Raw genomic sequence first — 57,671 nt, forward strand, 5'->3', positions numbered from 1 at the left:
TTATCCAGCAGTTTCGCCAAGAAGCTCGTTTAGCTAAAGAATTTGAACAAGTGAACAATGAGTATTTAGACACGCGTTATGCGATGATCAAAACGAATTCGATTCTGTTAAGTCCAATCATCAATTTTCTATATGCATTGGCGATTGCGTTGGTGTTGACTTTGTTTGGGATCGATGCGTTGCATTCTCCCGTAGAAGTTGGACTGATCTATGCATTTACGACCTATGTCCAGGGATTTTTTAATCCAATGTCTCAAATGATGGACTTTTTGAGCATCTTCACAGATGGGATGGTTGCTGGTAGTCGTATCTTGAAGATTATGGATACGGAAGAATATGCACCACAACAAAACCCTGGAGCAGATCAAATGATTACTTCAGGTAAGATTGAGTTTCGCAATGTAAGCTTTTCTTATGATGGAGAGCACAATGTATTAAACAATATCTCTTTTGTTGCTAATCCGGGAGAGACCGTTGCATTAGTGGGACACACCGGAAGTGGGAAAAGCTCGATCATCAATGTATTGATGCGGTTTTACGAATTTTATGAAGGTCAGATATTGATTGATGATCATGACATTCGAGAATATCCAATGGAAGAGTTACGTAAGAAAATGGGGCTGGTCTTGCAAGATGCTTTCTTGTTTTATGGGGATATCGCAGGAAATATTCGGATGATGAATCCAGCTATCACAGACGAACAGATACGCCATGCGGCTGAGTTTGTTCAAGCAAACAAATTCATCGATGAATTACCAAAAGGATATCACTCAAAAGTGATCGAACATGGTGCTAGCTATTCTAGTGGACAACGACAGCTGATCACTTTTGCGCGAACAATCGTGACTGATCCTAAAATTCTAGTATTGGATGAAGCAACAGCAAATATCGATACTGAAACAGAAGGATTGATCCAAGAAGGATTGGCAAAAATGCGTCAAGGACGGACAACGATTGCGATTGCCCATCGGCTGTCAACGATTCGAGATGCAGAATTGATTTTAGTTTTAGACAAAGGTCATATAGTAGAACGCGGGAATCATGAAACACTTCTAGCGCAAAATGGTTTGTATGCAGATATGTACAAACTGCAAAGCAGTGGTATATAAAAGATGTTGTGACAGTAGCATTTTGACCTAAGCACTAGAGTGAAAATAAAACATAGCTTCCCATATTTTTCATCTGTGAGAGTTAGTGTCGTAGTTACCAGATTTAAAAAAGACGACGTCAGCTAGTCAGAAGTGCCTAATAGCCCCTAAGAAAGCGTTGACAAAATCGTTTGCTTTCGATAATATAAAGAAAACGATACAACTTGGATAGTGATTGCCTGATGCAAGCTAAACCTAATGAGTCTCCCATGGTTTCATGGACGGCTTTTTGGGTTTTTCTTTTTGTTTTGGATACAGCCCTATATATCATGGAAAGGAGCAAAACATGCTGATTGAGAAAGTACTGAATAACAACGTCGTAATAACAAGGGATGAAAGAGATCGGGAAATGATTGTGATGGGAAAAGGATTGGCATTCAAAAAGAAGGTGGGTGACCCGATTCTTGACTCATGCATCGACAAAAAATTTCAGTTGACAAATGACGGACTTTCACAACAGTTCCAAGAATTGGCACAAGCGATTCCTCTTGAGTACTTAGAAATTTCTTGTGAAATCATTGAATATACAAAAGAGGCTCTGCAAGTCCATTTAAATGATTCTGTGTATATTTCATTGACGGATCACTTGTATACAGCTATCGAACGTCAAAAAATGGGGATCTTTGTGCCAAATGTATTGCTGTATGATATCAAACAACTGTTTCCTAAAGAGTATGCCATTGGGAAAAAAACAGTGAAGAAAATCTCGGATAAATACCACATCAAGTTATCAGAAGACGAAGCCGGATTTATCGCATTGCATTTAGTCAATGCACAAGGCATTCAAAGCCAGCAAGACAATACCTACCTGTTTACCACAACAATACAGGATATTTTAAATATCGTTCGCTATTACTATAAGATTACATTTGATGAAGATTCAGTCCACTTTTTTCGATTCGTCACACACCTGCGTTTTTTTCTGACACGTGTTCTAGATGGAGCGAAATCAGAAGATGGAGAAGTTTCTGAGGAATTGTTCCAAGTTATTCAAAAAAAATATAAGGATACGTTTGGTTGCGTTGAGAAAATAGCAGACTTTTTAACCGGGGCTTTCGACTACCAGATGTCCACGGATGAAAAAATGTATTTAACGATCCATACTGCGCGTTTAGTGCATGAGAATCGTTGTAAATAAATAAAAAAGGAGGACAAATTAACAAGAACGTATGAAAATAAGGGTAGTGACATTCAGTTGGCTAAACCTTCCACTAATTAATTGGAGGGAATAGAAATGGGAAAATACCAGGAATTAGCAGAAAACATCGTAAAGAATATCGGAGGAAAAGAAAATATCCGTAGCTTGACACACTGTGTAACGCGACTTCGTTTCAAACTAAAGGAGGAAAATAAAGCAAAGGATGATGTTTTGAAAAAGATGGAAGGGATAGTCACCATCATGAAAAGCGGCGGGCAATATCAAGTTGTAATCGGGAATCATGTGCCAGATGTCTATGCAGAAGTACTGACAGTAGCCGGGATTTCCGATGAAGCAGAAGAAGAGGTTTCTTCAAGTAGTAATCTGTTCAATCGATTAATCGACATATTAAGTGGCTGTTTCCAGCCTTTTTTAGGTGCTTTGGCTGCAGCGGGAATGGTCAAAGGATTAAATGCTTTGTTCTTGTTTCTCAAATTTTATACTGAAGGATCGGGTACGTACATCATGCTGAATGGGATAGGGGATGCAATTTTTTATTTCATGCCAGTGATCTTAGGGTACACAGCAGCGAAAAAATTTCATCTGAATCCGATGGTGGGGCTCGTGATTGGTGCAGCACTTTGTTATCCGACTGTACAAGGAGCAGCACTACAAAGTGGTTTCCCTGATGGCAGTCCTGCGCCTTATAGCTTGCTGGGGCTTCCGGCTTATGAAACATTTTTGGGTATCCCATGGGTGGGCAGCAGTTATACCAGTAGCGTCGTACCTGTTATCTTCATTATCGCATTTGCCGGACAAGTCCAAAAAATTGCCAAGAAATGGATTCCTGCAGTCGTCCAGACCTTTTTGGTTCCTTTTTCTGTGTTATTAATCGCACTTCCTGCTGGCTTTTTGATTATCGGTCCGATTGTCAGTATACTGACAGATCTATTAAGCACGGGATTCCAAGCATTGATGGACTTTTCTCCAGCTGTGTATGGTGCAGTTCTAGGGTTTCTTTGGCAAGTACTGGTGATTTTCGGACTTCATTGGAGTATTATCCCTCTTGCGATTATGCAGCTAGCGCAAAATGGGTGGAGTCAGATGTTAGTAGGCGTTTATGGCGCGAGTTTTGCACAGACAGCAGTGGTATTGGCGATGTATTTCAAGTTCAAGGATCAAAAAATGAAGGCGCTTTGCATGCCAGCTGTGATTTCAGGAATCTTCGGCGTAACAGAACCGGCCATTTATGGAATCACCTTACCGAAGAAGAAGCCATTTATTTACTCGATGATTGGTGGTGCTGTTTCAGGAATCTATTTGATGGCATCTGGAACAATCAGCTACACAATGGGCGGGTTAGGGATTTTTGGGGTGGTAAACTACATCACGGAAACAGACGCCAGTGGTATGTTTCAAGCGTTTATCGGCATTGCTATTGCTTCGGTAATCGGGTTTTCGCTGACTTTTTTCTTTTGGAAGGATGAAGCAGGTGAAACAGATGATATACAGAAAAAATCAGGTAAAGAAATTGTAAAAACACCGATACAAGGACAAATCGCTCCACTAAATGCAGCAAAGGATGCAGCTTTTGCACAAGGAACACTAGGTCGAGGAATCTTAATCTACCCTGAAAAAGGAGAAGTACGTGCCCCTTTTGACGGAACAGTCATGACCCTGTTCCCGACGAAACATGCAATTGGAATGGTTTCTGAAACAGGGCTGGAATTGCTGATTCATGTCGGATTGGATACTGTGCAGTTGGAAGGGAAATATTTTGAAAGCTTAGTGCAGCAAGGAGAAAGAGTGAAACAAGGCGATCTGTTGCTACGCTTCGACAAAAAGAAAATCGAAAAGGAAGGATACAGTTTAGAAACACCTGTGATCGTCACCAATTACACGGATTATTTGGATATTTTGGAAAACCAAGGGGAGACGGTCGGGCCAGACGATGCACTTATCACCGCACTGACCTGAACGGTTAGGTGAAGAATGGACTAGGCTTAACTATTCTTTTTATTCCACTTCTTTATTTTCAAAATTGAAAGGCTCTTTCATGATGGCTGAGCTGATAGGGCGTTTATCGAATTTTTGACCGACAGAAATTAGATGGACTAAATTCTGTTGATAATTTTCTGCAAAAACACAACTATATAACACGTCTAGAAGATAACAAATTGATGTATTGATCGTAAAATTACCAATTTTTGAATACAGTCGCTCGCGTGTCGTAAGTCGCAAAGCGGCTGTACTCATTGCAGATAGCGTTGAATCACCGATACTGGTCAAAGCTAAAATTGGAACATGATTTTGTTTCAATATTTCTGCGGTACGAAGAATCACTTTATTTTCACCCGTATAAGAAATCAGGATCCCGCACATATCGCTCGTGCAATTGTACGCTTCATAGAATGATTCACCAAAAGTGGTGACAATTGTGACATCCATTTTGATGCGCTTCATTTTCAGCATGAAATCTTGAGAAATCAAAGTATTCGAGTTACTGGCGAAGATCACGATTTTTTTTGCCTGGAGCAGTAAATACTTAGCTTTTTGCAGTTGGTCATGATGAATGAGAGAAAGTGTATCTTGAATCGTCATCTGTTCTAAAGAAGCCATTTTATTTGCGATCGTCATAATACCGTCTGTGGTGGAAAAAGGAAGATTCGCATCTACGTCTTGAAAATTCCCTTCAAGATAGGCTGTTTCAGCTAAAAAAGCATTACGAAAACTGACCCAGCCATCAAAACCCATTTTTTTTGCTATACGGATGAGTGTGGACGGGTGGACATAACATCGCTCAGCGATCTCTTGGATGGTCATTTCGCCAAGTGCTGGAGAATCGCTTAAGAGAAACTGGATCACTTCATTTTCTGAAGGAGAAAAGGAGATTTCTTTGATTTTTTCACGTAATAACATGTAGATACCTTCTTCTTATTTTTTTACGTAAATTATAACTTTTTTGAAAATGATTTGTAAACGGATTTATACTATATAACTTAAAATAGACATTTTTTGACAAGATATTTACAAAAATCCATTAGAAAACACTAACTTTTGTAAATGTTACTGGAAAGAAACGGATTTCTATTGTTTGTTTTGTTTACAAAAAAGATAATGAAAGTGTAAAAAAGTAAAGGAGTGAGAACATGGCAAAAGGAATCAAAATCGCTACGATTGGTGGAGGCAGCAGTTACACCCCTGAGTTGATGGAAGGATTTATCAAAAGATATGAGGAATTACCGATACGAGAAATCTGGCTCGTAGATGTAGAAGAAGGAAAAGAAAAGCTTGAGATCGTTAGTCAGATGTCTCAGCGTATGTGGGATGCTTCTCCATATGAAGTCAAGATCTATGCAACTCTGGATCGGGAAGAAGCATTGAAAGATGCGGATTTTGTTACGACTCAGTTTCGTGTCGGTCAATTAGATGCACGAATCAAAGACGAGCGGATCCCTAGTTATTATGGGATGATTGGGCAAGAAACAAATGGTGCTGGCGGGATATTCAAAGCTTTTCGTACCGTTCCAGTCGTTTTGGCAATCGTTGAGGACATGAAGCGTTTATGTCCAAATGCTTGGCTGATCAATTTCGCGAACCCAAGTGGGATGGTGACAGAAGCAGTTATCAGATATGGCAAATGGGATAAAGTGATTGGATTATGCAATGTGCCAGTGATGGCGATGATGACAGAACCAGCAATGCTTGGCAAGAAAAAAGAAGAGCTGATCTACAAGTTTGCCGGTCTAAATCATTTCCATTGGCACAAAGTAGCAGATAATAAAGGAAATGACCGCACGGCAGAATTGATTGATCGTTTATACGATGAAGATAATGGATTACCGAAAAATATCTTTGATATCCCGTTTTTCAAAGAACAATTAAAACAAATGAACATGATCCCTTGTGGCTACCACCGCTATTACTACCGTGAAGAAGAAATGCTGGAACATGCTTTAGAAGAATATCAAACGATTGGTACAAGAGCGCAGCAAGTGAAAGAAACAGAAGCAGAGCTATTTGAATTATACAAAGATCCAGAATTAGACCATAAACCTGAACAATTGCAAAAACGAGGTGGCGCTTATTATTCAGACGCTGCCTGTGAAACGATTGCTTCAATCTATGGAAATAAAGAAACACAGATCGTGGTATCTACAAAGAATGATGGAGCTGTTCCTGACCTGCCGGCAGATTGTGTAGTAGAAGTCACTGCCTATGTTGGCGCACAAGGAGCGAGAAATGTAGCGTTTGGTTCTCTTCCTGCTGCTGAAAGAGGCTGGTTGCAAGTAATGAAGAATATGGAATTGCTGACGATCGAAGCAGCTGTGACTGGTGATTATGGGACAGCTTTACAGGCGTTTACGATCAATCCACTTATACGATCAGGAAAGACAGCAAAACGGATCATGGATGAGTTGTTTATTGCACACCAGCAGTATTTACCGCAATTCAAGGAAACAATCAGCCGATTAAAAGAAGAAGGAATCGAAGTTCAAGATGAACTGGCAAGAGAATTATCAGGTAATACACATATAATGGAGGAAGTATAATGGGATTCAGAAAAGATTTTTTATGGGGCGGTGCTACAGCAGCCAATCAATGTGAGGGCGGTTATGATGAAGGTGGACGCGGACTAGCAAACGTAGATGTTGTGCCAATCGGAAAAGACCGTTTTCCTGTTATCACCGGAAAGAAAAAAATGTTTGAATTTGATGAGGATCATTTTTATCCAGCAAAAATTGCAATCGATATGTATCATCGTTATAAGGAAGATATTGCTTTGTTTGCAGAAATGGGGTTCAAGACTTATCGAATGTCTATCGCCTGGAGTCGTATTTTTCCAATGGGGGATGAGAAAGAGCCGAATGAAGCTGGCTTGAAATTTTATGAGGATGTCTTTAAAGAATGCCAAAAGCACGGAATTGAGCCACTTGTGACGATTACGCATTTTGATTGTCCAATGCATTTGATCAAAGAATATGGTGCGTGGCGTTCCAGAGAACTCGTTGGTTTTTATGAAAATCTGTGTCGAGTCATCTTCAATCGCTATAAAGGACTTGTCAAATATTGGCTGACATTCAATGAGATCAATATGATCCTTCATGCACCATTCATGGGCGCAGGGCTGTATTTTGAAGAAGGAGAAAATGAAGAACAAATCAAATATCAAGCGGCACATCATGAGTTGGTTGCAAGTGCCATCGCAACGAAGATTGCTCATGAAGTAGATCCGGAGAACAAAGTAGGCTGTATGCTGGCAGCAGGAGCATATTATCCATACACTTGCAATCCTGAAGATGTTTGGGCTTCTAGAAAATCAGATCGAGAAAATTATTTCTTCATTGATGTCCAGTCACGAGGAGAATATCCCGCTTATGCATTGAAAGAAATGGAGCGAAATGGCATTCAGATCGAAATGGAACCAGGGGATGCCGCATTGCTGAAAGAACATACTGTTGATTTTATCTCTTTTTCTTATTATTCTTCCCGAGTTTCGACTACCGACAACGAACTCTTGGAACAGACTGCAGGAAATATCTTTGCTTCTGTCAAAAATCCATATCTGCAAGCAAGTGAATGGGGGTGGCAAATTGATCCATTAGGCTTGAGAATAACGATGAATGATATTTATGATCGTTATCAAAAACCATTATTTATTGTAGAAAACGGCTTAGGTGCAGTCGATACGCCAGATGAAAATGGTTATGTGGAAGATGATTACCGAATCGATTACCTGGCAGCGCATATCCAGGCGATGAAGGATGCAGTAGAACTAGACGGAGTCGATCTATTAGGCTATACGACTTGGGGATGTATTGATTTAGTATCAGCTGGTACCGGTGAGATGAAGAAAAGGTACGGATTCATTTATGTCGATCGTGATAACCAAGGAAATGGCACATTAGCCCGTTCAAAGAAAAAATCATTCAACTGGTATAAAAAAGTAATTGATTCAAATGGAGAAAATCTTTCGAACGATTGATCAATGATTTATAAAAGTCTATTGTTTTTCAGCGGATTTTTCGAGTATAATAAAGCTATTCGAGAAACGCAAGCAGAACAATAGACTTTTTTTCGCATTGGCTGTAAAGTATGCTTACTTGATTAAGTAAAGGAGAATCTACATATGTATGATGTAATCGTTATTGGCGCAGGACCTGCTGGGATGACTGCTGCTTTATATGCTTCACGTTCAAACTTATCCGTATTGATGATCGAACAAGGTGCCCCTGGCGGCCAAATGAACAATACGGCAGAAATCGAAAATTATCCTGGATTCGATTCGATCATGGGCCCCGATCTAGCTTATAAGATGTATGAAAGTGTCTCAAGATTTGGGACAGAAAATGCTTATGGAATCGTTCAAGATATCAAGGATCACGGCAGCCATAAAGAAGTCATCTGTGAAGATAAAAGTTACGAAGGAAAAACAGTCATTATCGCAACAGGCTGTATCCACCGTAAATTAGGCGTACCTGGCGAGGAAGAATTTGCTGGACGAGGCGTTTCTTACTGTGCAGTCTGTGATGGTGCGTTTTTCCGTAACAAACGTCTAGTAGTCATTGGGGGTGGGGACTCAGCAGTAGAAGAAGCCATCTATTTGACACAATTTGCTTCTGAAGTAGTGATCGTCCACCGTAGAGATGAATTACGTGCACAAAAGATCATCCAAGACCGTGCATTTGCAAATGAAAAAATTTCCTTTATGTGGGATACAGTCGTTGACGAAATCGTTGGAAACGAAATGGTAGTGACAGGTGTGAAAGCACGTAATGTCAAAACCGGCAATGAATTTGATTTAGCAGCAGACGGAGTATTCATCTATGTTGGACTGGATCCATTAACTGCACCTTTTAGAGAAGCAGGTTTGACGAACGAGGCTGGTTGGATTCCAACAGACAACGAAATGAAAACGAATATGCCAGGCGTTTTTGCCATCGGAGATGTTCGTGAAAAAGATTTGCGACAAATCACTACAGCTGTTGGTGACGGCGGTATTGCTGGACAACAAGTGTATAAATACTTGGAGTCTTTGGAAGAAACAACAGCATAAGTTTAAAAAGAGTAGAAGAACGGGTTCAATTGTTCTTTTACTCTTTTTTTTCGCGTGAAATTTACTGAATCTGATTTATGCGAACACGTCCAACACCTTTTGATAAAAGAATCCTTTCTTGATTTAAGCGTTTTTTGGTCCTCATACTTTCATATCTAATAAGTGAATGCTATACTTATTAAGAACCATATTTCAGAAAGAGGTGTTATTTTCATGTCTTGGGAACAAGTGTATGAACAATGGGTACATGAAGAAAATTTAGAAGAAAACTTAAAAAAACAATTAAATGATCTGGGTGAAGATCCTGAAAAACTTGAAGATGCTTTTTATGCACCGTTGGAATTCGGTACTGCAGGCATGCGGGGAATCTTAGGACCTGGGATCAATCGAATGAACATCTATACGGTAAGACAAGCAACAGAAGGACTAGCACGTTTCATGGATACACAAGGTGAAGAAACAAAACGCCGAGGTGTCGCAATCGCTTATGACTCACGCCATCAGTCACCAGAATTTGCAATGGAAGCAGCCAAAACACTAGCACATCACAATATCCCGTCTTATGTATTCGAAAGTCTGCGTCCAACACCAGAGCTTTCTTTTGCAGTTCGTCATTTGAAGACGTTTGCGGGAATCATGGTAACCGCATCTCACAACCCAGCGGCTTACAATGGATATAAAGTCTACGGAGAAGATGGCGGACAAATGCCTCCTGCAGACGCAGATGCATTGACGAAATATGTCCGTGAAGTCAGCAATCCGCTAAAAGTCGAAGTATTATCTGACGAAGAAGCTAAACATAGCGGGTTGATCACGATCATCGGAGAAGAAGTGGACGCTGCTTATCTAGAAGAAATCAAAGCAGTGACGATTGATCGTGAATTGGTTGAAACAATGGGGAAAGATTTGAAACTTGTGTACACGCCACTTCATGGAACAGGGAAAATGTTGGGCGAACGTGCGTTGAAACAAGCTGGATTTGAGCAATTCGTACTAGTTCCCGAACAAGCTGTGGCAGATCCAGATTTCACTACGGTCAAATCGCCAAATCCAGAAGAACATTCAGCTTTTGAATATGCTATACGACTTGGAGAAAAAGAAGGAGCTGACTTGCTGATTGCAACAGATCCTGATGCAGACCGTTTAGGCGCAGCCGTTCGTTTGCCAGATGGTTCTTATGAAGTATTGACTGGGAACCAAATCGGAGCATTGTTTGCTCAATATATTTTGGAAGCACATCAATCAAGAGGCACTTTACCAGAAAACGCAGCGGTATTGAAATCAATCGTTTCCAGCGAATTGCCTACAGCAATTGCGGAACACTACGGTGCTACCATGTTCAATGTGTTGACAGGGTTTAAATTCATTGCTGAAAAAATCCAACAATTCGAAGAAGACCATTCACATACTTTTATGTTTGGATTCGAAGAAAGTTATGGTTATTTAGTTAAACCTTTTGTTCGCGATAAAGACGCGATCCAAGCATTGCTTTTATTAGCAGAAGTAGCAGCTTACTATAAAAAACAAGGCAAAACGTTGTATGACGGCTTGCAAACGATTTTTGAAACCTATGGCTATTTCGCAGAAAAAACGATTTCTGTGACAATGAGCGGACAAGAAGGTTCTGCGAAAATCTCTGCTTTGATGGAAAAATTCCGTAAAGAAGCACCGACAGAATTTGCCGGAGCAAAAGTTATTCAAACAGAAGACTTTAAAGAATTGACGCGAACAGACCGTGAAGGAAACGTAGAAAAACTCACAACACCGCCATCCGACGTATTGAAATATACATTGGAAGAAAATGGCTGGATTGCTATCCGCCCTTCAGGAACTGAGCCGAAAATCAAGTTTTATATTGGTGTAAAAGGAAGCTCTACAGAAGACGCAGCCGAAAAAGTAGCCTCTTATGAAGCGATTATCAAAAAGATGACAGAAGAATAAAAAACTTGAGACTGATGGAAAAAGTGGTAAACTTTAGAAGTCAGTCTTTTTTCAAGTTGGAGGTGAATGGATTGACAGACACGCAAAAATCAAAAGTAGAGAAAGTCAGTCAATTATTCAAAATGTTGAGTGATCCCACTCGTCTTAAAATTCTGCTATATCTGAAAGACGGGGAACAAAATGTGACAGCAATCACCCAAGCAGTGGAAATGGAGCAGTCTGCTGTATCGCATCAACTACGTTTATTAAGAGAAAATTATGTCGTCAAGTCTCATCGCGAGGGAAAAGCGATTTTGTATAGTCTTGATGATTCTCATGTACTGGATATTTTGAACCAGACACTCAAACATGTGGAACATCAATAACGATAGGTGCAAATAGATAAACACTGGAGTGTGACAACGAAGAAATTTCGTTGTCACACTCCAGTGTTTTTTAAGAAAAAGACAAAAATGATTAATCGCTTTTTTCTGTTGTTTCAGTTCCATAATAACTATGATCTTCTAGGTCTAAAGCATTCAAAATAAGCGAAGCCGTTTCTTCAATAGATAAAGATGCCACATTGATCACTACACATCCTAGTTTTTCATAAAGATCATTCGCAAAATCGAGTTCAGCTCTAATTTTTTCGATATCGGAATAAGCAGTATCAGGGTTTAATCCGTAAGAGCGCATCCGTTCTTTACGGATATTATTTAAAATATCTGGGTTATTCGTCAGTCCCACGATTTTTTTAGGATCGATTTCCCACAGCTGTTTGGGAATATGTGCTTGTGGGATCAAAGGTAAATTGGCAACTTTTAAATTTTTATTTGCTAAAAACAAGCTCAAAGGCGTTTTGGAAGTTCGGGATACGCCTAGCAAAACGACATCTGCTTCTAAAAAACCACGAGGATCTTTCCCATCATCGTATTTTACAGCAAATTCCATTGCTTTGATCCGTTTGAAATAGTTCTCATTCAATAAATGGAGGGCACCAGGTTGCCGAATTGGCTTGATACCAGTTAAACGTTCAATTTCTGATATCGGTGGCGTCATCACATCGAAACTAAATAATTGATGTTCTTCACAAAAAGAACGTGTTATCTCGATCAGTTCTTGATTGATTAATGTATGCAGGACAAGTGCTTTTTCTTCTAATGCATCTTGCAATGCCTGCCTTAATGTTTTTTCATCTGTCACGAACGTTCTGCGGAATAGGTTGAACTCAACGGTAGGATACTGAGCCATAGTAGCTTGCGCTAGTTTTGTCGCAGTTTCTCCAGCAGAGTCGGAGATGACAAAAAAAGTAACGATTTCTGTAGAATCGGAAGACATGGATAAAACCTCACTTGCATTTTTTTTATGTTTATTATACCATACTCTAGAATGCGTACTTCGTAATCATTTTGATTTGGAGGAATAAGTCATGAAAAAACAGACATTGATCGAACAATCATTAGAAACATTGAAAAATAACGGTTTTAAATATACTAAAAAAAGAGAAGCATTGTTAACTTATTTAGTGAAGCGTAACCGCTACGTATCTGCTAAAGAAGTTTTTGACTATATGAATCAGGAATTCAAAGGGGTAAGTTATGATACGATTTATCGGAATCTCCATGATTTTGCAGAGATCGATTTACTGGAAGAAACCGATTTAAATGGAGAAATGAAGTTTCGTTTTCATTGCTGTCAGGGGGAAATCGGCCACCACCATCATTTTATCTGTACAGTGTGCGGAACAACGAAAGAAATCCATATGTGTCCGATGAATTATTTCGAAGAACAGCTAGGTGGATGCACGATCGAAGGGCATAGATTCGAGATTTTCGGAAGATGTGAAAATTGTCAATAAGGATTTAAATAAAATAACATTTGATAATTTTAAAAAAAAGCAAGATTTCCTTGACGGTCAAAACAGCATTAGATATAATATTTACAGGACAGTCTTGTTTTTTGAGATATATTTCAATAACAATTACGGTTACTTTTTAAGCTCGGAGGGAGGGAATTAACATGTCAAAAACAGTCGTTCGCAAAAACGAATCACTTGACGATGCTCTTCGTCGCTTCAAACGTTCCGTGTCAAAAGCGGGTACTTTACAAGAATCTCGTAAACGTGAATTCTACGAAAAACCAAGTGTAAGACGCAAGAAAAAATCTGAAGCAGCTAGAAAACGCAAAAAATTCTAGTTCTGTGATGAATTGGAGTTGGTAGTGTGTCACTACTAAGTAGATTAAACGATGACATGAAAGCAGCGATGAAAGCGAAAGATAAGGAATCTTTACAAGTCATCCGAATGATCAAGTCATCTATACAAAACGAGCAGATTAAAGAAGGTCACGACTTGACAGAAGAAGAAGAACTAACGGTGTTGTCTCGCGAAATGAAACAGCGACGTGATTCTTTGCATGAGTTTGAAGAAGCAGGACGTGACGATTTAGCTGAAAAAGTAAAAAGTGAAATTGTAATAGTCGAAAAATATATGCCGGAACAACTTTCCGACGAAGAAATTCGACAACTTGTTCAAGAAGCAATCACTCAAACTGGTGCTTCATCAATGAAAGAATTTGGCAAAGTTATGGGTGCAATTATGCCTAAAGTCAAAGGAAAAGCAGATGGAAACCAAGTGAATGCGATTGTGAAAGAACTATTACAATCTTAATTTTATCATTTAAACTGCGGACAGTGATTGTCCGCAGTTTTTTGTGTTCGTAAAAAAAAGAACTAAAAAACAGCTAGAAGAAAGAATCTTATTCTTTCTTCTAGCTGTTTTTTTCCTGTTTAATATCTCTTATGTTAAATTGTGTTTGATTTGGTTATTCTTCTGGTAACTCACTTGCTTCTTGTTTATATCCTGATACGCGATATACATAATAAAAGAGCAAGCTGCCAGCGTAACCAAGCAACGTTGGGACGACCCAGCCAAGTCCTAATGCAGCAAAAGGAACATAATGATGATAAAATCCTAGTAAGCTTGCTACGACAGTTTGCTGACTCACTAATGCAGGCGAATTTGCCAACATATCCAATACGGCTGGAACGGCAGAAAAGAACATCGTTACTTGATAGACAAATGGACTCTTTTGGAAGAATTTTGCTGTTAAGGAAAGCAAGATTAACGCAAGTGACAATGGATACAAAAGCATCAATACTGGTAAAGACCATTGGATGATATTATCCAATCCGGCATTCGCAACGACAAAAGAGATAAAAGTCGTTAAACGCAGCCATGTCATATAACTGACTTTAGGGAACAGTTTATGGAAATCTTGTGCAAAAGAAACAACGAGTCCCATAGCGGTAGTGAAGACACCTAATGTGACCATTACCCCTAAGAAGCTAGCACCGAAGTTACCTAAATAAAAATTAGTGATCTGAGAAAGTGCAGTTCCGCCATTTTCTGATAAAGACATCTTATTCAAACTCATCGCACCGAGAAGGACCAGACCAAAATAAATCATGACTTCTAACGCAACGCTCAGGCTACCAGCTTTTGCTGTTAATTCTGTGACTTTTTTATCTTTAAAACCAAGATCACGAACTGCATGGACAAAAGTGACACTTAAAGCAAGTAAAGCTACTGCATCAACCGTGTTGTATCCTTCTAAAACGCCATTTGTCAAAGCGTTCGTCTGATAAGAATCTGCAGCAGATTGGTTTAGATTCCCCATGGGTTGAAATAAAGAAACGACAAAAATGATAGCTAATAATGCAAGAAACAAGGAGTTTAAATACTTTCCGACATATTTGACCAAACGTGTTGGATGTACAGTAAGGAAATAAGCAAGTAAAAAGAAAAGAGCAGAGAATAAAAACATACCTAATGAATCATATTTTTCAGGCAAAAAGGGTTTAGCAGCCATTTCAAAAGCAGTTGCTGCTGTCCGCGGTGTACCAAAGAATGGTCCGATCGTTAAATGAACAAGGATCAAGAACAAGGCAGCATACCATTTTCCGACAGGTTTAGCTAAGTCATACAGACCATCACTTTTTGTCACTACTACAGCTAAGATAGCTAATAATGGGAAAAGAGCGCCTGAGATGGCAAAACCTACACCAGCGCTGATCCAGTTTGATCCAGCCATTTGACCTAAGTGGACAGGAAAGATCAGATTACCTGACCCGAAGAACATCCCGAAGATAAGTGAACTGACCATCAATAATTGCTTCCATGAATAAGTTTTTGTTTCTTCCATAAATTTTTCCTCCAATAATTATCATTTTGAGTAACAAAATAAACGTTGCAGAAACTAGAAATACCACTAATATCAGATTCCATGAAAACCACCACCTTAAAATATAAAAAAAGCCCTTTTCCACTTGGGAAAAGGGCTCTAGATTCTAGAACGGTACCACCTTTTTTCGCTTAAAAAAGCTTCTTCATTCACGGACGCTTTTCGATAAAGTTATCCGCTAGCCTGATAATGGAGGCAGCCACAATGATCTACGTTTTCGACATTGACTCGGAAATGATGTTCGTCTATTCGATTTATTGTCATTTCTCACTTACATGACTCACTGGGAATAAATCACTGAATAGCCTACTGTTTTCCTCGACGCTTTGCTGTATATTTATTTGTTGACGTTATAATACACCTGTTTTTTTTGAAATGCAAGAATATTTCAAATATTTTGTTTTCTTTTTTTGAAACAAGAAAAATACCCAGAGAATACTTGCTAAGTTAGACGGAATACTTGTCCTCTATCTTATGCATAGCTTACATGATCAGCTTTTTTTATTCAAACGAGACCTTTAGAGAATGGAAGCAGCTATTTTTTAACGTTTCTTGGTACTTATGGTTAAGCAACTCTTTTAGAACCTTTTCTTATTTGCTATATAGTTTCTTCTGAGTATGGTAAAATAGGAAAGAATGAATCGAAAAAAAGGGGATGTCTATTTTTGACGGAAGAGTCTAGTTCTTTAGAGATTAGATTGACGGCTGCTGATGATGTCAGCATGCTTTTAGGTGCACACGACAAGCATATAAAACTGATTGAAGAAACAACAGAAACAACCATCCATACACGTGGAGAAATCATTCAGATCATTGGCGAACAATCCCAGATTTCCTTGGCTGCCTCAGTCATTCGGACATTGCAGGAATTGATCAAACGAGGAATCCATGTAAGTACACCAGATGTCGTGACGGCACTGAAAATGGGGCAAAAAGGCACATTAGATTATTTTGTTGAAATGTATGAGGAAGAGATCGTCAAAGACCGTAATGGAAAACCAATACGGGTAAAAAACAGCGGCCAAAAGAAATATGTCGAATCGGTAGCCAAACATGATATCGTATTTGGCGTAGGACCAGCCGGGACAGGAAAAACTTTTCTTGCAGTAGTATTAGCAATCGCTGCCTTGAAAAAAGGTGAAGTGCAAAAAATCATTTTGACGCGGCCTGCTGTGGAAGCAGGGGAAAATCTAGGCTTTCTTCCCGGGGATCTAAAAGAAAAAGTAGATCCTTATCTGCGTCCTGTTTATGATGCTTTATACCAAATTTTTGGATTAGATCATACGAACCGATTGATGGAACGAGGCGTGATCGAAATTGCTCCTTTAGCTTATATGCGGGGGCGGACATTGGATGATGCATTCGTTATTTTGGATGAAGCACAGAACACGACAGTTGCTCAGATGAAAATGTTCCTGACACGTCTTGGTTATCAATCAAAAATGATTGTCAATGGAGATACGAGTCAGATTGATCTGCCTCGAGGGACAACAAGTGGTCTTGTTCATGCAGAACGAACATTAAAGCAAATCAAGAAAATCGATTTTGTTAATTTTGAAGCAAGTGACGTTGTTCGGCACCCTGTAGTTGCCGAAATCATCAAAGCTTATGAAAAGGCAGATCTCCATCAAGAATAAGCTTTGCTTAGGAGGATAAGCACATGTTGAATAAAACACTGCAGAAACTACAAGAAAAACTTGGAAAGGCAGCATTGCCTTTCCTGCTGTTCTTGTTTTTTATCATTATCTGCGGCGTTACATTTAGTAGTGTCAAACAAAAGGCCAATGATTTCAGAGAAGGCCAAGTAGCAGAAGAAAGTATCCGTGCGAACAAAACGATCGAGAACACGGAAGAAACCGAACAAAAAAGAAAACTGGCAGCAGAAGCAGTCACTCCAGAATACACTTACCAAAAAGATCTTGCAGATGACCAGAACAATCGGATCAAGCAACTATTTGAATTGATCGATAAGACGAATGATGCCATCAACAAATCTTATGACGAAAAGATTGATAAGGCAAAGGAAGATGAAAATATCCCAAAGCCTACTACAGAAGAGCGGATCGCCGCGTTGAAGAAAAATTTTGAAAATGTGAATGCAGAAAATGTTGCGTTTTATCAAAAACTACCGAACAATTTTTATTCGACGATATTTGAAATGACTGAAACTGAGATCCATACTGTGAGGGATGAGAGTCTGAAGCTCATTGACGAACAGATGAGCAAACAAGTTCGTGAAAGTGAATTGGAAGCTTTTAAACAAGAAGCAGAAGAGCAAATCCAATATTTGAATGTCACACCAGCACAACAACAAATGATTCGCTACTTAGTGGATCAAGGTATCGTAGTGAATGACGTATTGAATGAGAAAAAGACAGAAGAATTGAAACAATCCGCACGAGAAGCTGTACAACCAGTGATGATCTTCCAAGGAGAAATCATTGTTCGTGAAGGTAATCAAATCGATGCTTCAGCTATGAAAAAATTGGAATTACTAGGACTGACTAATCAAACAACTTCGATTTTTCCGCTAATTGCCATGGTTTTAGCTGTTTTGCTTCAAATCGGCGTACTGATTTATAATTCACTTCAATTCCAAAATGCAGGAGAAAGAACAAAATACGTGCTTTTCTATGTGACAGCTATGTCAGTCAGCATAGTGCTGATGAAATTTTTCCAATTATTCCAAACGGAACAAGCTACTTATATCCCGCTGTTTTATCCCGCTGCTTTTGCACCACTTGTTTTAAGCTTTTTCTTGAATCGAAGAGCAGGGATCATGGCTGGTATTTTCCAAGCAGTATCTGCACTTTTCATTTTTTATGATTCGATTGGCACGAACTTTCTAACGATTATCTTGATGTCTTATGTTTTCTCTGGGCTCATGGCAACGATTGTCAGACGCAAACGGATCTCAGAACAAGGATTATCTGCTGCCATGTGGGTCATTATTTTTCCTGTGATGATGGATGTCATTTTGATCGTCTATCAAGGAATGAGCTTTGGTGATGCAACGACTTGGTTAATGCTTGTCTGCGGGTTCACTGGTGCACTCTTCTCATTCTTGCTGACGATCGGTCTACACCCATATATTGAATTGATGGTCAATGATGACAGTGTAATTGTATTAAATGAACTCAGCAATCCAAATCATCCTTTATTGAAACAGTTGCTGGAAGAAGCGCCAGGTACTTATCATCATAGTATGATGGTAGCTAATCTAAGTGCTAACGCTGTAGCAGAAATCGGCGGACGTTCTTTGCTAACTCGAGTAGCTTGCTATTATCATGATATCGGCAAGATCAAACATGCTAGCTTTTTCGTTGAGAACTTGCCTTCAGGAGCGGAAAACCCGCACAATTTCTTATTGCCAGAAGACAGTAAACATATTATCTTTGGACATGTGACAGATGGAGCCAAAATATTGGAAGATTATAATATGCCACAAATGGTGATCGATATTTGCAGACAGCATCATGGAACCACGCTAATGCGTTATTTCTACATCAAAGCGAAAGAACGCAATCCGGAAGTAACAGAAGAGCAATTCCGTTACCCTGGACCAAAACCGCAAAGTCGTGAAGCAGGGATCGTCAATATTGCTGACAGTTGTGAGGCTGCAGTACGGGCAATGGATCATCCGACGAGCGAAAAAATCGAAAGTTTTGTCCATAATCTTATCGAAGAGCGTATTTCCGATGGTCAATTAGACGATAGTGGACTGACCTTGAAAGAAATCCGAAAAGTGGAAAAATCATTGATCAGCGGTTTAAGTAGCACCTTCCATTCTCGGATCAAATATCCTAAAATGAAAACAGAAGTTGAGAAGATAAAGGAAGAACAAGAAGAATAGAAAGAAGCGATGTATAATGGATATTACCTTTATGGATGAAACAAACCAAGTCTCAGAAGAGAAAATGAAAGAAATCGATGACTTGCTGCAATTTGCAGCATCTTATTTAAAGCTGCCAGAGGAAACAGAAATGTCTGTTACTTTCATGGACAATGCGGCAATCCAAGTAATCAATCGTGATTACCGTGGAAAAGATGCACCGACAGACGTCATCAGTTTTGCTCTGGAAGAAGAAGGCGAAGACGAAATCCCAGTGATTTTTGAAGATGGAGAGAATCCATTGCCTCGTGTACTAGGAGACATCATGATCTCTATTGAACGTGCTGCTGAACAAGCAGAAGCTTACGGCCATTCATATGATCGGGAACTTGGCTTTTTAGCGGTACATGGATTCTTGCATATCAACGGGTATGACCATATGACACCAGAAGATGAGAAAGAAATGTTTGGTTTACAGAAAGAGATCTTGGATGCCTATGGACTCAAAAGATAAAAACGTAGAGAAAAACAAACATTTCCTGATGTCTGTGGAATTTGCTGTCCAAGGAGTCAAAACCGTTTTTGAGGAAGAACGCAATATGAGGAAACATGTTGCGTTCGGTATCCTTGCTTTATTTATGGGCGTGATTTTCCAGCTTGATCGGATAGAGTGGTTATGGCTGCTTTTAGCTGTTTTTCTCGTTTGGATAGTAGAGATCATCAATACTGTTTTTGAAAATGTAGTGGACATGTTTACGGATTTTCATTTTCATCCGATTGGGAAAAAAATCAAAGATATGGCAGCTGGAGCAGTTTTAGTGACCGCTTGTTTTGCTGTCATCATTGGGTTGATTTTATTTGTCCCTAAAATATATCATTTGTTGTTTAATTAAAAAGGAGAACGTATATGCCAGAACATAAATCAGGGTTTGTCGCAATCGTCGGCCGCCCGAATGTAGGAAAATCCACATTATTGAACCGAATCGTGGGTCAAAAAATTGCCATTATGAGTGACAAGGCACAGACAACTAGAAATAAAATCCAAGGAGTATATACTACACCAGAAGCTCAGCTGATTTTTATCGATACACCAGGAATCCATAAACCAAAGCATCGTCTAGGAGATTTTATGGTAGAAGCAGCTTACAGTGCGTTGAAAGAAGTGGATGCAGTCTTATTTATGATCAGTGCTGATCAAAAACGCGGTCGGGGAGACGATTTTATTATTGAACGTCTAAAAAACGTGCATTCTCCAGTTTATCTGATTATCAATAAAATCGATAAGATCCATCCAGACGAGTTGCTGGGAATCATCGAAGATTATTCGACGCAGATGCCTTTTGCACAAGTGATTCCGATCTCTGCTACAGAAGGAAACAATGTCGAACGCTTAATGGATGTATTAGTCAGTGAAATGCCAGAGGGCCCACAATATTTTCCAGATGATCAAGTGACTGATCATCCTGAATACTTCATCGTTTCTGAATTGATCCGTGAGAAAGTCTTGTTTTTAACACGAGACGAAGTGCCTCATTCTGTCGCAGTCGTTGTTGATTCGATGAAGCGAAACGAGAATGATAAAATCCATATCCAGGCCACGATCATCGTCGAAAGAGATAGCCAAAAAGGAATCATTATCGGCAAAGGCGGAAAAATGCTGAAGCAAGTAGGAACGAAAGCAAGAAAGGATATCGAAAATCTTTTAGGAGACAAAGTATTTCTAGAACTTTGGGTCAAAGTCCAAAAAGACTGGCGAGACAAAAAAGTCTATCTGCAAGACTTCGGCTACCGAAAAGATGAATACTGATATTCTGAACTTCTTATAGGTTAAGTATAGAAATAAACTGGATAAAAATCCGCACGTTGAGAAAAACGGCGGAAGATCGAAACATAAATAATCTGGATCGGCAGAATCTGCTTTTCCAGATTTATTTTTTAGGAGGGAGAATATGAGCCAGCTTGCAGAATCGAAAGGCTTGATTTTATCTAGCCGTAATTACAAAGAAAAAGATAAATTAGTCAAAATCTTTACGGAATCTTCTGGCAAAATGATGTTTTATATCAAAGGAATCCATCGGCAAAATCAGCCATTAGCTCCGGCTTTGCTCCCCTTTACCGAAGCAGTCTATATCGGTAATTTTCGAAGTGAGGGTTTGTCGTTTTTAAGCAGTGTCAAAGACGTCCATGCGTTTCGGAACATCCAAGAAGATATCTTTTTGAGCGGTTATGGTACGTATTTGCTAAATCTAGTAGATGCAGCAATCGAAGATCATCAATATGACCCGCATTTATTCCAATTTACGCAACAAGCTCTGCAGCGGATGGATCAAGGAGATGATGCAGAAATCATCACGAATATCTTTGAAGTTCAAATACTGCAACGCTTCGGAATCGCGCCAATTTGGACGCACTGTGTCGTATGCGGGGAAACAAAAGGAAAATTTGACTATTCTTCCAAATATGGCGGTGTGATATGCGAGAAACACTGGCCAATGGACGAACACCGTTATCATGCAGATCCTCGCGCTGTTTATTTCGTTCGAATGTTTTCGGCTATTTCTTATGATAAGATCAGTGGAATCCACTTGAAAGAAGAAACGAAGCAGGCAATCCGTGACCTCATTGACCAGTTGTATGATGAATATGTCGGTATTCATCTAAAAAGCAAAAAGTTCATTGATCAAATGAAGTCTTGGGCACACGTATTAAAGACGCCAGAGAAAAATATGCCTGAAAAAGAGATACCTGAAAAAGAAGAATAAATGAAAGATACAACAAAAAAATCAAAACTATTTGACAAATACAGGGACTTCCGTCTATTATTAACCGTAGATTAAATAGATCGTTCACTGAGAGGATCTATTATAGAAACAAGAAAACTGCAAAATGAATACGTACATTGACCAAGATCAGTAAAAAACACGTGGTTTAGCGAGTTCGGGAGAGTGGAAGCCGGACCCAAACGATTTTTGAAGAGGCACTTGCGAGTACGATAAATGAAGCTGCCGAATCTTTATTCGGAAGTAGGGTGGAACCGCGAAATTATTCGTCCCTATGTCTGTAATCAGACATAGGGACTTTTTGTCGTTTTCTTTCCTGTATTCTTATTGACAGCAACGCTTAAAAATTGAAAGGGGCAAAACAGATGAGTAAAAAATTGACCGTCCAAGATATGATTTTAACATTACAAAAATTTTGGTCATCAAACGGCTGCATGCTGATGCAAGCTTATGATACAGAAAAAGGAGCAGGTACGATGAGCCCATATACATTCTTACGGGCAATCGGACCGGAACCATGGAATGCTGCTTACGTAGAGCCATCTCGCCGACCAGCTGATGGACGTTATGGCGAAAACCCAAACCGTTTGTATCAGCATCATCAATTTCAAGTCGTAATGAAACCTTCACCTGAAAATATCCAAGAGCTTTATTTAGAAAGCTTGCGTCTTTTAGGAATTGATCCATTAGAACACGATATTCGTTTTGTTGAAGACAACTGGGAGAACCCATCGATGGGTTGTGCCGGTGTGGGCTGGGAAGTATGGCTTGATGGGATGGAGATCACACAATTCACGTACTTCCAGCAAGTCGGAGGACTACCTTGTAAACCAGTTACTTCTGAGATCACTTATGGACTAGAACGTCTTGCTTCATATATTCAAGAAGTTGAAAGTGTCTATGATCTGGAATGGGCTGATGGTGTGAAATATGGCGAGATCTTCAAACAACCAGAATATGAACATTCCAAATATTCTTTTGAAGTAAGCGACCAAGACTTGCTACTAAGCAACTTTGACCGTTTTGAAAAAGAAGCTAAACGCTGTATCGATGAAAATCTTGTTCATCCAGCGTATGATTATATTTTGAAATGCAGCCATACATTCAACTTATTAGATGCCCGAGGTGCAGTATCCGTAACAGAACGAGCAGGTTATCTTTCCCGCATCCGCAACATGGCTCGTGCTGTAGCCAAAATCTTTGTGGCAGAACGCGAAAAATTAGGATTCCCTTTATTGAATAAAAACACAGCAAATCCAGAAAACGTGAAGGAGGCTGAATAAGATGGCAAAAGACTTATTACTTGAAATCGGGCTGGAAGAAATGCCTGCTCATGTTGTCACACCAAGCATGAAACAATTAGAAGAAAAAACAGCAAAATTTTTAGATGAAAACCAATTAACTTATGATACGATCGAAACGTTTTCTACACCGCGCCGCTTAGCAATCAAAGTAACAAACATTCCAGAACGTCAAGCAGACAGTGAAGAAGAAGTCAAAGGACCAGCCAAAAAAATTGCTTTGGACGCAGATGGAAACTGGACGAAAGCAGCTGAAGGATTTGTCCGCGGACAAGGTCTGACGACAGATGCTATCACTTTTAGAGAATTAAAAGGCGTGGAATATGTCTATGTAACGAAATACACTCACGGCAAAGAAGCAAAAGAAGTATTGACAGGTTTAGCAGATGTCATTAAAAGCCTCACTTTCCCAGTAACGATGCACTGGGCAGAATACGATTTTGAATATATTCGCCCTATTCACTGGATCGTGGCATTGTTAGATGACGAAATAATCCCGTTTGAGATCTTGGATGTCAAAACAGACAGAGCTTCAAGAGGTCATCGTTTCTTAGGCGAAGATGTGACATTTACGCATGCAAAAGAATACGAAGAAAAATTAAATGAACAATTTGTTATTGCTTCACCGCAAAAAAGAAAAGAAATGATCATCACACAAGCAAACGAATTAGCAGAAAAAAATCACTGGATCATTGATCTAGATGAAGATTTACTAGAAGAAGTCAACAATCTAGTCGAATATCCAACTGTCTTTTCTGGCGACTTCGAAGAAAAATATCTATCTGTTCCTGAAGAAGTACTAGTCACTTCTATGAAAGAACATCAACGTTATTTCGAAGTACGGAACGATCAAGGTATGTTGCTTCCTCATTTTATTTCTGCTCGTAATGGCGATCGGGTAAAATTGGAAAATGTGGTACGAGGCAATCAAAAAGTATTGACTGCTCGTTTAGAAGATGCGGAATTCTTTTATAATGAAGACAAGAAAGCTTCAATCGACCAATACGTTGAAAAATTAAAAACTGTTACTTTCCATGAAAAAATCGGTAGCATCTATGAGAAAATGCAACGGGTACAAGTCATCGCTCGCATCATAGGCGAACAAGTAGGACTATCTGAGGAAGAATTGATGGACCTGCAACGCGCTGCTGAAATCTATAAATTTGATCTAGTAACCAACATGGTAGGAGAATTCCCTGAACTACAAGGGATCATGGGAGAAAAATATGCTCTGCTTAAAGGCGAGAAACCAGCCGTAGCAACAGCGATCCGTGAACATTACATGCCTATATCCAGTGAAGGAGATCTACCTGAGACTACAGTAGGTTCTGTTTTAGCGATTGCTGATAAATTAGATAGTATCTTTTCTTTCTTTGCAGTTGGGATGATCCCAAGTGGCTCAAACGATCCATATGCTTTGCGTCGTCAAGCATATGGTGTCGTTCGAATCATCGAATCGAAAAAATGGGCCTTTCCTTTGTCTGTTCTGCAAGAAACGATTAGTGAAGTTATCAGTAAAGATACGGATCGTTTTGGCATTGGCTTGTCAGCGGGACAACAACAGGTGATCGACTTTATCAAAGGCCGTCTGCGCCAATTATTGACAACGAAGAATATCCGTCATGATGTCATCGAAGCTGTTTTGAACGCAGAACAAAAAGATCTGACAAAAGTATTTGCAGCAGCACAATTGTTCAAGCAGCATCTTGCAGATGAAGACTTCAAACCATCGATGGAAGCTTTGACACGTGTCGTGAACTTAGCGAAAAAAGCGGAGCTTGAAAAACAATCAGAAGTAGACCCTGAACTGTTCGAAAACGAAGCGGAGAAAGAACTGCACAAAGCAGTAGAGGCAATGAAAACAAGCTTTGCTGACCAAACGATCAACGAAAATTATGATCAGCTTGTAAGCCTTCGCCCACTGATCGAAAATTATTTTGATCAGACGATGGTCATGGCAGAAGAACCAGCAGTACGTAAGAACCGATTAACGCAATTAAGTCAAATTGCTGCCATGGCTTTGTCACTAGCAAGTTTAGATCAAATCATCACAAAATAATTTCTAATATGTAAATAAACCAGAGAACAGGCACAAAATAGGCTATTTCTCTGGTTTATTTGTTATAAATATAAATAACTATTATTAATTCAATGTTAATTTTTTTTGTTATTTTATTTTTTGTGTAACTTTTAAAAACACCTATGAAAATTAAGGAAATAAAAATGAAATCGATTAATTGTTATCTTATTAATGTTTTATTTATTTTTAAATCGTAAATTGCCCTAGTCAAGAAAACAGTTTGTGGTATGATTATATAGGGAAAACTTGTTTACAAATATTTCTGTGAATATATTAGTTTAATTATGTTTTTTAAAATAAAAAGCTGTCATTTTTATGTAAGTGAATTATATCTTAATTTATCTATCATCAATACTTAGGAGTGAATCTATGGAAAAGCCATTCGTCAAGTCATTGACTGCTGTGGCGGTAGGTGCAGGTGCTATTGCGATCTGTTTGTTTGGTTACCATATCAATAATCAGCGGCAACATCAGCAACGGATCAATTATGCAGAATCTGCCATCACCAATCAAAAAGACACCTTGACTTCTTTATCGAAAGAAGTAGACAAGCTGTATAGTACAAAAGAAAAAATTTTTCTAAACCCTGAAATAACAGAAGAAACAATTACAAGTTTGTCCAATAAGCTATCCTCTGTCAAACTTTCAGCAGATGATTACGACATCAAAGAATCAGAATTGCCTAAAGAAGCTGTTGCAATCCAAGATGAGAAGAAAGCAATCGTGACACAGTTAGATAGTGCAGAATCAAAACTGAAGATCCAGACAGCTGTCAACGATTTATTTACTAAAAATGTATCAAACTGGCAGCAAGCTGTAGACGATGTCATCATCAAAGAAAAGGTGACAAGTGCAGATGTCGCTCGTGTACGTGAAAATATGAGCTTTTTTAAAGATAGTCCTTGGAAAACGGTTGTTATGCAATATCTAGGATTCGCTGATACCCAGATCGCGCAAGTCACGCAACTAGATCAGTTATTCGATACGATGTTAAAGGATGGTCAAGTGACTGCCACCGCTACTTACGATCAATATTTGACGGCGCTCAGTCAAATAGAGCAGATCCGGAATGAAAAAATAAGCGCAGCATACGCAACAAAAGCACAAACTGTTGCTCAGCAAATGGGCTATAGCAATATAAGTTATTGACAGTTAAAACGTTGATTCAAGCAAGGTTAGCAAACGGAGGAAACTATGGCAAGACGAAGAAGAAAATCAAGAGGGAAAAAAATATTTCTGATTATTTTAGCAGTTCTTATCGTATTAGTATTAGCAATTGTAGGAGTAGGAGCAAAATTATATCTGGATCTCTCACATTCTATTGAGAAAACTTACGAATCAGTGGAACGAACCCAAGGAGAACGAAAGAAACCAGTTGATCTGGACAAACAAGAATCTTTCTCTGTTCTATTGATGGGGATTGATACTGGAGATTTAGGTCGGGTCGATCAAGGAAGATCAGATACGATGATGGTTGCCACAGTCAGTCCTGAAGACAAACAGACAACGATCGTCAGCATTCCTCGTGATACGTATGTCGACATCGTAGGTCGTGACACAAAAGACAAGATCAACCACGCTTACGCATTCGGCGGAGCTGCCATGGCGATGGATACCGTACAAAAATATGTAGACATCCCAATCGATCACTATGTCTCTATCAATATGAAAGGGCTAAAGGAACTCGTTGATGCAGTTGGTGGTATCGAAGTCAATAATGACCTCACTTTCTCACAAGATGGCTATGACTTTACAATCGGTAAAATCACATTGAACGGGGATCAGGCATTATCTTATTCTCGTATGCGTTATGAAGATCCAAATGGTGACTATGGTAGACAAGAGCGTCAAAGAAAGATCGTAGAAGGCGTAGCAAAAAAAGTATTGAGTCTAAATGGTGTCAGCAACTATCAATCCGTTTTGAATGCTCTAGAGTCGAATATGAAAACAGACATGAGCTTTGATGAAATGAAAAAAATCGCTTTAGATTATCGGGAGGCATTTGGTACGATCAAGCAAGATCAGCTGCAAGGAGAAGGCTTCATGCAAGATAATATCTCCTATCAAAAAGTCAGTGATCAAGAACTTGATCGTGTGAAAAAAGAATTAAAAGATCAAATGAATCTAGAGAATAAATAGGAAAGTGGAGAAAAAATGGAAGAGACAATCAGCTTGAAAGAAATTTTTGAAACATTACGCAAACACTTGGTAACAATCATCATCTCAATGTTTGCTGGCTTGGCCATCTCAGGAATCGTGACGTTTTTCATCTTGACACCAAAATACAGTTCACAAGCACAATTGATCGTGACACTGCCACAATCAGACACAGCAAATGTCAATGATGTCAATACGAACCTGCAAATGATCAATACGTATAAAGATATGATCGTCAGTGATCTAGTGCTAAATGAAGTCAAAGACCGTTTAGAGACAGAAGACAATGTGAAAATGACTGCTGGACAAATCAAGGATGCCATCTCAGTCAATCAGTCAGAAAACTCACAAATGTTCTCGATCCAGGCAATAAGCACGAATGCAGTGACTGCTCAACAGATCGCTAATACAACTTCACAAGTTTTCCAAGAGAACGCAAAAGACGTGATGAATGTCGATAAAATCTCGATCATCTCAGGTGCAGTTGCCAATACGACACCTGTTTCGCCAAATAATAAATTGAATCTAGTGATTGGCTTAATATTAGGAATGATGGTAGGCGTAGGTTTGGCATTCTTATTCGAATTACTTGATCGAACAGTGAAAGATGAAAAATATGTGACGGATACATTAGGATTCCCAATCTTAGGAACAGTTCCAGAAATGTCAGCGAAAGAATTGAACGCTGGTATCCGTAAAAAAGGATCAGCTCCTGCACGACCAAAAGCTACAAACGATAAAACAGCCCCATCACGCAGAAGCCGCTCAAGAGTCTAGGAGGAAGAAAAATGGCACGAACACAGAAACAAAAAGCAGCACAAACTCATGCAGTCAGTTTGATCACATTAACAAACCCATCTTCACCAATCGCCGAACAATATCGTACGATCCGGACGAATATCCAATTTGCCTCCGCAGCTGGTCAGCAAATCAAAACGATTGTCGTGACTTCATCAGGTCCTGGAGAAGGAAAATCCACCACTTCAGCAAACATTGCAGTCGTTTTTGCTAAATCCGGTCAACGGGTTCTACTAGTCGATGCAGATTTACGTAAACCCGTCGTCTATAAAACATTCCAGTTGAGTAATGCCAGTGGTTTAAGTACAGCACTTAGTTCATCAGGAAGTGTAGCAGATGTGATCCAACGAACGCCAGTCGAGAACTTGTCGATTTTGCCTAGTGGACCTAAGCCACCCAACCCATCAGAATTGTTAAGCTCGCCAAGAATGGATCAGATCCTAGCCGAAGCAAGACAGTTATTTGACGTGGTGATATTCGATATGCCACCGGTAGTAGCCGTAACAGATGCACAGATCATGTCTTCAAAAACGGATGGCACTTTATTGGTCGTACGTGAAAATACATCACGTAAAGAATCCTTGACTAAAGCAAAAGAACTGCTGGAGATGGTACAAGCACGAGTTTTAGGTGTTGTGTACAACGGAGCAGAACATAGCAAAGATGCTGGTTATTACTACGGAAATTAAGGAATAAGAAGAGAGGAGACAAGAGAAATGATCGATCTACATTGCCATATCCTACCAGGAATCGATGACGGGGCAGAAAACTTAGAAGCAAGTATTGCAATGGCTGAAAAAGCGATTCAGCAAGGCATCACGCATATTTTATGCACACCACACCACAATAATGGAAAATACAGCAATGAAAAATCACAAGTCATTTCTCTAGTCGCTTCGTTACAAGCCGAATTAGAGAAAAGACAGTTGCCTTTGACGTTATTGGAAGGACAAGAAGTACGTATTACCGGAACGCTCATCGAAGACATCCATCGAGATGAAATTTTATTTACAGATTTAGATGATACATATCTTCTGATCGAATTTCCGACACTGGAAGTGCCGTTATATGCAGAACGGCTTTTTTTTGAGTTGTTAGAACTAGGAAAGACACCAGTGATCGTCCATCCAGAACGCAACGCGCATTTTCGAGAAGACCCAAATCATTTGCTTCCGTTCCTAGATATGGGATGTTTGGCCCAACTCACTGCGCCAAGTTATGTTGGTGTATTTGGCAAAGATATCCAGAAAACAGCTAAAACAATGGTCAAACATAATCTCGTGCAGATGGCTGCTTCTGATGCCCATGGGGTCTCTAAGCGCACCTTTTACTTAAAAGAGTGCTATGAGCAGATTGCCAAGGACTTTGGTAAGGAAAAAGTAGTACAGATGAAACAAGTCGCAAAGGATCTGATCAACGGGGATGAAATCAGTTATCCAGTCTATGAAGAGGTAAAAAAGAAGAAGTTTGGTTTATTTTAGTTCTTTATTCGTAGATAAAAAGGAAATGAGGAGAGAGTGAAAATAGTGAAAGGGACTGAAAGTATGGAAAGTGAAGATTTATTATCTCGTATTAGTGAAGTACATCCTAATCAAGTTTGGTTGGATAAAGAAAAAGTTGAAAAACGATATATCTATTTATTTTTTAAAAGAATGATTGATATTGTAGGAAGCATTATTGGTTTGATTTTAGCTTCTCCTTTGATGTTCTATGTAGCTTATCGAATCAGAAAAGAAGAGCCAGGAAGTCCGATATTTTTTAGCCATACACGTGTTGGTAAAAATGGAAAAACATTCAAAATGCATAAATTCCGTTCGATGTGTTTAGATGCTGAAGAAAAATTGGAAGAATTACTTGATCAAAATGAAATAGAAGGCGCAATGTTCAAGATGAAAGAAGATCCCCGTGTCACCCAAATAGGTAAAATTATCCGCGCTAAAAGCATTGATGAATTGCCACAGCTATGGAATGTTTTAAAAGGAGATATGAGTCTAGTTGGCCCACGTCCACCTTTGGAAAGGGAAGTAGCTGAGTACACGAGATATGATCTGCAACGCTTGTATGTAAAACCTGGATGTTCAGGTTTGTGGCAAGTTAGTGGTAGAAATGATGTTAGTTTTCATGAAATGGTCGATTTAGATTTAGAATATATCATTAATCAAAGTATATTAAATGATATTAAAATAATCATTAAGACAATTCGGGTTGTTATAAAACCTAATAGTGCATATTAGTAAGGGGAATAGAAGTTGGAAAAAACTAAACATGTATATATAATAGGATCAAAGGGGATTCCTGCAAAATATGGTGGGTTTGAATCATTTGTAGAAAACCTTACTAAAAGACAAACTGACAAAACGATTCAGTACCATATTGCTTGTATGACTGAAAACTCTTTAAAGTCGGATATTAAAGAAAAAGAATTTATTTATAATGGAGCTGAATGTTTTAACATAGATGTGCCAAACATTGGTCCAGCAAGAGCTATTTATTATGATTTAAAAGCTTTAGAAACATCTATTGAAAAGGCAGAAAAAAATAGAGATATTGTTCCTATTTTTTATGTTTTGGCTTGTCGTATCGGACCGTTTATCGGACATCTAAAAAAAAGGATAGATAAGATTAATGGTAAACTTTTTGTTAACCCTGATGGACACGAGTGGTTAAGAGCAAAATGGAGTTACCCTGTAAGAAAATATTGGAAATTCTCTGAAAGATTAATGGTTAAAAATGCAGACCTTCTAATTTGTGATAGTAAAAATATAGAGAAGTACATTCGAGAAACGTATAAAAAATATAAACCGAAAACAACTTATATTGCATATGGCACAGATATGAAAAAAACTAGTTTTTCTAAAAATAATGAAATAGTGCAAAGTTGGTTTAATGAGAAAAAAGTAAGTGAGGGTAACTATTTCTTAGTTGTCGGACGATTTGTTCCTGAGAATAATTATGAAGTAATGATTCGCGAGTTTATGAAGTCTAATACAAAAAAAGACTTTGTACTTGTTACTAATGTCGAAAAAAATAAATTTTACGAAAAATTATCCCGTGAGACTGGATTTGATCGGGATCCGCGTATCAAGTTTGTAGGAACTGTTTACGACCAAGATTTATTAAAATATATACGAGAAAATGCCTTTGCTTATCTTCACGGACATGAGGTTGGTGGAACAAACCCCTCACTTTTAGAAGCTCTTGCCTCAACAGAAATAAACTTACTTCTAGATGTTGGCTTTAATAGAGAAGTAGGAGAAAACAGTGCATTTTATTGGAGAAAAAAAACGCTCCACGAGTTGATAAATAAATTAGAAACTGGTGAATTAGCTTTAGCAAATATTGAAAGTGACCCAAGAGAAGTAATTTCGAATAAATTCACATGGGAAAAAATAATACATGATTATGAGAATATTTTGTTAAAGGGTTGATGAGATGAGAATACTACATTATTGCTTGGGATATCCTCCCAATCGTTCAGGGGGATTGGTAAAATATTCACTTGATCTAATGGAAGAAGAACAAAGGCAAGGGAATCAGATTTATTCTTTATACCCTGGAAGATATAGTCCTTTAAAGAAAACGCATATACGATATGAAAAAAAATTGGATACTGGCATTATTGTTTATGAGTTAATTAACAGTTTACCATTACCTCTTTATGGAGGAATCAGTGATCCAGAGGAATTTTTCAAATCAGTTTCTAAAAAAATATATAAAGACTTTTTAAAAAAATTAAGATTAGACATTATACATGTCCATACGCTCATGGGAATTCATAAAGAATTTTTTGTTGCAGCTAAGGAGCTAGGTATCAAAATATGTTACACAACACATGACTATTTTGGACTAGCACCAGAACCTAATTTTTTTATTAATGGCAAGAGTTATGATAAGGATAATAGTATTGCGAATTGGAAACTTGCTTCAACTAATGCTTTATCAGTGAAAAAATTAAGATTATTTCAGTTAAAGTACTATTATATATTAAAAAAAATCATGAAAAAATTAAAAATTAGAAAAATTAGTGAAGAGCATGTAACAGAGGAAATCAGAAATTCTAGTGAATCTATAGCATGGATTAATTTAAAAGAATACTACGAAGATATTTTTAGTCATATTAATCAATTCCACTTTAATAGTAATTTGACTAAAGATATTTTCTTATTTAACCTTGGTTCAATAGTTTCGAGTTTTTCCGTTATTCCTATTACAAATAGTAGTATTAAAAAGAGGGATAAAACTTATAAAATGGATCTGCATAAAAAAATAAAAAAAGTGGCTTATATCGGACCTGATGAAAGCTACAAAGGTTTTTTTGAATTTCTAAAATTAAAGGAAATATTTGATGAAAGTGAGTTTTTTGAATTTCATACTTATGGATATCAACCTAAAAGAGTTATTTCCGGAGTTAGTCAGCATGGTAAATATAACTTAAATAACATTGAAGATGTATATGAAAACATAGATATATTAATTGTTCCAAGTTTGTGGAAAGAAACTTATGGATTAGTTACTATTGAGGCATTAAGTTATCATAAATATGTTTTTGTCAGTGAAAACGTGGGAAGTAAAGACTTATTTAATGACTATTTCATTTTTAAAGATGTGGTTGAGTTGAAAAGAAAGATGAATGATCCTTCCTTTTATGATATAAAAAATAATTTAAGTGAAAATTTGTTACTAAATAAACATGCTTCACATGTTCTTAATTTTTATAAAGTATAAAACTCTGTGTAAAATTCATATTTTTATTAATAGTATATAATTGTTTAAGGTGGTAAATATTTTGATAATCAGTCTTATAGAAAAGGTAATAAAAAAAATTACTGGAAAAAAAGAATTTATTTTATCTAAAAATGTCCCACTAATTTATGTTATTCATTTTGGATCTCGATTTTTGATTGGACTGTTGAGAGGAAAAATTAGAGGGATTGGAATTGTAAAAGGCACTAAATTATTTATAGGATCTAGAGTAAAGATTTATTGTAAAAATAAATTGAACTGTGGGGATAATGTTAGAATCGAAGACAGTGTTTTTATTAATGCGTTATCAAAAAAAGGTATATTCTTAGGTGATAGAGTTAAAATTGGAAGAGGGAGTGAGATTAATTGCTCTGGTAGTTTAGCTGACTTAGGAAAAGGAATTTCTATTGGAACTAATTCAAGTTTTGCTGAAAATACTTATTTTGGTGCTGCTGGTGGGATAAATATTGGAGAAGATGTAATTTCTGGACAGAATGTTCGGTTTCACTCAGAAAATCATAATTATCAGGATCTAAATACTCCAATCCGTCTCCAAGGTGTTAACAGAAAAGGTATCGTTGTTGGTAATAATGTTTGGATTGGATCAGGAGCAGTTTTTTTAGATGGTGCTAAAATAGGGAATGGCTGTATCATAGGAGCTAATACATTATTAAATAGTGTTTATCCTGATAATTGTGTAATTGTTGGAAATCCAGGTAGAATAATAAAACGACGAACTGAGGAATAATTGTGAAAGAAAAAATTGATTTTGTCATAACTTGGGTAGATGAGAGTGATGCACTTTGGAAAAAAAGTAAAGATAATTACGCACTAGAATATAATATGAAACTAAACGATGCTTCAAGGTATAGAGATTGGGGATTTCTAAAATATTGGTTTCGTTCTGTAGAAAAAAATGCCCCATGGGTGAACCGGATTTACTTTGTAACAGAAGGTCATCTTCCAGAATGGTTAGATTTATCTTATGAAAAGCTAAAGGTAATCAAGCATAGTGATTTCATTGATGAGAACTATTTACCCACATTTAACTCAAATGTCATTGAGTTAAATTTTAGTAAATTACCTGGTTTATCTGAACATTTTGTCAGTTTTAATGATGATATGTTTCTGAATAAAACTGTTTATCCAAGCGATTTTTTTAAAAAGGGATTTCCTAAAGATATAGGGGTCTTTAGTCCTGTTATCCCATTGGAGAAAACTATTGATTCCATAGTTTTAAATAATGTGGAGATAATAAATAGGAATTTTAGTAAAAGTAAACTTTTAAAAAATAACTTCTTTAAATTTTTTAATTTAAAGTATAAGAAACACTTTGTGAAAAATGTTTGTACTTTACCATGGAACCATATTCTTGGTTTTTATGATAATCATATTCCAATTTCTTATAAAAAAAGTATTTTTGAAAAAGTGTATAAATTAGAAAATGATCGTATTTCTAACACATTAAAAAATCGTTTTAGAACTAAAGAGGATATAAGTCATTGGTTGATTAGATATTGGCAAATTTGTGAAGGAAAATTTTATCCTCGTAGTTCAAGTTTTGGTGCATATTATAACATCACTCAGAATCCTGTAGATATAGTTGAAGAATTGAAGTCTAGCAAACACAAGGTTATCTGTCTAAATGACAATGACAGTTTAACTGATTATGAAAAAGCAAAAAAAATGATTTTGAGGGAGTTTGAAAAAAAATATAATGATAAAAGCCGATTTGAACGATAAATTTCATACTACTATAATACTTGGAACTTACAACGGAGAATCTTTCATAGTAGAACAAATAAACTCCATATTACAACAACATAGGCTGCCAGATGAGATAATATTTTCCGATGATTGTTCCACAGATGGAACTACGAAAATATTAGACAAATATTCTATTATGTTTGAAAAGAAAAATGTTAAAGTAAAAAAAGTATATAGAGATAAAAATGTAGGGTATATTGCTAACTTTTTAGAGGCGTTAGATTATTCTACGGGGGATATAGTTTTTTTCTGTGATCAAGATGATATATGGAAAGAAAATAAAATCAACGATACTATTAATTTTTTTAAAGCAAATCCTCGATGCATCGCACTGCATAGTAATACTGAAATTATTGATAGTAATGGTGTAATTATAAAACGTAACGCTCAAGACTATACAAAAAAGAAAGAATTATTATCTATTGAAAAGTTTATAAAAAAAGTTAATTATCCTGGTATGGCGTTAGCGTTTAAACGTATACCAATCTGTAAAAAAGTGAATCAATTAAATTTTGAAGTAAAGACTCTTCCTACACATGATTGGTATATATGCTTTTTGTCATGTATGTTAGGGGGACTTTATACCACTAGTGATGTGTATACATTGAGACGCTATACTGGAGAAAATGTGGCTTTAAATGTAAAAAATAAACGAATCGATAACATCGATTTACGAATAAAAGGTATCGAACTCTATCTAGAGTACTATAAATTAGTTTTTAATATAAAAAATAGGCTGAAGAATGATAAAGCATCTATAAAATTAAATATAAATAACTATATAAATAACAGCGAAATAAGACTAGATTATCTTAAAGGAAAAAAGATTAGCTTATGGTTGGGTAATATAGTAAATTTAAAATATTACCCTTCTATAAAATCGTATCTAGGTGATTTGTTGTTGATTCTTAAAGTAAAAATTTTATATAAACGAGGAATATAGAAGATGAGAATAGTATTGGCTGTAGTCTTTTTTTAGTTGTTTTTATTTTGTATAAAAATTTAATTATTAAAGATAAAGACAAAGTAATTCAAATAATTCCTTTATTACTGTACATTGCATTTAATATCAGTATAAATTCACTTGAATATAGAATTGTAGGAGAATATTTAAAATTATATGTAAATGTAGCAACAATAATAATATTTTCAGCGGCACTATATTTTCTTAATAAAAAAACTTTTAGATTAAGTTGGGAATATCTATATTTTATAACATTACTTATAAATATAATCTATAGTATTTTTTCTGATAATATATCAATAGATAATTTTCCAAAGTCAAGTCCATAATCCTGTGTAAAATACTATACAATGTTTTACCGGTCTCTCATTGATCAAACTTAATATATTTTCTTGTAGAACTGAGCCATTCGTCATGAAGGTCCATAAGGACAGCTCCAATTAATCGATTGGCAGACGTTCGGTTGGGAAAAATCCGAATAATCTTTTCTCTTCTGCGGACTTCCTGGTTCAGTCGTTCAAGAAGGTTGGTGCTTTTTAGCCGATTATGACTATTTCCGATAACCGTGTATTGAAAGGCATCTTCGAAGCCATTATCCAATATTTCGCAGGCTTTTGTATATTTAGGCTGGTCGATATATTCACCGACTAAGGCATTCTTAGCTGTTCGAGCGAGTTCAATATCCGTAAACTTAAAGATCGCTTTTACTGCTTCTCTAAACGGTTTTGAATTCTTTTTTGGAATGGAACTGAAGATGTTTCTTAAAAAATGGACCTGGCATCTCTGCCAACTTGCGTTGGTAAATGACTTACGAATCGCAGACACTAGGCCTTTATGGGCATCAGAAATGATGAGTTCTGTCCCCTTTAGGCCGCGTTCTTTTAAGTATTCAAAGAAGATGGACCATGTGTCATCACTTTCTTCATTTTGAATCATGAAGCCAATGATTTCACGGTCGCCACCTTCTGTTATCCCGATCGCAATATGGCAGCTTTTAGAAAGCACTCGATGGTCCTCACGGACTTTTATGTAGAGAACATCAGTCATCAGATAAGGATAATTCGTACCTGAGAGTGAACGGTTCTGCCATTCGTTGACCATCGGGTCTAACTGCTCAGTCAGGCTAGAAACAAAAGATTTCGATACAGATTTTCCACATAGCTCTTCAACAATCTTTGAAACTTTACGTGTCGAAACGCCCGAAACATACATCTCAAGCATTGAAGCGAGCAGTGCCTTTTCATTTCGCTGATAACGCTCAAACACCGTCGGTGAAAATTCACCATCACGTGTTCTAGGCACTTTTAATTCGAGTGTACCCACACGAGTCGTAAAGTCTCGCTCATAATAGCCATTTCTTTGACTCTGACGACTTTCTGAACGTTCATAGTCATCGGCTTGAATATATTCTGTTCGTTGATTTTCCATCAATTGGTTGAAAACAGTGGTTAAAATATTTTTAGAAACATCATCTTTTACCGAATGTTCAATAATACTTTGAACCTCTTCGTTGTTCAGTGTAAAATGTACTTGGGTCATGTAACGTCCTCCTGGGTATGTTTTTGTGGTTAAAAACATTGTACCGTAAAAGGGCTGTTACATGGCCTTTTATCTTTTACACAATTATATGGACTTTATCTTTTCCAATGTTCTTAAGGGTTATCCTAAACTATGTTTCCATTTATCTATGTTTTCTTTTATGTAAATCAATCAAAAATTTTTATATAGAAAGTTTTTTTCGTGCTTTTAATTGGTTAGCGATTCTAAATGGAATATTGGGTATTCTACAAATGCTAACTAAAAAAACTTTATTAATCGGTAGTTTTTCAGAATCTATTCTTTATACAGAAGGTATTGTAGATAGTAATCGGGCCGTTGGTATTGCGGGTTCGAATAACTCAGCAGGCAATTTAGGCGCATTACTATTTATTATTGCTTTATTTAATCTTTACAAAAAAGGATTTACTTTCTTTATCTGCAACGATGCTTACTTTTCTCTTTATATTATTAACTCAAACACGTATTGCATTATTAGGTATAGTTCCCTCACTAATACTAATTTATACCTTCAATAAAAGTTCTACTAGAAGTCAATTTTTTAAAAAAAGTTTATTAACTATTTCCTTTGTCGGTATAAGTTTTCTAGCATTATTTTTATTGTTTGATAAAATATATCAAGTGTTCTTTTTAAATAGAGGAAATACAGAAAACAGTAGGATGATTCAGTTTAATAATGCTATCAGTTTGGGAGCAAAACATCATCTTCTAAGCGGTATTGGTTCAGGTCAGTGGCGTAGTTATTTATATAATAATTTTGGCATTGTAGATATACCGATACATTCACAAATGTTAAATTATCTTGTAGAAATGGTCTATTCGTATTTGTAGTAGCTATTGTTTTTAATATAGGCATATTAGTGACAATTTTGAAAAATTCATATCTTGAGAAAAATTACAAATTATTAGCATTATCTTTATTTTTTGAGAACTTAATCGTATCCAATTTAATCCAAATCAGATATATACTATAAACATTATTATTTACTATTTAGTAATGTTTTATCTTGCTTATTACAAAAAAATAAAGATAAGCAAATTTAAGGAATAGGTTTTGGCAATACTTATCTTCATAGTAACACGTTATTTAACAAGTAATTTATCAAGTAGTATTTTGTCTAATTTGATACAGTTTGCTATCGCTTTGCCTATTTATTTAACCATTACTACTCTATTTAAGGCAAATCCGTTCCTTGATTTATTAAGGAAAAAATAGTTTTTACAAGTAAGTTGATAATTAGAACTTTGTTCAATAAGAAAGTGATTTAAATAGCTTATAAGAATTGAAAAATGTGAATTTTCATCAACCCTAATCTGGAACAGAAAGCACAAGCTTCTGTTCCAGATTTTTTATTATTTTTTTGCTTATTTATTTTTAGCCATGCTAAAGTACACGATAGCTTTTATCTAAAATGGGAAATGAAACTAATAAATTATAGTAGCGAGATACGTAAAGCATTTTTTACAGTTTTTCTAGCAATTGTTATCAATCGCAAATCAAATATCCTCAATTCTCCCCCATACGCAATACATAGGCATCGAGCAGAATTCTCGCGATGATCTGGAGAGGCAAACGTGACCGTACTTCATAATCAGGGAAATAAGAACCTTCTGATTTGAAACCTACGAGATTGATCTCGCAATAGTCTTTCAGTGTAGAGGAATGATTGGCTGTAACTAGAATCGAACCAATCTCTGCATCATAGCAATTCTTTGCGGCGGTGACGAGTTCTTTTGTCTCGCCGTTCAAAGAAACAAAAATAACGCTGTCTTTCTTAGTCAGTTTCTGACTGATGCTTTTGATAATTTCTGGATCAGTATGCATTTGACAATTTTTTCCCGTTAATTGAAGTTTTACCATCATTTCTTGGCCAATCATTTCTGAAAATCCTCGGGCAAAGACAAAAACCCGGTCAGCAAATTTGATTCTTTGTATCGCATCCTCAATGTTTCCGATTTCCAACATATTGATCGTACGTACCACTTCTTGTTCATTTTTTAGAATGGCTCGGCGGATACCTTTGTCTACTTTATCTAAGAAAGAAAAATTGATGTTCTTGTTTTCTCCTTCTTTTAGATGATGCTTAAACGAAGTAAACCCTTCATAGCCTTTCTTTTTCATTGTCCGCACAATGGTGGCTGTTGAGACATTTGCTTGTTCACTTAGTTTCACGATGGAGTAGTTAGGGATCTCTAGGATATGGTGTTCGATAAAGTTCCAGAGGTACTGTTCTGTTTCACTTAATTTGTGATCCATATTCTTTCCTTCTTTCACCAAAAGTTAGTTAAAAAATAGCACGACGAGTTTATGAATGTAAAGGTTTTCTTTGTGTTGAAACGATTAAGAAAACATTTTCTCTTTCGCGTATTTCATAATAGAGTCAAGGAGGTCATTGGTTATGTCTATCTACACATGCACGATGAATTTGGCAATTGATCTATTTATTGAAACAGAGGAGATGCATCCTTTTATGGTAAATCGCACAAAAGAGGATGACATTCAGGCAAACGGAAAAGGAGTGAATGTGTCACTAGTATTAAAGATGCTAGATTTCCCAAGTACGGCATTGGGTTTTTCTGCTGGGTTCACAGGAAAGTATATAGAAGACTATTTACAGCAGAAACAAATCCAAACAGATTTTATTGAAGTGCCTGGTATGACGCGTATCAATGTATTTACACAAGTCAATCAAACGGGAGAAGAATACAAATTAGTGAATCAAGGACCTGAAATACCGCAGACAGCTGTCCATAATTTTTTAAATCAAATAAGAGTATTACAAGCAGAAGATTATCTTTGTATTTCTGGGAGTTTACCAAGAGGGCTGTCTCCAAAGGTTTTAATAGAAATCAGTCGGATTTGTCAGGAAAAGGGGATTCATTTGATTATTGATAGTAGTGATCAAGAAGTCATGGATTGTTTACCCTATCGACCGTTTTTGCTGAAACCAAACGAGGAAGAACTTTCTTCTTGGTTCGGACGAAAAATGGTTACAGATGAAGATTACTTTGTTTATGGACAACGACTAGTAGAGTTAGGTGCAGAAAATGTTTTGTTATCCCTCGGTGAGAAAGGAGCAATTCTTTTTACGAAAGACAGGGTGTTTCGAGGAAACTCGCCAAAAGGAAAAGTTGTCAATACAGCATGTGCAGGTGATACCATGTTAGGCGCTTTTTTAGCAGGATACATGAATCGACGACCGCTTGATGAAACGTTACGTAAAAGCATAGCAGCAGGCAGCTCAACCGCTTTTCGCAAAGGATTAACAGATTTTTTAGATGTGGAGGAATTAAGTAAACAAATCAAAATCAGGGAAGAGAGGTTCGAAAGATGGGAAAATATCAACTAATTGCAGCAACCGGTTGTCCGACAGGAATTGCGCATACCTACATGGCGCAAGAGGCATTAGAACAAGCAGCTAGGAAAAAAGGCATCACGATCAAAGTAGAGACCCATGGACAAATTGGGATCGAAAATGAATTAACGGCTGAAGAAATCAAACAGGCAGATGCTGTCATTATTGCCGCAGACAAAGATGTCCATTCAGAAAGATTTGCGGGAAAACGAGTCATTGATGTTTCTGTCAGTACAGGAATCAAGGATGCACAACGGCTGATTGACGAAGCATTGGCAGGAAAAGGTACTGTCTTAGCAGATAATGAAGCTGCTGATACTTTAGAACCAGAAGCGATGAGTGGTGCTAATTTTGGTCGTAGCATCTATAAAAATTTGATGAACGGTGTCTCTCATATGTTGCCTTTCGTGGTAGCTGGCGGAGTATTGATTGCTATTTCATTTGCCGTTTGGGGAATCTATTCTTTTGATCCAGATCATGCACAATACAATGCTACAGCGGCAATGGTAAAAGCAGTTGGCGATGCAGCAATGGGAATGATGGTTCCAGTTTTAGCAGCTTATATTGCAGAAGGGATCGCGAAACGTCCAGGGTTAGTCGTTGGATTTGTTGGTGGAATCGTGGCCATGAATGGCGGTACTGGATTTTTAGGAGGTATTTTAGCTGGGTTCTTAGCAGGTTATTTTATCTTATTTTTGCAAAAGCTACTGACAATTTTACCTAAACAACTAGATGGCTTGAAGGCAATCTTCTTATATCCAGTTATTGGTGTAGCATTTATTGGCATCGTGATGTCTTTACTGGCAGGTCCAATGAAGGCTATAAATGAAGGAATGATGAGCTTTTTAGCTGGATTTGAACATTCGAATCCACTTGTTCTTGGCGTGATTGTTGGCTGTATGTGTGCGTTTGATATGGGAGGACCGGTTAATAAGGCGGCATATGTAACAGGAACAGCTCTTTTGGCACAAGGAAACACGACTTTTATGGCTGGTGTGTCAGCAGCTTGTATTGCACCACCGTTGATTACTGGTTTTGCTACTTTATTGTTTGGTAAATATTTTGATACCAATGATCGTAATGCAGGTTTGGTTAATTTTATTTTAGGATCAACTCATATTACGGAAGGAGCTATTCCGTTTGCTGCGAAAGACCCGATCCGAGTGTTACCCACGATGATGTTAGGCTCATCAATTGCTGCTGTCTTAACTTATTTGTTTGGCGTCCAAGTTCCAGCACCACATGGTGGTTTTTTAGTGTTACCTGTAGTGACGGGAAAAATCCAATGGGTTACAGCGATTCTTATTGGTTCGATCGTTGGTGGAGTGATACTAGGTTTGATCCAAAAGAAAAGAGTAACTGATGAAGACAAGAAGATGGATAATAAAGCAGCAAATCGTACAGTTATCGAAGAAGGAAGAGCAGGAGGCTTATCATGACAATCATTCATGAAGAGAACATTTTTTTACAACAGCCATTAGATAGTCAAGAAGAAGTATTTAAGTTTTTAGCAAAGCAAACATTCTGTTTAGGAATCGCTCATGACGAAAAAGAAGTATATCAAAAACTTCTAGAAAGAGAAAAAGAAGGTACTACAGGAATAATGTCAGGTTTTGCTATCCCTCATGCGAAGTCTCAAACAATCAACGAACCTAGTATGATTATCGTCACACTGAACAAAGGAATTGAATGGAACAGTTGAGATAGACAGTCAGTTGATTTTATTTTTGCGTTATTTATTCCAGATTCAGAAGCAGGAACGACTCATTTGAAATTATTGTCTCTCGTTGCACGATCATTGATGCGAAAAGAGGTTACAGAACAGTTGAGAAAAGCAAAATCAAAAACAGAAATAGCCACAATATTAACTAAAGAAATAGGTGAAGATATATGAAGAAGATGAGTATAGAAAAGCAGGAACGTTTGAAGCGATTGACGGATGAAGCTGGAATTATTAGCGCGTTAGCAATCGACCAGCGTGGTGCTTTGAAGAAAATGATCAACCAATATAAAGAAGCTACATCAGAAGACATCATCCAATTTAAACAGATGGTTTCTCAATACCTGACTCCCTATGCCTCAGCTATTTTACTTGATCCAGAATACGGCCTGCCTGCAGCAGCGCTTCGAGAGAAAGAATGTGGCTTGCTGCTAGCTTATGAAAAAACCGGCTATGATACGAAAATGCCGGGAAGATTACCTGATTTATTGAATATTTGGTCGGTGAAAAGGTTAAAAGAAGCTGGTGCGGATGCTTGTAAATTTTTATTGTACTATGACGTGGATGAACCAGCAGAGATTAATGTGCAAAAACAAATAGTTATAGAACGGATTGGTTCAGAATGCGAAGCAGAAGGCATACCTTTCTTTTTAGAAATCCTTTCTTATGATGCAACTATTGGCGATCCGTCTTCTTTTGCCTATGCAAAAGTAAAACCCCATAAAGTTATTGAAGCCATGCGAGAATTTTCAAAAGAACGTTATCAAGTGGATGTATTGAAAGTAGAAGTGCCAGTGAATATGAGATTTGTGGAAGGATATGGGCAAGAGGCTTGTTATAGTCAAGCAGAGGCATCCGCGTATTTCTATGAACAATCGAAAGTGACTGAACAGCCGTTTATTTTTTTAAGTGCGGGAGTCAATGCTACGCTATTTCAAGATACATTACGTTTTGCAAAACAATCCGGTTCGACATTCAATGGTGTCTTATGTGGGCGAGCAACATGGGCGAAGGGAGTGGCGCCTTTTGTTACCGAAGGCGAAGAAAAAGCGAGTAGTTGGATGTTAGAAGAAGGAAAACAAAATATTAAGGAATTAAGTACATTATTAAAAGAAACAGCAACACCTGTCTACGTTGATAGATAAGAAAAAGTTGTTTCTTCATAAAAAGATGCTGCTGCAATTAGATAGCGATCAATCGATGATTCAAATTAAACATTCACTTAAATAAAAATATCGACCAGATTTCTTTTTCAAAAATCTTGGTCGATATTTTTAATTGCTAAAACTGTTAATGAATTTTTATTACACTCTTATTTACTATCTACTTCCGCTTCTGCTGCTTTCCTGCGTTGCGGCCTTTGTTATTTGTACTATTTTTTGGTTGTTTGATTTGTTTTGTTGCTTGTTTGTTGTCAGCTGGCTTTGCTGATTCTGTCACGTCTTTTCTTGGAGTGACGACTTGTTTTGGCGGGTTTTGTTTCAACTCTTCTGCCACTTGTGCTTTCAAACGTGGTTTCATCATAACGTTTGTGATGAATGTTTGCAGACAGCTGAACACACCACCGACTACCCAGTAAAGTGTAACACCGGCTGGCGCACTGATCGACATGAAGACGATCATAGCAGGAGAGACGATCAGCATCGTACGCATCGTCTTTTTCTGTTCTTCAGGAATACCGATTGTTGAAATATATCCTTGAAGCAGATAAGCGACCCCTGCGATGGCCACAAGCACCATACTTGGTGAGCCTAGATCGATGCCGTAAAAAGATGATTCACGGATACCTTCTGTGTAGCGTGCTGTAAAATACAAGGCAGAGAAGATCGGCATTTGGATCAATAGAGGCAGACAGCCGATTCCGCCGGTCATACTCAATCCATTTTCGCGATATACTTGCTGCATTTCTGCTTGTGCTGCCATTTGTTCTTCACGTGTTGTTGCAGCTTTTAGCTTTTGCTGTGCTGCTTCAACTTGTGGTTTTAACGCTTGCATTTTTTCAGATTGGATCATTGTTTTTTTCGATTGACTGATACCTAGTGGCAAGATGATGATACGAACGATCACAGTCATTGCAATAACTGCCCAGCCGTAAGACCAATTGAAATTCTCAACTAGATATGTAATCGCTTGGCCCATAGGATGGACGAGTACTCGATAAACGATTCCTGAAGTGTCAGGGTTTCCGTTTGAATCCATCCGCACACAGCCAGATAAAAAGAGCAGGATACTGACAAGTCCGGATCCCAATAACCAGTTTTTCCATTTATTCATAGAATACTTCCTCTTCTATAATTTTTACACAAACTTAACTATACTAAAAAAGCGCATGGAATTCAATCAACTTCATAGAAATTTCATATAAATATTCGTTCTTTTTCGTAGCGAAAAATTTTGAAAAAAGACAAAAAATCAAGAAAGAAATACTTAGAAAGAAAAGAGTGATTCCAAGTGTTTCTTTCTTATTTAAAAAACTAAAAACTTTTTTTATTCTGCCCGAAATAGAGGAGTCAAATGAACTCACTGCAAGTGATAGATCAGCTTTTTTACTACCTGTCTTTAATACTTGAGGCAAAGCGCCTCAAAAACAACCTTATCGACGGTGTTCAAAAGTCAGTTTCTTGGTATTAAGACAAATTTATGCAAAAATGTGGAAAGCCATTTTCACAAAATTTTCCTTAATACTCAAAACTAAGCGACCTTTTCACAACCTTATCCCACCACATCAAATTTCTTTCGTTCCTCAATCATCGGATCTTCTTGGACATCCACATACTGCACTCGTCCACTTGGGCTCGGAGACTTCTTGACTTCTTCGATAAATTTTTGGATGATGTCGTCATTTCCGATTGCTTCGATTGTGACTGAGCCGTCGTCTTCGTTTTTTACCGTTCCGGTCACGCCTAACTGATCAGCAACCATCTTGGTCATATAGCGAAATCCCACGCCCTGGACACGTCCTTGGACATTCATTTTAACTTTGCGCATGTTCGTCACCTTTCTTTCCTGTTTTATAAATCAATGATACCGATTTTTTTAGGATGAAACAAGCTCAAGCACCTATTCCATGATATAATCAGTTGAGGTGAGGAATGTGAAAGAGATCCAATCAGCAAAAAATCCAAGAATCAAAGAATTAAAAAAACTACATAAAAAGAAATACAGAGAAGAAAAGGCAGAATATCTTTTGGAAGGGTTCCATCTGATCGAAGAAGCTGCGTCGTCTGATGCAGAAATAAAAGAACTTTTTGTGACACAGAGAGGTATGAAAGAATGGGGAGACTGGCTGGCTGTAAACAAAGAGATTTCTACTTTTCTAGTTTCAGATGAGGTCATGACCGCTATGTCAGATCTACCTACACCGCAAGGGATCTTAGCAGTGATGACGTTAACATCTGAAGATACGCCAGATTTTTCAGGAGGCTGGCTTTTACTAGATAATGTACAGGATCCTGGAAATGTGGGAACGATGATCCGTACGGCAGATGCGTTTGGTATGGCTGGTGTTTTATTAGGTAAAGGAACGGCAGATATTTATAGTACAAAGGTGCTGCGAAGCATGCAGGGAAGCAATTATCATTTGCCTGTGTTACAAAAAGATTTGTCAGAAGTGATCCCTGTAATGAAAGGCAAAGGGTTTACGGTGTACGGTACAGAATTAAATGAAGAAGCACATGCATTAGACAAAGTAGAAAAAACAGAGGATTTCGCTATAATCATGGGAAACGAAGGTCAGGGAGTAAGTCAGGAAATCTTGTCTTTGACTGATCAGAACGTATATATCCCAATGAAAGGAAATGCGGAATCATTGAATGTCGGAGTCGCAGCAGGGATCGTTCTTTATCATTTTTCTTTATGATTAAGGAACTATTAAGCTTTAGCTATTTTATCTAGAGCGACTAGAATAATCCGAACACTGGTGGTATACTTAGATCAATTTCAGAAGAAAATGAAATTCAAAAAGGTGGCAGATCGATAATTATGACAGAAAAATGGCGTGAAGACGAAGAATATATGTCTTATGTACAAGATCTTTTAGAAACAGAAGCAGTGAAAAAATTAGCGAATTACACACAGCATGTTCATTCCACTCGTTTGGAGCATTCCATCAGTGTTTCTTACTATAGTTATCTGCTCGCAAAAAAATGGGGTGGCAATGCTAAAGCAACAGCGCGTGCTGGACTTTTGCATGATCTTTTCTACTATGATTGGCGTACGACGAAATTTGACGAGGGGACACATGCGTATATCCATCCAAGAATTGCTGTAAAGAATGCAGAAAAAATCACCGATTTGTCGGATCTTGAGCGAGATATCATTTTGAAGCACATGTGGGGTGCAACGATCGCACCGCCTAAGTATAAAGAAGGATATATTGTGACATTCGTGGACAAATACTGCGCAGTCAAAGAAGCGGCTCAGCCCATGTCTGCAAGTATGCGTAAGAGATGGCAACGTTACTTTGGGAAAGAATCCTCGATTTAACAGGTAAAACCAATAATAGACCATATTGAGGTTGTGACAGAAGTGGTCAGCTTCAAGAAATAAGAAGGAATTTACGAAAATTACTTCTCAAATTTTTGTGAAGTTTCGGCTTATTACCGCAGATGCAAGCTTTTGAACACCATTCATTCGAAACAAGGGACTTTGACACGACTTTTGTCACAGTCCTTTTTTCTGTTTGCAGTTGACTATCTGTTCAAGATACGGTTTACTTTTATTTATCGAATGAATCATGTACATAGAAGAATAAGCATTAAAGGGGGTGATGATAAGATGCAAAACGTATCTTATTTAAAAGAGTCCGGGATCTTCAGGTAACACATACTTTGCAGAAGATCACTTTTTTCTACAAAGTATGCACTTTGGTTAGAAGAAAGGACTTTAAAATCATGGAACAAACAATAAAACCATACCAATATTTTTTTATAAAAAGAGAAGTAGAACAGTTATTAAATGCGTACTCATCTGTCAATGATCCAAAAACGGTACAAACAGTTCAGGCACTAGCAACTGAAAAGATTCGAGACATATTAGAACACGAACTGCCAGAAATCGATACATTTTTAACGACAGTTTTAGACGTAAAACTGACAAAAGCGCAAGCAGAACGAGCATTGGAGGAGCTGAAGCAAATCGTTCAGCCGTTTATGCAGCCTAGCAAACCACAAATCGAGAAATTATTCCGAAAAGTGAAAAAACTCAAACAACCAGCTTGGAATGAAATCGACTTGCAAGAACATACGTACATCGGCTGGAATGATCCAGGTACGCAGAAAAAATTCATGATCTATTACGAAGATGAAAAATTAAAAGGGATTAGCGGTACTTTATCACCAACGATAAATAAGGGAATCTGTGCAATCTGTCAGAAAACATCGAATGTGTCGCTTTTTCTTTCTACAACGAAAGCAGGTTCTGATGGCACGTATACGAAAAAGGGGAATTATATTTGTCATGATAGTGACCAATGTAATCAACAGTTAACGAAATTGGCTCCTTTCTATGAATTTGCTGAACGTGTAAAGAAAGAACGATAATTTTATTGTTTTTTACAGAAAAATATGCTATCTTTTAATGGAAGTGAATAGGTGATGGTGTTCGCCTTTAAATGCTAACGAAAGATAGCTAATGACGCCTACTAAAGTCTGGGGACAGCCCCTTTCTTTAGTAGGCGTTTTTTTATTGAGGAGGAATTTTTTATGGAAAAACAATTACCGAGTCCAGTACGCATTTTAGTGTACATGCTGAAGTGGCTGGTGATCACAGCGATTCTCGGTATATTCATGGGGAGCTTGTCTGCTTTTTTCTTAAATAGCCTGACAGTTGTGACAGATATCCGACTATCACATCCTTGGCTCCTTTATCTACTACCAGTTAGTGGTGCGCTTTTTGCTTATCTCTATGCGTATCACGGCGGTCTTTCTAGTCGTGGAAACAACTTAGTGATCGATCAAGGAAATGGTGGAGAAGAAAAAATCCCGTTGCGGCTTATTCCACTTACACTGTTTGGAACCATAACTACCCATTTATTTGGGGGATCTGTTGGCCGTGAAGGAACAGCAGTTCAAATGGGGGGAGCGTTAGCAGATAATACAGCACGTTTGTTCCGATTGGATAAATCAGAACGGGAAATCTTGATTATCAGTGGAATCAGTGCGGGTTTTAGTTCTGTATTTGGCACACCTTTAGCTGGAACATTATTTGGATTAGAAGTGTTGGCAATCGGGAAAGTCCGAACAGAAGCGATCTTCCCTAGCTTCTTTGCTGCACTGTTTGCAAATTTCATGACGGAAAGCTATGGTGTTTCTCATCTACATTACCAAATGGGTGTGATTCCTGAATGGAGTATGTTGCTGTTCTTCAAAGTTTTTGTTGCTGGGATTGCTTTTGGTTTGATTGGCTGGGTATTCAGCCGTTCGATCGTCTTTTTAAAAGCACGGTATGCGCAATGGATTTCTCATCCTGTTTGGCGAAATACGATAGGTGGGGCTGTAGTTGTGGCAGCAGCATTGATTTTGCAAACACAACGTTATCTCGGATTGAGTCTTCCGTTACTTCAAGAATCATTTAATGGACAGGCACATGTCTATGATTTTATTGGGAAGTTATTCTTCACAGTTTTGTCTTTAGGCGCGGGATATCAAGGGGGAGAAGTGACACCATTGTTTGAAATTGGTGCAACGCTTGGTGCAGCACTAGCGCCTTTGCTCCATGTTTCTGTTCCTTTTCTTGCAGGATTGGGCTTTATCGGAGTATTTTCTGGTGCGACAAATACACCGATTGCCTGCTTTGTGATGGGGATCGAATTGTTCGGTTCACAAGCGGCAGTATACTTCTTTATGATCTGCTTGATCAGCTTTATGTGTTCAGGCAACAGCGGTATTTATTCTGCTCAGCAAGTAGCGGTCAGAAAAGGGATACTCTTTTTGCCAATAGTTAAGAGAATGAAAGAAAAAAACAAGGTGTGACATATGTTTTGTCACACCTTGTTTTTTTAGAAAAGTAAAGTAATCAGCGATAAGAATGCGGAGCCTGCGAAAAGCAATCCGCAAATGATCATATGCCTTTTTTTGTTCATCATCAAGATGGCGATGTATTCTCTTAAAAACGCATTAGGCAAGTAGTAGAAAGCTGTTTTTGCACCAATACCATTTGCTTTCAATTTGGCTTGCCGCGCATAAAGACCGGCTCTAAAAATGTGGTAATTGTTGGAACTGAAGATCGCGCGGTATGGCCCTTTCATTTGCTGATCCATGATTTCCTTTGAATAGAGCATGTTCTCCAAAGTGGTTGTCGAATTGGTTTCGACAAGAATGTCTCTTTCAGGAATTCCTTGTTCCATGGCATATTGTTTCATCGCAATGGCCTCTGGTACTTTTTCGTCTGCTCCTTGCCCGCCAGACATCAATAAGATGGGCGGATTTAATGTAGCACGGCTTTGAGCCCGATAAAAAGCAATCGCCTTATTGATTCGCTTGGCTAGAAGAGGAGAAACTGTTTCTCCATTGATCAACCCAGCGCCTAACACAACGATGAAGTCTTGATTGTATCGAGGTCGGTTGAACTGATACAAGAATGAGACAGTCAAAAAGTTGTAGAATACGATAAATAGATAGATCAAGATCAGGGGAACGCAGAAAAACAAAGCATTTATCCATTGCGGCAAATATTTTAACAAGAAAAAGTCAAAAACAAGAAACAGTGTAAGAAAAATGGCTAGTATCAACGTTAAAAGATTAGCTAATGAATGCGATTCTCTACGTAAAACTGTGACCCCGTTCCAAAAAAGAAAAACAATCAATCCGTAAATACCAAATAAAAGGACAAGTAGCAATGGAATCGTGATCAAGGCGATCAGTCCGCCAAGGAAAATATTTTGCGTTTCATACAGCAAGACAAACAAGTAGATGCCGAAACTGATGAGGAAAACATTGAATAAAAGACCATTCAGCAGCCTTCGTTTTTCTGTGAAATAAGAAAAAGCAAAGATACTAAAGAACAACAATGGAATCAAAAAATAAAAGGTCGAATAAAAAATTTCCAACACGACAAAATAAGTTAAGATTACCGTAAATGTCCACGTACTGCCGTAAAATAACAAGGAAGGATCCTTCTTCTGTTTTCGCCAATAAACGATAGAGAATACCCCAATAAGATAGAGAACTAAAAAGATCAGATCTCTGGTTAGATTCATAAATTCAACTCCTTTTTCTTATACAGTATAACGAAAATAGATGAAAAAAGCTGTTATTTAAACTAGAAAAAGCAAAAAAACATCTTTCCGATGGAAAGATGCTTTTCTTATTGTTCAATTAAAACAAGTTGCCGAAAAATTCTGCGACGCGTCGCCAGCCAATTACGAACATATTCGCTTTTTCCACTGTTTTATCCGTAATGATCTCTGTTGATGGCGCATTGTTGTCTTCTAAATAGCCTAATTTATCGTCTGCCAAGGTGATCGTAGCGGTACCGATTTTTGTACCTTTATCCATAGGTGCTTGGATCTCGTTGTCAGTGACTTGCTTCTTGTCAAGTGTTGGCGTGATCGTTAATTTGCCAGTATCCATATCGTTTCGTACCCATACTTTTACAGGGCTTTTAAGCACAACAGGAACTGTTGATTCTTTTCCGTCTTTTACATCAATGGTTTTTAGGCTAGGAATACTTGCGTTAGCTTTTCCGAGCTCTTTTTCTGACCAATTGTCATAGCAGTAGTCCATCAAACGGTCTGTTTCATTGAAGCGGGCACTCGGGTTTTCCGCATGGCCGTCCGCATTCAATACGACAGTGATGATCCGTTGATCGTTTTTAGTGATCGTACCAACGAAACAAGCACCTGCAAGCTCAGTCGTACCAGTTTTTAATCCGTCCACGCCTTCCTTGTAATTAACGAATCCTGGGAGCATCCAGTTCCAGTTGACCATTTCCACTGGTGATTGCGTATTTTCGCCAAACATTTGGGTCGTAGTACTTGATACATCCAGTATTTCTGGGAAATCCAAGATCAAATGGCGGGCAACGATGGCCACATCTTGAGCAGACATTTGATTTTCGTCGTTTTCTCCAGTGCCTTCTGGTCGGTTTTCGCCAAGATAAGAGTTGTTCAATCCTGATGCATTAACGATCGTTGCATCTTTGATTCCCCAATCTTTCAATTGTTCTTTCATTCTTTCAGTGAATTTAGCTTCGCTGCCAGAGATTTTTTCTGCCAAGGCCACCATTGAAGCATTGGCTGACTGGATGATTGCAGAGTCGAATAATTCTTTGACAGTGTAGGTGTTTTCTTTATGCAAAGGAACATTCGATAAATCTGGGGTGATACTCAAATTTTCTGCATAATCTGAAATCGAAACTTTATCATCCCATGATAGTTTTCCTTCTTTTACTTGATCAAGGACGATGTAAAGACCGATGATTTTTGTGATTGAAGCGATCCCCATGGTTTTTTCTCCATCTTGATCATAAAGAATCTTACCGCTTTGCGCATCTACAGCAAAAGCTGCTTTTGCATTTACTTTGAACGTATCTTCAGCTTGCACAGCAACAGCTGGTAGAAAAGAAGCAAGGCAAAGAATGAGACTAGCCAATAATAGGACTAGACGTGTTTTTTTTATGGACATATCCGATCTCCTTGTAATTAATTTGTTTCGCTACAAATTAAAATTTTATCAGAGAGGGGAGAGAGTTTCAATGTTTCTGAAAAAACTTTAGGATAAGAACGCGCGTTATGGAAGTTTAGCGGTCGTTTTTACGTACTTTTACAGGAATAGGCTGTGTTTCCGCATCTAATAAGCGGGAAGCGCTGAAAGCAAATAAACTGATAATACTTAATAAACTGAAAATCATAATCAAATGCATAAGATCCACCTCTTTTATTCTTTTTCTTAGTTTATCAGCATTTCATGAAGAATAGTTGAAGACTGGGGCTAAATAATTGAGGAAATTATGAAGATAACTTAAAAAAATAGCTAAATTTAAAACCGTAGAAACCGTTTTATTTTTTTAGATACGTTTTATTGTATGGAAAAATAGTGTTGTGGTAGACTTTAGATAGAAACAAAGGAATGATTTTTTTAGGAGGGGTACGTTTATGGCAAAAAAGGATAAAGAATTATTGTCACAATTGACTTCAGAAGGCGCTAAAGGACCATTCGTCACGATCATGCTGAATACGCATGTCGCCCATCAAGATGTGGAAAAAGATCAGATCAAATTCAAAAATTTTGCGAAAGAAGCAAAGAAACGTTTTGAGAAAAAATATTCCGAACATGACTGGTCCCCGTTCCAAGAAAAAATTGAAAATTTGTTAGGAGATCCTTCGTTTTGGCGTAGTGCAACTACGAGTGTAGCGGTCATTATAACTGCTGACCAAACCTATATCCATCGTTTGAGTATCCCGGTAGACGATCAATACTATGTAAGTGATCTTCCTTATTTACTGGCTATTATCAAAAATGGGCAGTTCAACTATTCTTATTATTTATTGGGATTGAACCGCGACTCCATGAAATTGTATGAGGTCAGCAACAAACAAGTAAAAGAAGTATCTCTACCAGAAGGGGCACCGGTTGATGTCGTTACTGCATTGGGATCTGAACTGACAGGTGGCGGTTTGAACTTCTCTTCTAATGGAGGAGGCGGAGCCCGAGATGGAGTAACTTTCCATGGCGTAAATCCAAAAGATGAAGAAGTAGAGATCGATTGGGTCAACTATTACCAAGCAGTTGATACGTACTTGAAGGATTCTTTCGAAAATCCTGAACAATGGCCGATTTATTTATTTGCATTACCAGAAAATCAGACGATGTTCAAAAAAATTGCTAAAAATCCCTATTATTGTGCAGACGTTGCGATTTCTGCTTCTCCTGCGCAGCTATCCTTTAGAGATATCGAAAAAGGGGCGAAGAAGCTGTCAAGTGAACTCGCAGCTCAAGAATCAAAAGAATACAATAAACTCTTAGATAAGAAATTCATCGATCAGTTAGTTGATATCGTTCCAGCTGCGAAAGAAGGAAAAGTGTCACATTTATTTATCGCTACGTCAAACTTAGCTGATGGTTTCGGTGAAGATCCTGAAACAGAATATGATCGGCGTCAGGTGTTGAATGCATTAGCAGATGATGTGATCATTAATGGCGGGAAAGTGTTTATTTTGGATCAAAAAGATGCGCCAGATGAAAAGAGTCTGACAGCGATTCTTCGTTATTAAAAGAGGTTGTGAAATCAGTGTTTTGACCTGAGTATTAGAGAAACAAACGGAAAAATAGTTTCACATATTTTTCCGTTTTTTGAGCTAATACCGAAGGTCAGCTGATTAAACACCGTGTATGAGAGGTTGTGAAAAAGCTGTTCTGCATCAAGTAATAAGAACAGCAAGCAAAAATAGCTCTTCATATTTTTTGTTTGGTGGGCTTATTACCGCAGATGCAAGCTTTTGAACACCGTTTAAGGAAGAGGTTGTGACAGAAGTGGTCAGCTTCAAGAAATAAGAAGAGATTGACAAAAATTATTTCTCAAATTTTTGTGAAATTTCGGCTTATTTCCGAAGAAGCTACTTCTGGAACACCGTTTAAAAAAGAGGTTGTGACGTGGTCACAACCTCTTTTTGACGATTATGATACAAAAAACATCATTTATGAACAAAATGTGAATAACGGGCGTTCTTGAGATATGATTTTAATTGGGAAAAACTTATCGATAAGGAGGTCTTTATGAAAAAAAGACTGTTATGGTGTTTGCTGTTTCTATCCCTAAGTTTAACAAGTCAGCCAGTTTTTGCTGAAGAAACACAGCGGTCTCCTATTACAGGCACACGTCTGTACAAAAATGTTTATGTACAGACAACAGATCTTGATTCTGCGATTCCTGAAACAGAAGAACGGTCTTTGCAGCCAAGATTTGGTTACTTTTGGTACTGTCCGACCTGTGATTATGAAAGTTGCTGGCATTTCTTACATTCTACAGCTGTAGCTTTTGCTTTTACTCATACTCAGAAATATGATGGACATCATCCTGTTATTTATGAGGTATAGATATGAGCAAAAAAGAAAAACTAATCTCGTTGATCGTATTGGTTTGCCTTGTTCTTCTGGTAACTGTCATAGGCTATCAGAAATACCATGAGAACATCAGACCTACTAAAGAATCTTCCCCAGCCTCGACCGTTGAAACAGAACCGATAAGTAGTCAGAAAGAATAATTTTTTTAGTTTAAAAAAGAACATCAGAGCAAAAAAACACCAACTGAACAATATGTCGTTTATTTTTAAAAAAAGTTCGGTTTTTCACTTTATGTAATCGCTGAGAAAACTTTTTTTAATAAAAAAAGTCGAAAAACTCTAGCTTTTTTGTAAACGGTATGATATACTATAGGAGTAGTTTTTGTTCGGTAATCTGTGGTAGCTTGTTTCAAATAAACATCTTCCAGATATACACCATTCAAGTAATTGCAAAATATGTGTTGATACACAAGGAGGATTTTTATTATGGAAACAGGTACAGTAAAATGGTTTAACTCAGAAAAAGGATTTGGATTCATCACTGCAGAAAACGGAAACGATGTATTCGTTCATTTCTCAGCTATCCAAGGCGACGGATTCAAAACTTTAGAAGAAGGCCAAGCAGTAACTTTCGATGTTGAAGAAGGCCAACGCGGACCTCAAGCAACAAACGTTACTAAAGCTTAATTAACCTATACTAAAAAATAAACGCCCAGACATTTGCGTGTCTGGGCGTTTTTGTCTATTTTCTTTAAAAAGCGATGAGAGTATTTTTCTGCACTTTGTAGTATAATTTCAAAAGAACATTAGAGGCAGGAGAAGAGGAAGATATTTTGAAACCAAGAACTTATGCAGTCGTTGATATCGAAACGACTGGGACGAATCCAAAAGAAGATCGGATCATCCAATTTGGCTGCGTCATGATTGAATCAGGTCGGATCACTTCACGTTTTTCGATCGATATTCATCCAGGGCGGAAGATTTCAAAACAAATCCAGCATTTAACAGGGATCACGAATCAACGCGTCCAAAAAGCGCCTTATTTCGAAGATGTCGCCCAAACGATTTACAATCTTTTGGCAGACACCATATTTGTCGCGCATAATATTTATTTTGATTATAATTTTTTGAACCATGAACTCATGCGATGCGGACTTCCTAGTTTGAAGATACCAGGCATCGATACAGTAGAACTTGCACAAATTTTCTTGCCGACGGAACCAAGCTTTCGCTTAGCTGATTTGTCAGAAAGCCTTGGATTTATTCATGAGAATCCTCATCAGGCAGATAGTGATGCCGAAGTGACAGGTCAACTTCTTTTGCTGATCGAAGAACGGATGAGAAAATTGCCAATCATCACGTTAGAGCAGATTGCGCGATTAAGTAGACACACAGGTATGGATACGAGTCGTTTCATTTATCATGTGATTGAAGAAATGAAAGAAAAACCAGAGCCACTTGATCCCTCATTAGAAATCGTCGATGGGCTAGCTTTGCAGAAAAAAGAAGTGGAACTATTCACATCCGTCCATTATGGCGAGCGGACATATCCAAGAAAAAAACAAGCAAAAGAAAAAATGTTTGGTAAAACACTGATGTATCGAAAAGAACAGAACAGACTGATGAATGCGGTCTACGACCATTTCACAAAAGATGAATCAAAAGATTTGATGATCGAAGCAGCTACAGGAATGGGTAAAACAATCGGTTATCTGCTGCCATTGAGTTATTTGGCTACACCTGAAAAACCCGCTGTCATCAGTACCGTTTCGCTAGTTTTGCAGCAGCAGATCATAGAAAAAGACATTCCATTGCTGAATCAATTGCTAGATCAGCCCATACAACCTGTAATTATCAAAAGCTATCGCCACTATATCGACCTGCAGCGATTTAAAGGAACACTTGTGGAACCGCCAGAACAAAAACAATATGCTTTGTATCAAATGGCGGTCTTAGTTTGGCTGACGCAAACGAAGACCGGTGATTTGGATGAATTACATTTAACAAATTTGAACCATTCATTCTTTGCAGATATCGCGCACAGAGGCACTGGATTTTTAGCAAGAAATCAGTCATTTTACGAACAAGACTTTGTTCGTTTCTTGCAAAAGAAAATCAGGCAAAGTAATTTTTTGATTGTCAATCATGCGTTTTTAGTACAAGAAACACAGCGAAAAGAACCATTGCTTCCAGCTAGTCCATTTTTGTTGATCGATGAAGTACATCATTTGCCGGAAATCGCTGAAAAAGTAAATGACAAACGATTAAGTATTAACTATTTCCATAAACAAATCCAGCAATTAGAAGAACCAAATCAGCTGTTTGACCGAATACAAAGCTATTTACCGAAAGAACATGAAGCCTTACGCTGGTTATCGATTTATCGAGAAGAACTTTCTGCGCTATGCGAAGCACAGATTTGTATGGCAGAAGGATTAATGAGTTTAGTGAGCGGCAAGCAACCTAACGGACAGTATCCAGAAGAAGTCATGATGACAAAAGAAATGTTGGATCAGCTGCCACTGGAATCTGGGACAGCCATTGATCACCTGCAGCTTTTTTATCAGGAGATCCAGCAGCTACAGTCACAAATGCGTCTGACTTTTGAGATTATCCAAGAAAGCTGGACAAACCAGATGCGGATCGATTTAGCAAGTTTATATAGCTTATTTGATCAATTAGACAAGCAGTACTTGCTGATGGATCAATGGCTGGAAGACTGGCGAGATCATTTGATCCATTGGTTCGTTCCTGGGAACACAGCGCAGCAGATGATTTTTCATCTCCATGATTTTCAAGCGGCTATGTTGCCGTCGACTGTTTGGTATCCTCGATATGATCGTATTCTTTATATTGGAGGAACGCTGAAGATCGGCCCTAATCGACACTATCTCTCTAAGCGGCTTGGCATTGAAGCAGCACCTCTTAAAGTGATTGCCTCTCCTTATGATTATGAGAAACAGGCAAGGATCTATGTGCCAAAAGAGGCACCTGCCGTCCATCAAGTCAGCAATCAAGCATATATCGATTATTTAGAGACAGCACTTACAGGTCTGATCGAACAAGAAGATCGGCCAATACTTGTGTTATTCACTTCTCATGATGTTTTG

At 37.7% G+C, this 57,671-nt stretch carries 52 protein-coding genes, 1 pseudogene and 1 riboswitch (2 of these 54 only partly in view); of the genes and pseudogenes, 43 read left to right on the forward strand and 10 right to left on the reverse strand.

What is annotated here, in order from left to right; all coding sequences use genetic code 11:
- The 3 genes from IGL15_RS04735 to IGL15_RS04745 form a co-directional block, all read left to right on the forward strand.
- A protein-coding gene (locus IGL15_RS04735) for an ABC transporter ATP-binding protein (RefSeq protein WP_002377427.1) crosses the window boundary here: on the forward strand, window positions 1–1,109 show its 3' portion. The gene continues 676 nt to the left of window position 1, outside the view; 1,109 of the gene's 1,785 nt are visible here — the last part of the coding sequence; its start codon lies beyond the left edge, outside the window; its stop codon occupies window positions 1,107–1,109.
- A 325-nt stretch (window positions 1,110–1,434) separates the two neighbouring features.
- The gene (gene licT, locus IGL15_RS04740; RefSeq protein ID WP_002327764.1) at window positions 1,435–2,286 is read left to right on the forward strand and encodes a BglG family transcription antiterminator LicT; all 852 of its coding nucleotides are present in this window, start codon (window positions 1,435–1,437) and stop codon (window positions 2,284–2,286) included.
- A 96-nt stretch (window positions 2,287–2,382) separates the two neighbouring features.
- On the forward strand, window positions 2,383–4,263 hold the full coding sequence (locus tag IGL15_RS04745) for a beta-glucoside-specific PTS transporter subunit IIABC (RefSeq protein ID WP_081156483.1): 1,881 nt from the start codon (window positions 2,383–2,385) through the stop codon (window positions 4,261–4,263).
- 39 nt (window positions 4,264–4,302) lie between these two features.
- On the opposite strand, the gene IGL15_RS04750 is transcribed toward IGL15_RS04745, so the two are convergent.
- Entirely contained in the window at window positions 4,303–5,205 is a 903-nt protein-coding gene (locus tag IGL15_RS04750; RefSeq protein ID WP_002334136.1) for a MurR/RpiR family transcriptional regulator, read from the reverse strand.
- A gap of 230 nt (window positions 5,206–5,435) precedes the next feature.
- Here IGL15_RS04750 and IGL15_RS04755 point away from each other — a divergent pair, with 230 nt between their 5' ends.
- From IGL15_RS04755 to IGL15_RS04775, 5 genes are all read left to right on the forward strand, one after another.
- The gene (locus tag IGL15_RS04755) at window positions 5,436–6,839 is read left to right on the forward strand and encodes a 6-phospho-beta-glucosidase (protein WP_002289176.1); all 1,404 of its coding nucleotides are present in this window, start codon (window positions 5,436–5,438) and stop codon (window positions 6,837–6,839) included.
- Complete coding sequence (locus tag IGL15_RS04760; RefSeq protein ID WP_002289178.1) at window positions 6,839–8,272, forward strand: 6-phospho-beta-glucosidase; 1,434 nt, start codon at window positions 6,839–6,841, stop codon at window positions 8,270–8,272. Before IGL15_RS04755 ends, IGL15_RS04760 begins: the two co-directional genes overlap by 1 nt.
- A 144-nt stretch (window positions 8,273–8,416) precedes the next feature.
- Window positions 8,417–9,343, forward strand: a complete 927-nt coding sequence (gene trxB / locus IGL15_RS04765; RefSeq protein WP_002296150.1) for a thioredoxin-disulfide reductase — start codon at window positions 8,417–8,419, stop codon at window positions 9,341–9,343.
- A 213-nt stretch (window positions 9,344–9,556) separates the two neighbouring features.
- Window positions 9,557–11,284, forward strand: a complete 1,728-nt coding sequence (locus IGL15_RS04770; RefSeq protein WP_002296152.1) for a phospho-sugar mutase — start codon at window positions 9,557–9,559, stop codon at window positions 11,282–11,284.
- Window positions 11,285–11,298: 14 nt separating this feature from the next.
- Window positions 11,299–11,649 carry an ArsR/SmtB family transcription factor gene (locus IGL15_RS04775; protein ID WP_181045217.1) on the forward strand — a complete coding sequence of 117 codons (351 nt, stop codon included), beginning with the start codon at window positions 11,299–11,301 and terminating at the stop codon, window positions 11,647–11,649.
- A gap of 91 nt (window positions 11,650–11,740) precedes the next feature.
- Here the strand turns inward: IGL15_RS04775 and IGL15_RS04780 are convergent, their stop codons facing one another.
- The gene (locus tag IGL15_RS04780) at window positions 11,741–12,601 is read right to left on the reverse strand and encodes a pyruvate, water dikinase regulatory protein (RefSeq protein WP_002296156.1); all 861 of its coding nucleotides are present in this window, start codon (window positions 12,599–12,601) and stop codon (window positions 11,741–11,743) included.
- Between the two features lie 91 nt (window positions 12,602–12,692).
- Between IGL15_RS04780 and IGL15_RS04785 the strand changes: the two genes are divergently transcribed.
- The 3 genes from IGL15_RS04785 (at window position 12,693) to IGL15_RS04795 (ending at window position 13,932) form a co-directional block, all read left to right on the forward strand.
- Window positions 12,693–13,121 (forward strand): Fur family transcriptional regulator, encoded by a 429-nt coding sequence (locus tag IGL15_RS04785; protein ID WP_002287322.1) that lies wholly within the window; start codon window positions 12,693–12,695, stop codon window positions 13,119–13,121.
- 161 nt (window positions 13,122–13,282) lie between these two features.
- Entirely contained in the window at window positions 13,283–13,459 is a 177-nt protein-coding gene (rpsU, locus tag IGL15_RS04790) for a 30S ribosomal protein S21 (RefSeq protein ID WP_002287321.1), read from the forward strand.
- Between the two features lie 26 nt (window positions 13,460–13,485).
- Window positions 13,486–13,932, forward strand: a complete 447-nt coding sequence (locus IGL15_RS04795; protein ID WP_002287318.1) for a GatB/YqeY domain-containing protein — start codon at window positions 13,486–13,488, stop codon at window positions 13,930–13,932.
- 154 nt (window positions 13,933–14,086) lie between these two features.
- Here the strand turns inward: IGL15_RS04795 and brnQ are convergent, their stop codons facing one another.
- Entirely contained in the window at window positions 14,087–15,466 is a 1,380-nt protein-coding gene (gene brnQ / locus IGL15_RS04800) for a branched-chain amino acid transport system II carrier protein (RefSeq protein ID WP_104765526.1), read from the reverse strand.
- 704 nt (window positions 15,467–16,170) lie between these two features.
- Between brnQ and IGL15_RS04805 the strand changes: the two genes are divergently transcribed.
- The 19 genes from IGL15_RS04805 to IGL15_RS04895 all read left to right on the forward strand — a co-directional run bounded on the left by IGL15_RS04805 (window position 16,171) and on the right by IGL15_RS04895 (window position 35,906).
- Window positions 16,171–17,142 carry a PhoH family protein gene (locus IGL15_RS04805; protein WP_002291698.1) on the forward strand — a complete coding sequence of 324 codons (972 nt, stop codon included), beginning with the start codon at window positions 16,171–16,173 and terminating at the stop codon, window positions 17,140–17,142.
- Window positions 17,143–17,165: 23 nt separating this feature from the next.
- The gene (locus IGL15_RS04810) at window positions 17,166–19,358 is read left to right on the forward strand and encodes an HD family phosphohydrolase (RefSeq protein WP_002306228.1); all 2,193 of its coding nucleotides are present in this window, start codon (window positions 17,166–17,168) and stop codon (window positions 19,356–19,358) included.
- A 16-nt stretch (window positions 19,359–19,374) separates the two neighbouring features.
- Window positions 19,375–19,851 carry an rRNA maturation RNase YbeY gene (gene ybeY / locus IGL15_RS04815; protein WP_002288749.1) on the forward strand — a complete coding sequence of 159 codons (477 nt, stop codon included), beginning with the start codon at window positions 19,375–19,377 and terminating at the stop codon, window positions 19,849–19,851.
- Window positions 19,835–20,230, forward strand: coding sequence for a diacylglycerol kinase family protein (locus IGL15_RS04820; RefSeq protein ID WP_002301250.1), 396 nt, complete (start codon window positions 19,835–19,837; stop codon window positions 20,228–20,230). The genes ybeY and IGL15_RS04820 overlap by 17 nt, the downstream gene beginning before the upstream one ends.
- Before the next feature lie 14 nt (window positions 20,231–20,244).
- Window positions 20,245–21,144, forward strand: a complete 900-nt coding sequence (gene era / locus IGL15_RS04825) for a GTPase Era (protein WP_002288753.1) — start codon at window positions 20,245–20,247, stop codon at window positions 21,142–21,144.
- 142 nt (window positions 21,145–21,286) lie between these two features.
- Window positions 21,287–22,099 carry a DNA repair protein RecO gene (gene recO, locus IGL15_RS04830; RefSeq protein ID WP_002301248.1) on the forward strand — a complete coding sequence of 271 codons (813 nt, stop codon included), beginning with the start codon at window positions 21,287–21,289 and terminating at the stop codon, window positions 22,097–22,099.
- Between the two features lie 383 nt (window positions 22,100–22,482).
- Window positions 22,483–23,400 (forward strand): glycine--tRNA ligase subunit alpha, encoded by a 918-nt coding sequence (gene glyQ / locus IGL15_RS04835; RefSeq protein ID WP_002291706.1) that lies wholly within the window; start codon window positions 22,483–22,485, stop codon window positions 23,398–23,400.
- Window position 23,401: 1 nt separating this feature from the next.
- A complete protein-coding gene (gene glyS, locus IGL15_RS04840) occupies window positions 23,402–25,477 on the forward strand; it encodes a glycine--tRNA ligase subunit beta (RefSeq protein WP_002301247.1) in 2,076 nt (691 codons plus the stop codon).
- 390 nt (window positions 25,478–25,867) lie between these two features.
- The gene (locus tag IGL15_RS04845; protein ID WP_002354391.1) at window positions 25,868–26,647 is read left to right on the forward strand and encodes a hypothetical protein; all 780 of its coding nucleotides are present in this window, start codon (window positions 25,868–25,870) and stop codon (window positions 26,645–26,647) included.
- A 45-nt stretch (window positions 26,648–26,692) separates the two neighbouring features.
- Window positions 26,693–27,637, forward strand: a complete 945-nt coding sequence (locus tag IGL15_RS04850; RefSeq protein ID WP_104765525.1) for an LCP family glycopolymer transferase — start codon at window positions 26,693–26,695, stop codon at window positions 27,635–27,637.
- Between the two features lie 15 nt (window positions 27,638–27,652).
- Window positions 27,653–28,432 (forward strand): YveK family protein, encoded by a 780-nt coding sequence (locus IGL15_RS04855; protein WP_043952242.1) that lies wholly within the window; start codon window positions 27,653–27,655, stop codon window positions 28,430–28,432.
- An 11-nt stretch (window positions 28,433–28,443) separates the two neighbouring features.
- Entirely contained in the window at window positions 28,444–29,142 is a 699-nt protein-coding gene (locus tag IGL15_RS04860; RefSeq protein WP_043952241.1) for a CpsD/CapB family tyrosine-protein kinase, read from the forward strand.
- A gap of 27 nt (window positions 29,143–29,169) precedes the next feature.
- Window positions 29,170–29,934, forward strand: a complete 765-nt coding sequence (locus tag IGL15_RS04865; RefSeq protein ID WP_008264442.1) for a tyrosine-protein phosphatase — start codon at window positions 29,170–29,172, stop codon at window positions 29,932–29,934.
- A gap of 63 nt (window positions 29,935–29,997) precedes the next feature.
- On the forward strand, window positions 29,998–30,687 hold the full coding sequence (locus IGL15_RS04870; protein ID WP_086309708.1) for a sugar transferase: 690 nt from the start codon (window positions 29,998–30,000) through the stop codon (window positions 30,685–30,687).
- 15 nt (window positions 30,688–30,702) lie between these two features.
- On the forward strand, window positions 30,703–31,881 hold the full coding sequence (gene cps2T / locus IGL15_RS04875) for a beta 1-4 rhamnosyltransferase Cps2T (protein WP_104765524.1): 1,179 nt from the start codon (window positions 30,703–30,705) through the stop codon (window positions 31,879–31,881).
- Between the two features lie 4 nt (window positions 31,882–31,885).
- Window positions 31,886–33,178, forward strand: coding sequence for a glycosyltransferase (locus tag IGL15_RS04880; RefSeq protein ID WP_029485898.1), 1,293 nt, complete (start codon window positions 31,886–31,888; stop codon window positions 33,176–33,178).
- Window positions 33,179–33,239: 61 nt separating this feature from the next.
- Entirely contained in the window at window positions 33,240–33,944 is a 705-nt protein-coding gene (locus tag IGL15_RS04885; protein ID WP_156249151.1) for an acyltransferase, read from the forward strand.
- A 2-nt stretch (window positions 33,945–33,946) separates the two neighbouring features.
- Window positions 33,947–34,939 carry a Stealth CR1 domain-containing protein gene (locus IGL15_RS04890; protein ID WP_029485900.1) on the forward strand — a complete coding sequence of 331 codons (993 nt, stop codon included), beginning with the start codon at window positions 33,947–33,949 and terminating at the stop codon, window positions 34,937–34,939.
- The gene (locus IGL15_RS04895) at window positions 34,899–35,906 is read left to right on the forward strand and encodes a glycosyltransferase (protein WP_050581827.1); all 1,008 of its coding nucleotides are present in this window, start codon (window positions 34,899–34,901) and stop codon (window positions 35,904–35,906) included. The genes IGL15_RS04890 and IGL15_RS04895 overlap by 41 nt, the downstream gene beginning before the upstream one ends.
- Before the next feature lie 387 nt (window positions 35,907–36,293).
- Here the strand turns inward: IGL15_RS04895 and IGL15_RS04900 are convergent, their stop codons facing one another.
- On the reverse strand, window positions 36,294–37,466 hold the full coding sequence (locus IGL15_RS04900) for an IS256-like element IS1542 family transposase (protein ID WP_002323245.1): 1,173 nt from the start codon (window positions 37,464–37,466) through the stop codon (window positions 36,294–36,296).
- Window positions 37,467–37,910: 444 nt separating this feature from the next.
- On the opposite strand from IGL15_RS04900, the gene IGL15_RS04905 reads away from it, so the two are divergent.
- Window positions 37,911–38,315, forward strand: coding sequence for an O-antigen ligase family protein (locus tag IGL15_RS04905; RefSeq protein WP_104807696.1), 405 nt, complete (start codon window positions 37,911–37,913; stop codon window positions 38,313–38,315).
- A 676-nt stretch (window positions 38,316–38,991) separates the two neighbouring features.
- Here IGL15_RS04905 and IGL15_RS04910 read toward each other — a convergent pair.
- Complete coding sequence (locus IGL15_RS04910; protein ID WP_104765650.1) at window positions 38,992–39,741, reverse strand: MurR/RpiR family transcriptional regulator; 750 nt, start codon at window positions 39,739–39,741, stop codon at window positions 38,992–38,994.
- A gap of 142 nt (window positions 39,742–39,883) precedes the next feature.
- On the opposite strand from IGL15_RS04910, the gene pfkB reads away from it, so the two are divergent.
- The 4 genes and pseudogenes from pfkB (at window position 39,884) to lacD (ending at window position 43,705) form a co-directional block, all read left to right on the forward strand.
- Complete coding sequence (pfkB, locus tag IGL15_RS04915) at window positions 39,884–40,834, forward strand: 1-phosphofructokinase (RefSeq protein WP_104765649.1); 951 nt, start codon at window positions 39,884–39,886, stop codon at window positions 40,832–40,834.
- Window positions 40,816–42,279, forward strand: a complete 1,464-nt coding sequence (locus IGL15_RS04920; protein WP_104765648.1) for a PTS fructose transporter subunit IIC — start codon at window positions 40,816–40,818, stop codon at window positions 42,277–42,279. Before pfkB ends, IGL15_RS04920 begins: the two co-directional genes overlap by 19 nt.
- Window positions 42,276–42,734: pseudogene (locus IGL15_RS04925) on the forward strand (fructose PTS transporter subunit IIA). The gene IGL15_RS04920 and the pseudogene IGL15_RS04925 overlap by 4 nt, the downstream one beginning before the upstream one ends.
- The gene (gene lacD, locus IGL15_RS04930) at window positions 42,731–43,705 is read left to right on the forward strand and encodes a tagatose-bisphosphate aldolase (RefSeq protein WP_104765647.1); all 975 of its coding nucleotides are present in this window, start codon (window positions 42,731–42,733) and stop codon (window positions 43,703–43,705) included. Before IGL15_RS04925 ends, lacD begins: the two are co-directional and overlap by 4 nt.
- 178 nt (window positions 43,706–43,883) lie before the next feature.
- On the opposite strand, the gene yidC is transcribed toward lacD, so the two are convergent.
- Together yidC and IGL15_RS04940 are read right to left on the reverse strand one after the other, a co-directional pair.
- On the reverse strand, window positions 43,884–44,834 hold the full coding sequence (gene yidC, locus IGL15_RS04935; RefSeq protein WP_002306243.1) for a membrane protein insertase YidC: 951 nt from the start codon (window positions 44,832–44,834) through the stop codon (window positions 43,884–43,886).
- Window positions 44,835–45,272: 438 nt separating this feature from the next.
- Entirely contained in the window at window positions 45,273–45,548 is a 276-nt protein-coding gene (locus tag IGL15_RS04940; RefSeq protein WP_002289551.1) for an acylphosphatase, read from the reverse strand.
- A gap of 106 nt (window positions 45,549–45,654) precedes the next feature.
- On the opposite strand from IGL15_RS04940, the gene IGL15_RS04945 reads away from it, so the two are divergent.
- From IGL15_RS04945 to IGL15_RS04960, 4 genes are all read left to right on the forward strand, one after another.
- On the forward strand, window positions 45,655–46,419 hold the full coding sequence (locus tag IGL15_RS04945) for a TrmH family RNA methyltransferase (protein ID WP_002331534.1): 765 nt from the start codon (window positions 45,655–45,657) through the stop codon (window positions 46,417–46,419).
- A gap of 122 nt (window positions 46,420–46,541) precedes the next feature.
- A complete protein-coding gene (locus tag IGL15_RS04950) occupies window positions 46,542–47,045 on the forward strand; it encodes an HD domain-containing protein (RefSeq protein ID WP_002289559.1) in 504 nt (167 codons plus the stop codon).
- A gap of 407 nt (window positions 47,046–47,452) precedes the next feature.
- Window positions 47,453–48,100 carry a FusB/FusC family EF-G-binding protein gene (locus IGL15_RS04955; RefSeq protein ID WP_002326724.1) on the forward strand — a complete coding sequence of 216 codons (648 nt, stop codon included), beginning with the start codon at window positions 47,453–47,455 and terminating at the stop codon, window positions 48,098–48,100.
- A gap of 41 nt (window positions 48,101–48,141) precedes the next feature.
- A riboswitch (Fluoride riboswitch) is annotated at window positions 48,142–48,208 on the forward strand.
- 54 nt (window positions 48,209–48,262) lie between these two features.
- On the forward strand, window positions 48,263–49,531 hold the full coding sequence (locus IGL15_RS04960) for a voltage-gated chloride channel family protein (protein ID WP_104879250.1): 1,269 nt from the start codon (window positions 48,263–48,265) through the stop codon (window positions 49,529–49,531).
- Window positions 49,532–49,557: 26 nt separating this feature from the next.
- Here the strand turns inward: IGL15_RS04960 and IGL15_RS04965 are convergent, their stop codons facing one another.
- The 3 genes from IGL15_RS04965 to IGL15_RS04975 all read right to left on the reverse strand — a co-directional run bounded on the left by IGL15_RS04965 (window position 49,558) and on the right by IGL15_RS04975 (window position 52,421).
- Window positions 49,558–50,757: a YdcF family protein gene (locus tag IGL15_RS04965; RefSeq protein ID WP_104765645.1), complete on the reverse strand. Its 1,200-nt coding sequence runs from the start codon at window positions 50,755–50,757 to the stop codon at window positions 49,558–49,560.
- 118 nt (window positions 50,758–50,875) lie between these two features.
- Window positions 50,876–52,183: a serine hydrolase gene (locus IGL15_RS04970; protein WP_002302201.1), complete on the reverse strand. Its 1,308-nt coding sequence runs from the start codon at window positions 52,181–52,183 to the stop codon at window positions 50,876–50,878.
- Window positions 52,184–52,298: 115 nt separating this feature from the next.
- A complete protein-coding gene (locus IGL15_RS04975) occupies window positions 52,299–52,421 on the reverse strand; it encodes a hypothetical protein (protein ID WP_002296297.1) in 123 nt (40 codons plus the stop codon).
- Window positions 52,422–52,653: 232 nt separating this feature from the next.
- Between IGL15_RS04975 and IGL15_RS04980 the strand changes: the two genes are divergently transcribed.
- The 4 genes from IGL15_RS04980 to IGL15_RS04995 all read left to right on the forward strand — a co-directional run.
- Window positions 52,654–53,772 carry a baeRF6 domain-containing protein gene (locus tag IGL15_RS04980; protein WP_438766837.1) on the forward strand — a complete coding sequence of 373 codons (1,119 nt, stop codon included), beginning with the start codon at window positions 52,654–52,656 and terminating at the stop codon, window positions 53,770–53,772.
- A gap of 502 nt (window positions 53,773–54,274) precedes the next feature.
- Window positions 54,275–54,595, forward strand: a complete 321-nt coding sequence (locus IGL15_RS04985) for a hypothetical protein (protein WP_104765644.1) — start codon at window positions 54,275–54,277, stop codon at window positions 54,593–54,595.
- A gap of 452 nt (window positions 54,596–55,047) precedes the next feature.
- Window positions 55,048–55,248, forward strand: coding sequence for a cold-shock protein (locus IGL15_RS04990; protein WP_002288762.1), 201 nt, complete (start codon window positions 55,048–55,050; stop codon window positions 55,246–55,248).
- A 146-nt stretch (window positions 55,249–55,394) separates the two neighbouring features.
- On the forward strand, window positions 55,395–57,671 hold the 5' portion of the coding sequence (locus IGL15_RS04995) for a helicase C-terminal domain-containing protein (protein WP_010727532.1). It continues 513 nt past the right edge of the window; the window shows 2,277 of its 2,790 coding nt (coding positions 1–2,277); the start codon lies at window positions 55,395–55,397; the stop codon falls past the right edge of the window.

Origin of the sequence: Enterococcus sp. DIV0436a (genome assembly GCF_051711605.1) — a bacterium.
Lineage (GTDB): Bacteria > Bacillota > Bacilli > Lactobacillales > Enterococcaceae > Enterococcus_B > Enterococcus_B faecium.

Excerpts from the sequence above, each read along its gene's own strand:
- brnQ (WP_104765526.1), bottom strand. The coding sequence starts at position 15,466 with ATGGAAGAAACAAAAACTTATTCATGGAAGCAATTATTGATGGTCAGT.
- IGL15_RS04770 (WP_002296152.1), top strand. The coding sequence starts at position 9,557 with ATGTCTTGGGAACAAGTGTATGAACAATGGGTACATGAAGAAAATTTA.
- licT (WP_002327764.1), top strand. The coding sequence starts at position 1,435 with ATGCTGATTGAGAAAGTACTGAATAACAACGTCGTAATAACAAGGGAT.
- IGL15_RS04940 (WP_002289551.1), bottom strand. The coding sequence starts at position 45,548 with ATGCGCAAAGTTAAAATGAATGTCCAAGGACGTGTCCAGGGCGTGGGA.
- glyS (WP_002301247.1), top strand. The coding sequence starts at position 23,402 with ATGGCAAAAGACTTATTACTTGAAATCGGGCTGGAAGAAATGCCTGCT.
- IGL15_RS04850 (WP_104765525.1), top strand. The coding sequence starts at position 26,693 with ATGGCAAGACGAAGAAGAAAATCAAGAGGGAAAAAAATATTTCTGATT.
- IGL15_RS04845 (WP_002354391.1), top strand. The coding sequence starts at position 25,868 with ATGGAAAAGCCATTCGTCAAGTCATTGACTGCTGTGGCGGTAGGTGCA.
- IGL15_RS04985 (WP_104765644.1), top strand. The coding sequence starts at position 54,275 with ATGAAAAAAAGACTGTTATGGTGTTTGCTGTTTCTATCCCTAAGTTTA.
- IGL15_RS04750 (WP_002334136.1), bottom strand. The coding sequence starts at position 5,205 with ATGTTATTACGTGAAAAAATCAAAGAAATCTCCTTTTCTCCTTCAGAA.
- IGL15_RS04865 (WP_008264442.1), top strand. The coding sequence starts at position 29,170 with ATGATCGATCTACATTGCCATATCCTACCAGGAATCGATGACGGGGCA.
- IGL15_RS04880 (WP_029485898.1), top strand. The coding sequence starts at position 31,886 with ATGAGAATACTACATTATTGCTTGGGATATCCTCCCAATCGTTCAGGG.
- IGL15_RS04855 (WP_043952242.1), top strand. The coding sequence starts at position 27,653 with ATGGAAGAGACAATCAGCTTGAAAGAAATTTTTGAAACATTACGCAAA.
- IGL15_RS04950 (WP_002289559.1), top strand. The coding sequence starts at position 46,542 with ATGACAGAAAAATGGCGTGAAGACGAAGAATATATGTCTTATGTACAA.
- pfkB (WP_104765649.1), top strand. The coding sequence starts at position 39,884 with ATGTCTATCTACACATGCACGATGAATTTGGCAATTGATCTATTTATT.
- IGL15_RS04905 (WP_104807696.1), top strand. The coding sequence starts at position 37,911 with ATGCTTACTTTTCTCTTTATATTATTAACTCAAACACGTATTGCATTA.
- trxB (WP_002296150.1), top strand. The coding sequence starts at position 8,417 with ATGTATGATGTAATCGTTATTGGCGCAGGACCTGCTGGGATGACTGCT.
- IGL15_RS04920 (WP_104765648.1), top strand. The coding sequence starts at position 40,816 with ATGGGAAAATATCAACTAATTGCAGCAACCGGTTGTCCGACAGGAATT.
- IGL15_RS04780 (WP_002296156.1), bottom strand. The coding sequence starts at position 12,601 with ATGTCTTCCGATTCTACAGAAATCGTTACTTTTTTTGTCATCTCCGAC.
- IGL15_RS04980 (WP_438766837.1), top strand. The coding sequence starts at position 52,654 with ATGGCAAAAAAGGATAAAGAATTATTGTCACAATTGACTTCAGAAGGC.
- era (WP_002288753.1), top strand. The coding sequence starts at position 20,245 with ATGCCAGAACATAAATCAGGGTTTGTCGCAATCGTCGGCCGCCCGAAT.
- IGL15_RS04990 (WP_002288762.1), top strand. The coding sequence starts at position 55,048 with ATGGAAACAGGTACAGTAAAATGGTTTAACTCAGAAAAAGGATTTGGA.
- IGL15_RS04820 (WP_002301250.1), top strand. The coding sequence starts at position 19,835 with ATGGACTCAAAAGATAAAAACGTAGAGAAAAACAAACATTTCCTGATG.
- IGL15_RS04745 (WP_081156483.1), top strand. The coding sequence starts at position 2,383 with ATGGGAAAATACCAGGAATTAGCAGAAAACATCGTAAAGAATATCGGA.
- rpsU (WP_002287321.1), top strand. The coding sequence starts at position 13,283 with ATGTCAAAAACAGTCGTTCGCAAAAACGAATCACTTGACGATGCTCTT.
- IGL15_RS04810 (WP_002306228.1), top strand. The coding sequence starts at position 17,166 with ATGTTGAATAAAACACTGCAGAAACTACAAGAAAAACTTGGAAAGGCA.
- IGL15_RS04900 (WP_002323245.1), bottom strand. The coding sequence starts at position 37,466 with ATGACCCAAGTACATTTTACACTGAACAACGAAGAGGTTCAAAGTATT.
- IGL15_RS04965 (WP_104765645.1), bottom strand. The coding sequence starts at position 50,757 with ATGAATCTAACCAGAGATCTGATCTTTTTAGTTCTCTATCTTATTGGG.
- lacD (WP_104765647.1), top strand. The coding sequence starts at position 42,731 with ATGAAGAAGATGAGTATAGAAAAGCAGGAACGTTTGAAGCGATTGACG.
- yidC (WP_002306243.1), bottom strand. The coding sequence starts at position 44,834 with ATGAATAAATGGAAAAACTGGTTATTGGGATCCGGACTTGTCAGTATC.
- IGL15_RS04960 (WP_104879250.1), top strand. The coding sequence starts at position 48,263 with ATGGAAAAACAATTACCGAGTCCAGTACGCATTTTAGTGTACATGCTG.
- glyQ (WP_002291706.1), top strand. The coding sequence starts at position 22,483 with ATGAGTAAAAAATTGACCGTCCAAGATATGATTTTAACATTACAAAAA.
- IGL15_RS04870 (WP_086309708.1), top strand. The coding sequence starts at position 29,998 with ATGGAAAGTGAAGATTTATTATCTCGTATTAGTGAAGTACATCCTAAT.
- IGL15_RS04975 (WP_002296297.1), bottom strand. The coding sequence starts at position 52,421 with ATGCATTTGATTATGATTTTCAGTTTATTAAGTATTATCAGTTTATTT.
- IGL15_RS04910 (WP_104765650.1), bottom strand. The coding sequence starts at position 39,741 with ATGGATCACAAATTAAGTGAAACAGAACAGTACCTCTGGAACTTTATC.
- IGL15_RS04760 (WP_002289178.1), top strand. The coding sequence starts at position 6,839 with ATGGGATTCAGAAAAGATTTTTTATGGGGCGGTGCTACAGCAGCCAAT.
- IGL15_RS04955 (WP_002326724.1), top strand. The coding sequence starts at position 47,453 with ATGGAACAAACAATAAAACCATACCAATATTTTTTTATAAAAAGAGAA.
- IGL15_RS04775 (WP_181045217.1), top strand. The coding sequence starts at position 11,299 with ATGGAAAAAGTGGTAAACTTTAGAAGTCAGTCTTTTTTCAAGTTGGAG.
- recO (WP_002301248.1), top strand. The coding sequence starts at position 21,287 with ATGAGCCAGCTTGCAGAATCGAAAGGCTTGATTTTATCTAGCCGTAAT.
- IGL15_RS04755 (WP_002289176.1), top strand. The coding sequence starts at position 5,436 with ATGGCAAAAGGAATCAAAATCGCTACGATTGGTGGAGGCAGCAGTTAC.
- IGL15_RS04860 (WP_043952241.1), top strand. The coding sequence starts at position 28,444 with ATGGCACGAACACAGAAACAAAAAGCAGCACAAACTCATGCAGTCAGT.
- IGL15_RS04785 (WP_002287322.1), top strand. The coding sequence starts at position 12,693 with ATGAAAAAACAGACATTGATCGAACAATCATTAGAAACATTGAAAAAT.
- ybeY (WP_002288749.1), top strand. The coding sequence starts at position 19,375 with ATGGATATTACCTTTATGGATGAAACAAACCAAGTCTCAGAAGAGAAA.
- IGL15_RS04970 (WP_002302201.1), bottom strand. The coding sequence starts at position 52,183 with ATGTCCATAAAAAAAACACGTCTAGTCCTATTATTGGCTAGTCTCATT.